The following is a 56,886-nucleotide window of genomic DNA, read 5'->3' on the forward strand; positions in this document are numbered from 1 at the left end:
TGATAATCGCCAACCTGCCCTATCTGCTGTTTGTGTACCTGTTCGGCAAGCTGGGACAGACCTACCGGCTGGCGGCTGGGGCGGACTTGTCGGAAAAGCTGCTGCACCTTGCGGACGGCTTTTCCCTTGCCTTTGAAAGCGCCGCCCCCAGCTTCCACCTGTTCGATCTGGCGGTGGGCGTGGCCGGTGCGGTGGCATTGCGGCTGATAGTGTACTGCAAGAGCAAGAACGCCAAGAAATACCGCCGGGGCGTCGAGTACGGCAGCGCCCGTTGGGGAGGCCCCAAAGATATAGCCCCGTACATCGACCCGGTGTTTGACAACAACATCCTCCTGACCCAGACGGAACGCCTCACCATGAACAACCGGCCCAAAGACCCCAAGACCGCCCGGAACAAAAATGTGCTGGTGATCGGCGGTTCCGGCAGCGGCAAGACGAGATTTTTTGTGAAACCCAACCTCATGCAGTGCGTGTCCAAGGACTACCCGACCTCATTCGTGATTACTGACCCGAAAGGAAGTCTGATCGGCGAGTTGGGCCAGCTCCTTGTGCGGTGCGGCTACCGGGTAAAAGTGCTGAATACCATTAACTTTTCCAAGAGTATGCGTTACAACCCGTTTCGCTACATCCATTCGGAAAAGGACATTTTGAAGCTGGTAAACACGCTGATCTGTAACACCAAGGGCGAGGGCGAAAAGAGCGCGGAAGATTTTTGGATAAAATCGGAACGGCTTTTGTATTCGGCCCTCATTGGCTATATCTGGTACGAAGCGCCGGACGATGAAATGAATTTCACGACGCTGCTTGAAATGATAAATGCCAGCGAAGCCCGCGAGGACGACCCGGAATTTCAATCCCCGGTAGACCAGATGTTTGAACGGCTGGAAGAAAAAGACCCGGAACACTTTGCGGTGCGCCAGTACCGTAAATTCCTGCTGTCGGCGGGCAAGACCCGCAGCTCCATTTTGATAAGCTGCGGAGCCAGATTAGCGCCCTTTGACATCCGGGAGGTGCGGGAGCTGATGGAGGACGACGAACTGGAACTTGACACCATCGGGGATAAAAAAACAGCTCTGTTCCTGATTATGTCGGACACGGACACGACCTTTAATTTCATTCTGGCAATGGTGCAAAGCCAGCTCATAAACCTTTTGTGTGACCGGGCCGATGACAAATACGGTGGGCGGCTGCCCGTCCATGTGCGGCTGATTCTGGACGAGTTCGCCAACATCGGCCAGATTCCAAACTTTGACAAGCTGATCGCCACTATCCGAAGCCGGGAAATCTCGGCTTCTATTATTTTGCAGAGCCAGTCGCAGCTAAAGGCCATTTACAAGGACGCGGCGGAAATCATTTCCGACAACTGCGACTGTACGCTGTTCCTGAGTGGCAGGGGCAAGAACGCCAAGGAGATCGCGGAGGTGCTGGGCAAGGAAACTATTGACAGCTACAACCAGAGCGAGAACCGGGGCGCGCAGACCTCCCACGGACTGAACTACCAAAAACTCGGAAAGGAGCTGATGAGCCAAGACGAAATTGCAACGATGGACGGAGGCAAGTGTATTTTGCAGGTGCGCGGCGTAAGGCCGTTTTTCAGTGAGAAATACGACATCACCCGCCACCCCCGCTATCAATACCTCTCGGACGCCGACAAAAAGAACACCTTTGATGTGGACAGCTACCTGTCGTCCCTGCGCCGGAAAAAGCGGCGCGTGATAACGGAGGACGAACCCTTTGACCTCTACGACATTGAGCTGTCGGAGGAAGATTTTGCCGCAGAATAAAGCGGCCATAGAGAAAGGAGCGTGACCGATGGGACACTCGGACGAATGGACATTTGCGGATTATTTCAAGCAGGAGCAGGCTGTTTTCCGTGGCATGATCTCCGCTGCCGTTGCATTGCGGTGGATGATCGAACACGATTTTGAACTGCCTGACGACGCCGGTTTGAAACAGATGGAGGCGGAAGTAAACCGTGAATTGTGTGAAGCATGGGGCGAAATTTTTTCGCTGGCTGTGCTGAAATGGCGGGACGGCCAGTAACTCCGGGCCGTCAGCGGATTGTGAGGCTGCCGCTGTGAACGGCGGCTTTTTTGTACCCAAACACCATCACAATCTGAATTTATGGAGGTAACTTTATGGAATTTTTCAATAGTGCAGTTGATACTTTGCAGACCATCGTTGTGGGCCTCGGCGGCGCGCTTTGCGTATGGGGCGGCGTCAATCTTTTGGAGGGATACGGGGCGGACAACCCGGCAAGCAAGTCACAGGGAATTAAGCACTTAATGTCTTCTATGTGAAAAGATTTTAAAGAGAAAATGCACATCCTACGCAGATAACATGACAATTTCATGCAAAGCGAAAGGAGACACCATGAAAATCGAATACACAAAAGTGGGAGACTATTATTTACCGAATCTTTACTACCCGGAGGAAACCAGACCGATTGGCTTATGGGGAATGCTTCGGAAGGAATATCTGAAAGAACATAAATCTGGAACTTATACATATCTTCTTCTGACCGCCAGGCTGGACAGTTATTTGGCAGATCTGAATGAACAGGCACAGGAACGCTTTGAATTGATCGAAACTCAGATGCGAAGTGCGGAGGGAGTTTCCGAGGAACTGAAGAGACAGAATCCTATGGAATGGCTATGCCACTGTAACAATATCCGCAACCGGGCTGCTGAGATCATCAAGCAGGAACTGATTTATGTATAAGGGGGATTCTAGATATGAGAAGAGAACTGATTGAAAGTTATTATGAAGAATACCAGCGGGAGCTGGAAAGATTTCTTGAATCTGACCCGGAGATGTTCACTCTGGAAGCAGAAATTCATCATTACATAGAAATACTGGAACCGGTCCTCAGAGATGGCGGACAGGAGATGTGGCAGACACTGGACAGGATTATTTCAGCGAAAAATGCAATGGAGGGAATTGTGGCAAAAGAAATGTATATCCGGGGATTTCTGGATTATGAAAGACTGGTGTGTGAAAAAGACAGTAAGATCTGAATAATCAGAACATAGACTATATATAACGAGGCTTTTATTGTATAGACAGTAAGAGCCTCATTTAATATAGTTTTCATAATAAAAAACAGGTGGTAGTACGTATTTGCTTTGTGTTATATAAGAATTGGTCTGGCTGAACAATGGTGAAAATTTACTATGATTTTACTTAAATCTGATTGAAGGATGAAAAAGTGATGATATCATATAGTGGGTTGATAGGGTTACAGAAAATGTATTCACAGAGGCAGAGAAGAAATAATGAAAGTAAAAAATGCAGATGAATTTTATAAAATATTAGAAAGAAAGGCTATATATCCGGTATTTCAGCCGATTGTAAATTTACAGACTGGAGATGTGGCAGGATATGAAGCTCTTAGTCGTATCGACAGGCATGATACGACTCTTATGATTTCAGATTTGTTTGTGATTGCTGAACAGGTAGGCTGTGTTTGGAAATTGGAAAAATTGTGCAGAAATAAAGCATTGAAGGCAGCGGCGAATAAACCAGAACATGCAAAATTATTTCTTAATGTAGATGGTAATATCATTCAGGATAAATCGTTCATACAGGGATTTACAAACCGTAAGGCTGCGAAAGCCGGAGTACCGTCCTGTGACATTGTATTTGAAATAACGGAACGGTCGGATATAGAAAACTATCAGATTCTGCAACAGATTATGAAGCATTATGCAGATCAGGGATATGAAATAGCTTTGGATGATGTTGGAGCTGGATATTCTGGTCTGAACCGTGTAGTAAATACATCGCCAAACTACTTAAAAGTTGATATAGAACTGGTCAGAGATATTCAAAAACATAAGAAAAAGGAAATTATGATGGAATTTCTGTTGCATTACTGTAATGAGACAGGAGCAATTCTGATTGCAGAAGGGATAGAAACAGAAGCAGAGTTGGAGTGTCTGTGTAGATTAGGTGTTCATTACGGACAAGGATATTTTCTTGGAAGACCGGACAGAACGTTCAAAAATGTAAGGAATGAGGCGATGTTGGTATTACGTAGACTGAATAATAAATCGTAATGAAAACTATATGTCAGCAGGTGAAAAATGAATAAGTCAATTATAACATTATAAAGATTTCCATTGATTTTTACACCTATTTTACACAAGCACTCACATAGATTTGATTTCTGTCTTCTATAATTGTATAGGAAAATGTAGATCTTATATAATAACAGGAGAGGAAAGAGAAATGAACGAGAATGTGAAAGTGGTTTTTGGTCTGATCGGTGGCCTTGCCTTGTTCCTTTATGGAATGAACAGCATGAGTGATGCACTTCAGAAAGCCGCAGGAGAACGAATGAAAAAAATCCTTGGATTTCTTACAAGAAATCCAATTATGGGAGCACTTGCCGGAGCACTTGTAACAGCTGTATTGCAGAGCAGTTCAGCGACGACAGTTATGGTTATCGGTTTTGTCAGTGCGGGACTTATGAGTCTTCCGCAGGCAATTTCTGTTATCTTTGGTGCCAACATAGGAACCACTATGACGGCACAGCTGATGGCATTTAAAATCAGCAATTATATTTATCCAATTATCTTTGTTGGATTTATTCTGAACTTTGTTAGCAAAAAAGAAAAGGTTAAAAATATCGGTATGGTAATTTTTTCATTCGGACTTTTATTTGAAGGAATTGAAATCATGGGTGAAGTCATGAAACCTTTGGCGGGAAGTCCGGTCTTTGTTGATCTGATGGGAAAAGTTTCATCCATTCCGGTTCTTGGTGTTGTACTGGGAGCGGTCATGACATTGGTTGTGCAGAGTAGTTCAGCTACGATTGCAGTTCTGCAGAATTTTGCATCACAGGCAGGACCGGACGGAGTAAGCAGTGTAATAGGGCTTACCGGTGCGATTCCGATTCTTCTTGGAGATAATATAGGTACAACGATCACAGCACTTCTTGCATCAATTGGACAATCTAAAAATGCAAAACGTACAGCAATTGCGCATAGTATTTTTAATATCAGTGGAAGCTGCGTTTTTATTTTCCTGGTTCCGTGGTTTGCAAAATTTGTCCAGTTTATTTCACCAAAGGGAAATGAGATTGATGTGATTTCAAGACAGATTGCAAATGCACATACAACGTTTAATATCGTCTGTACACTGGTCTGGCTGCCACTGATTCCGCTGATGGTAAAAATTGTTACAACAATCATCCGTGGAAATGACAAAACAGAGAAAGCAGCTTTTGAACCCAAATATCTGGATATGAAAGTGATTGAACAGCCGGCGGCTGCTATGGTTCTGGTATCTAAGGAACTGAACCGACTTGGAGAACTGGCAGAATCTCTGTTAAGTGATTTAAAAACGGCGATTGTAGCAGATGGAGACTCAAAAACTCATGGTTCGTTTATAGAAAATCTGGAGATTGTACATCAGTTACAGGACAGTGTGACAGAATATATTACCAGATTATTCGCAAGCGGAAACCTTACAGAACAACAGTCTGAGCAGACGGCAGGGTTACTGTATGTAAACAATAGTATTCAGAGGATTGCAGACAGATGTGAAGATATTGACCAGATATGTGAAAAAGTAAATAACAATGGAAAAAGACTGACCAGTGAAGCCTCCTCAGAAATGGAAGACTGCATTGATATTATCCAGCAGCTTTTAAAGAAAGCAATGGAGGCAATCCGTAAGGGTGATGCTGTAGTGGCTGAAACAGTTTTTGAAAATAAGAAAAAAATGCATAAAGCAGAGAAAAAATACAGTAAGGCACATTTAAACCGTGTAAAAAATGAGGTTTGTGATGCGTCTATGACAAGATATTTTTCTGGGATCATGTATAATTTTGACCGTATGGCAGATAATTGTGTCAGCATTGCAGAAGAAGCCTGTGATAATGTGGCTTTTATAAACCTTGATGAAGAGACGGGAAAATCAATGATGGAAAGAGGTGCAGTATAAAATGGTAAAGAAAAAAAACATCCGAAAATCTGCACTTCTGCTGATAATGATAATGCTGGCAACGGGAATAACAGCATGTGGAACCGAGGAAGAGCCATTGCCGGATCTGTCTGCTATGGGAGCTGTCACAGCTGTATCACGAGAAGAAGGGTCAGGAACCAGAGCAGAATTTGAGAATCTTTTGAAACTGCCTGAGAGTGATACAGGAATAGTTGTTGATTCTACAGAGAAAGTTCTGAAAAAGGTGGAAGAAGATAAAAACGCAGTTGGTTATGTCGCATATAGTTCCGCAACAGATACGAATGGAAAAATACTTCAAATCAACGGAGTTCTTCCTTCTGAGAAAACAATAGACAATAACAGTTATCCTCTTTGCAGGGATTATTATCTGGCTTATAATGGAGAACTGACAGATGTGGAACAGGATTTCCTGACTTATGTAAAGAGTAAAGGACAGGATATTGTGAAACAATATTGTATTCAGGCTGACAGTACAACAACATTCCTTTCTGACAAGTCAGAAGGAAAGATTCTGATTGAAGGATCCACTTCAATGGAACCAATGGTAAAAGCACTGGCAGATGACTATCAGAAACAAAATCCAAATGCTGAAATAGAAGTAAAAGCAACAGATTCTTCAAGAGGGATTACGGCGGTGATAAGTGGAGAGTGTGATTTCGCAATGTCATCCAGAGAATTAAAGGATTATGAAGCAGAGCTTCTGGAAACAAAAGTCATTGGAAAAGATGCTATAGCTATTGTGATAAATGAAGAAAATCCACTGGAAAATCTTACAATAAAACAACTTACAGGTCTGTACAATGGAACATATAAAAACTGGGATGATCTTTCCTGAGAAAAACGAATATAATATCTTACAAGCACTGACTATAACGGTCGGTGCTTCTTTTTTGGATTTTTTCAAAATTATCTGACATTCTTCAAATTCCCACGTGTGATTAGTGGAAAAATAATTTTTTCTGCAAAAGTACCGTCCAAATGCCCTCTGAAACTTGCTATTAGTGAGGGAATATTTCATTTATGCGAAAAAAACTTGCAAAAGGGGGTTGGTAAATACCGCTTCCCAGGCTTTATAGGTAGAGGAACAATTATTTTAAAAATTTTACCCCAAAGATGTCCGCTTTTGCCTGTCTCAGTACAGAGTATGTGAAGGGACTAACAAAAGTAAAAGAAAAAATGATAAAAATGCAAAAAAATATCACGAATCTTTTGCATCTTGCGAAGTCATTTGACTCTAGTAATCAGAGGACGTTTTGGAATGTTCCTTCGATGAACCTTGACAACCGATAAGTGCACCCTGGAAGCCTAACAGGAGTTATGCCATGACCTTTCTTTTTCTGAGAGCGAGCGAAATTATAATGACACTCCCGATGATGGGCGGCTGACCGAAGCCTTATGGTCAGTGACCTGCTGATGCAGGCAGAGGCAGTCTGAGACGGCTGCAGGTGACAGGGAAACGCACGCCAGACCGCCGGACGAATGAAACTGATGACAATGTTTACAGGGCAAAATGCCCGGAAAGGAGCAGTTTATGACAGAACTGAAAATGAAAGAAATGCAGTTGATTAACTGGTTTGGATGCCCGAATCTGATTTATACAAGGGAGAGAATCCATCTGGTTGCCATGCTTACAACAGATGAAGAAATGAAAAAGAATCTTTACAGGGTATGCAGATTCCTTGCAAGAGAAGAAATCGCATATCGGTATCCGATCATGTATGAAATGATCCGGAAAATATTTTCACCGGATGATACCAATCCACCGGAAGCATGTGCAATGTTTATGCCGGACGATGAAACAGATGATGAAGAATATGCAATGGCAGCGTAGCTGCGGAAAGGACAGTAACGATTATGAATAAAGTGGTTTTAATGGGAAGACTGACAAAGAATCCGGAGATCAAATATGCCGGAAAAGATAATGATATGGCAGTAGCAAGATATACACTGGCGGTAAACAGAAGATATAAACGTGACGGTGAACAGGAAGCGGATTTTATTTCCTGTGTCACATTCGGAAAGAGTGCAGAGTTTGCACAGAAATATCTTCACAAGGGAATGAGGATTGTGATTGGCGGTCGTATCAGCACTGGCAATTATAAGGACAAGGACGGGAAAACAATTTATACTACAGATGTGATCGTGGAAGAACATGAATTTGCCCAGAACAAGGATAATGGTGTTGGAGCTGATTCATCGGAAACACCGAAAACAGATAAGGACGGATTTATGGAAGCACCGGAAGGTGAGGTTCCATTCGACTAAACCGAAGTAAATGGTTGGAGAGGTTGCCCTTTGTCGGGGCATCCTCTTTTCCATTTTACAGAAGACATCAAAAATTACAGGTATTCAACCTAACGAAATCGTGATATAATCAAAATATGTTCAGATGAAAAATATGGAGGTTGCTTATGGGCGTAAGTTATAACAGATTATGGAAAATGCTCATAGATAAAAATATGAAGCGGATAGAGATGCAGTACCTCACCGGGATCAGTGGAAATATTCTTGCCAGGATGGGAAAAAACCAGTATGTATCAATGGAGACGATTGAGAAGATCTGCAAGAAGCTGGACTGCACCGTTGATGAGATGCTGGAATCTACAGATGATGAGTAACAAGAGCAGACATGTCAAATTATTAAAACTGGAAGAATGCTTCAGAAGTCGAAAAAAGAAATTGAAAAAAGATAACACGCCGGATACGGCATAAATCTCTTAGCAACGCTAAGAGCGCACTTCTATACAGGCAATTCCATCTGCCTGTATCGTGCGACCTGCGGTGCTGTTCCCGATTTCAAGAAATCTCAAACCGGGAAATACAGCGAAATCAGAGATTTCGTACAAGGGGAAGATCCCCTTGCGGCACAGATGCCTATCCCTGATAAAGTTTGTGACTGAATATTTCAGATATAGACATATAAGGGGAAAGAAAGTGTGAAATCAAAATTTGTGGAGAGATTTTATGATTAGAAAAGCAATACTAAAAGATGTTAATTCGATTGAAGATACTTACAATGAGCATTTCCAGTATGAACTGAATCATACAGCCTTTACTGTATTTAAGAAAGGGGTTTATCCAACGAAAGATGATGCAGAACGGGCTATTTATGCTGGTGCTTTGTTTGTATATGAAGAAAACGGAACAATTGTTGGAAGTATCATTATTGATAAAGTTCAACCAATAGAATATGCAACTATTCCTTGGAAAGAAAAATTATCTGAAGATGAGGTAATGGTAATTCACCTTTTAATGGTACGTCCGAGTATGTCTGGTAAAGGAATTGCATCATCACTAATAAAATTCGCTACAGAATTAGCACAAAAAAATAGTTGTAGGGCACTACGTTTGGATACAGGAAGTCAAAATATTCCTGCGCTATCTTTGTATCAAAAAAATGGATTTGAAATAATTGCTAGTGCTTCTAAAAAAGTTGGAGATGTAATTGCACACAAAAACCATCTTTTTCTCGAAAAGATATTGTAGTTCGTAAATTCCAGTTTGAAAAATTGAGAAAATCGGAGTTTGAGGAGCATCACCGTTATGATTAGAGAATTACGGAAAGTGGATATAAATAAAGTTGCAGAAATATGGTTAGATACAAATATAAAGACACATTATTTTATCTCTGCTCAATATTGGAAAAGTAATTTTGAGTTAGTAAAAGAACTTCTATTACAGGCAACTGTCTATGTTTACGAGGATAAACAGGAAATACAGGGTTTTATAGGGTTAAGTAACGAATACATTGAAGGTATTTTTGTTTCTGCCGAAATGCAATCTCAAGGTATAGGTAAAATTTTGCTAAACTATGTAAAGGGAAAAAGAAACAAATTAATCTTAAATGTATATCAAAAAAATACACGGGCAATATCCTTTTATCAAAGAGAAGGATTTGAGATTCAGTATAGCGGTTTGGATGAAGCTACTGGAGAAAAAGACTATGTAATGGCATGGCAGCAGAAATAGAAATTCAAGTTTTAGTGTTTGGAAAATTATGACTTAGTGTGCAAGTTGGGAGAAAATATGGTAACGGAAAAAGAGAAAAAAGCATGTCGATTTATTGCCGAATGGCTATAAGATTGTGAGACAGTCTCTGGTAGATGATCTGGAGGGCGAAAAAAAGGTATGTTGGGAGACAGAAATTTTGCAGGATGATGATAGTGGATTTACTTATGAAATCAGCAGGTGTCTGTATTTCGATACCTGTAAGGAACATGGCTATGCAGAGTTCTGCAAAGTATTTTGCAACCATGACTGGTATGCTTATGGAGTATTAAAGCATCATTCGAGATTTATCAGAAAATCGACGATTGCCGAAGATGGAACTGTATGTCATGATACAATCGAGAAAGTAACAGAGAAACATTTTTTATAAAACCGAAAAATTGATTATGGGAGGAAATTGAAAATGGCGAAAGAAGAGAGATTTGAAAAAATATATTCTCAGGGAGCATTAACTACTACTGAGATATGGGTGGATAAGGAAACTGGTGTGAATTATTTATATCATGCATGTGGGTATTCAGGTGGACTGACTCCATTGTTGGACAGAGATGGGAAACCAGTTATTTCTCAGGCTATAAATAGATGACCTTAGAAACAGCAACTGTTATGGTAAGTAACAGCATCGTCACAATATGTATATGGTCGATTGGTGTGTGCGGTAATATACTATATTCAGAAAAACAATTCAGGAGATTTTTATGAGAAGATCAGGTTGGACAAAATGGTTGATCGTGATTCCGGCAATGCTAGGCATTGTGTTGGTGACCTATGTGCGGTATACAACGGATATCTGGGGATTTGGTGCATTTATCTGCCAGCTGATTGCAATTTTGGAATTGGCTTATGGTCTGCGAATTGCGATGCTGGCACAGAATAGAAAGAAGTCCTATCGGTTAACACCGGAAGAACGACATGAGTATGCACGGTATTTATATGAGAAGCAATATCACCGTTACCCTGCTGTAGCGAATCAGATGCTTTTGGTTATGGCACGGATGAGTGTACTCCTTAACAATTATGAACGGGCTGCACAGGAGCTGGCAGATATTCGTATAGATAAATTCAATCCAGCACAGTTGAAGTTGTATTATTACCTGAAAGTGGTTACAGCAATGGCAGCAGGAGATGCGACAGGGATTCAAGAGAGCCAGATGTGTTACGCAGGGATTCCGGATACTAAATGCACATATCCGTCAAAAGCAGAGCTTGCTATGTGGATAGAGCAGAGAGCGGCAGCGCAGATGGCAGAGGCACTGAAGAAGGCAGTGCCGGATAAAAAAGAGCATCCGATACGGATCAGTATCATTACTTTGGTTCTTGCGTATAGTACCTTCTTCTATGGATTGTGGTATGGTATAAAACGTGATATGGGATATGAAGTGAGATATCGTTTCGCAGAAATATCGATTACTGTTATTACAATCAGTCTGGCGGTTCTTTTGATCTGGGGGATCGTGAGTTTATACAGACACAATTGCCAGGCATTATCCATACAATTCGGTAAAAACAAAGTGGCATTGATAATTGTCTATGGAGCTGCTGCGATATTTGCACTTTTGATTATTGGAATGAGTGGTCTGAGTGTAGTGTTCGGAATGGATGGAACAGAAACGGTGACTGGTTGTGACAGCAAATATACGTATATAACTGTGCAGGAAGATTATGGTGGTGAACGGAGATACAGAACCAATAATCCATTTGTTATGCAGAGTATGGATGGTCTGTGGTGGTCTTCGGATACAATAGATGAAGAAGATAATCAAGAAGAGGATACTACAGAATTACCGGATTTGGATACAGAGAATTCAACAGATTCAGAGGATATTCAGAGTGGAAATACCATAGAAGATTACGAGACAGAAGGGCAGCATGATGGTCTGACAATTCAAAATGCAATGCTGGCAGTTTATAATTACCTTCAGGAGCAGAATACACTTCAAAATATGGCGTTCAGTTACACGGCGAATGCAAAGGGAGAAGTCTATGCTGTCGTCAGCGAAACGCAGGAAACAAAGAACGGTAATACGGTAAATGTGAGATACTGTCTGTACGATAATGGTTCCAAGACAGATGCAGATGGTAATTCCTGCGAAGAACTGGTGTTAGAAAAAGTATATCCGGATGGCAATTACGAGACCGAATTGGTAGATTTTTATCTGGTAAATGCAGATACGATGCAGGTGACAGACGAACAGAAGAATACGTGGTAAAATAAATTCTGGGGAAGTAGGTGCATTGTATGACAATGAGAGAAAAAATAAAACTATTATCGTAAATGTTTCAAGCGGACTGGGTTCTTTTGGAAGTATGCAAAAGGACTCCAAGACATAAGAGGTGAACTGCGCTGATCCAGGTGCCACGGCAACAGATTTGAATGTCGACGGAGGAAAGCAAACAGTACAGGCGCAATCGTAAAACTTGCAATGATTGATAAAACCGGACTAACAGTAACTTTTATTAGTCGATTTGGAAATATGCCTTGGTAATCAACAATTCCGGTTTTACTGACTAAGAAAATGAGGAGGATTCATAATGAGTGAGAAAACAGAGATTACTTTTATGCAAACAAGACTAATCCGGCTTGCTTCAGAAGAGTGGCATTTACCTGTTGAACAGATTATCCACTTGTTTAAAGAAGCCGATGTTCTTGGATATATAGAAAAATGCTATGGGATTTTTCATTGTGAAGGCGATGAAGCTGTGCTTGAAGATATTACTGAATTTTTGCAAAGAAAGGGGATAGAGATTAGTGCTTGAGTTAAAAGATGGATTTGTTCTCTATCATGGAAGTTATTGTGAAGTAAAAGAGCCAGATCTTGCCAAATGTGCAAAGAGAAAAGATTTTGGACAGGGATTTTATTTAACCACATCAAAGGAACAGGAAGAAAGTTTTCTGAGAACCTCAATAGCCAAAGCCATCGCAACCGGAACAATTGAAGAGGGGCAGAAGTTTGGATATATTTCAACTTTTGAATTCAAACTTTCAGAAAATCTTGAAACGCATATTTTTGAAAATGCAGATGTGGACTGGTTACATTGTATCGCCGCTCACCGAAAGAAAAAAATGTTTATTGAGGTTGAACGTGAAATGGCAAAATATGATATCATTGCAGGAAAGATTGCGGATGATGCAACAAACGCTACTCTTACCGCTTATCTTGCGGGTGCTTTTGGGACTGCAGGTGATAAAGTAGCAGACGATTTCTGTATCAGACAGTTGCTGCCGAATAAATTGAAAGATCAATACTGCTTTAAAACTGAGGCAGCTATTGAGTGTCTGAAATTTGTGAAAGGTGAGAAGATATGGCTGAAGTAACAATTCCAAAGGAAAAAATGAATTATACAATCGACCTTCTGATCACTATGGTGACAGATGAAATCGCAGAAGAGACAGGCAAGGACAGAAACGAGGTATTGACAGATTTTTTGTGTTCAAAGACAGGAAAAGCACTGTATGATGAGAAGACAAAGCTGTGGTGCACTGGTCCGGCATATATAGCTGAACTGTATATGGAAGAATTAAAGAAATCCTGATATGGGATGTGAGTTTAAATTTATACGACAATGGTGACAAAGACTTTCATTCCAAGGAGCAACAATTAAATATTTCAAAAACGCTGAGGTCAGCATTTCCTAATCACAGGACAACGACCTCAGTTTTTTATACCCAGGAATCGGCATTCATGAATAAGCCGGTTCTTTTTGTTTACAGAAAAAAGAAGGAGTACAAGAAAATGAGCAGAGCAAAAAATCCAAAGTATGAATCCATGTCATTGGAGGAACTGAAGGCCAACATGGAAAAGAGCAGACAGGAACTGGAGGCAGCAATTCACCACAAAAACATTCTGGAGCAGCGGAAGAAGCTGGTAGAACGCAGGGAACGTTCCCACCGGCTGATTGTCAAAGGGGCAGAGTTTGAGAAAGTATTTCCGCTGTCCAGAGATCTGGAACAGGAAGACGTCCAGGACATGATGAATCAACTGCAGAACAGCAGTTACAACAAGAGTATTGTGCGGCAGGCTCATATAGCCGCCTTACACAAAGATCAACAGCAGATTGCAGAAGCAGTAAAAAAGACAGAGAAGGGAGATGACAGTTAATGGCACTGTATCATTTTTCAGTAAGGAATGTATCCAGAGGGAAAGGGCAGATGGTGGTCGCTTCCGCAGCCTATATTTCCGGGCAGAGGATTTTTGACAGTTATTACAACAAGATACACGATTATACGAGCAAGTCAGGTGTGATATTTACAGAAATCCTGACACCGGAGTATGTGCCAGAGCGTCTGACTGACAGGGAAACACTCTGGAACGAGGTGGAGCATGTGGAACGGAACAACAAGGCACAGCTTGCCTATTCGTTTGACATTGCACTGCAGAATGAATTGACACTTGAGGAAAATATCAGACTGGCAAAAGAGTTCTGCCAGGAGCAGTTTGTGGCACGTGGCATGATCGTGGATCTGGCAGTCCATGAGGGAAAAGCGGAAAATGAAGAAGAACCGGATAATCCCCATTTCCATGTGCTTGTCCCAATCCGTCCTTTTACAGAGGAAGGAATCTGGGGCAATAAGCAGAGAAGGGAATATATTCTTGATGAGGATGGAAACCGGGTGAAGGATGCCAAAGGAAAAGATATGTTCAATGCTGTTTCTACTACCGGATGGAATGATCCGGAGCTTTTAAAAGAATGGCGGCGGGCATGGACAGAGAAAGTAAATGGGAAATTCAGGGAGTGCCACATGGCATCCAGAATCGACCACCGTTCCTACAAAGAACAGGGGATTGACCTGATCCCGACCATCCATGAGGGATATGAAGTCCGGGCAATGGAGAAAAAGGGAATCAAAACGGTGATCGGAGAATTGAACCGGGCAATCCGGCAGTTTAACCAGATGTTTATTTCTCTGAAAGAATCCATTCAGTGGATGAAGACAGCTTATGAGGAAATGAAAGCAGAGCTGGATCGCAGGCAGAACCCGACACTGCTGGAAAGCCTGCAGGATTATTATGATAAAAAGACACAGGGCAGACCACCACTTCCCAATTTTTATGCGGAGATGAAACAGAGAGGTAAGAATCTCTCCAATTTACAGGAGTTTGCAAAATCCATCAGTTATCTTCAGACACATCAGATAGAAACGATGGATGACTTGCAGGAACGGATTGAGGAACTGAACGGTGTTGTTTCTGTCAGTAAAAAAGAAATTTCTGAAAAGCGGAAACAGTTAAAGGAACTTGAGAATCTGGAAAAGATGGCAGAGGTAATAAAAACAAATCAGCCATTGATTGATGAGTATAACCATTTCTATTTTCAGAAAAGACGGGAGAGATATTATCAGCAGCATAAAAAAGAAATCAATTATTACCGCAAATGTGAACGGGAACTGAAACAACATCTGGATAAAAATGGAAAAGTGCCAACTGCCAGATGGAAACGGGAGAAAGAAGAACTTCAGGCGGGGATCGAAGAGCTGAAAGCAGATAATCAGCCGTACCAGGAGGAACTAACTTTTGTGAAAAAGGTACAGAGCTGTGCGGATATTGCCAGACGTGACCGGGAAATGGCAGAAGCAGATACTTCCGGGCGTTCAGAAGAAAAAAGGGAGAAGCAGGTGAAGTTCCCGACATTTTACACAGTTCAGGCGAAAGAGATTCTTGAAGAAAACGGGAAAGCAGAGCAACAGCCGTTGAACCAGTCGGAGCAGAATCCAGAAAAGAAGACCTCTCTTCTGAGAAAACTGGATGAAAAAAAGAAAGAGTGTGCAGAGCGTGATGCAAAACAACAGGCAGTGAAGAAAAAGCGAAACTATGACATGAGTTTATAACAGTCTGTCAGCAGGACAGACGGGAAAGGATGAGCAAAATGCAGTATACAGAAGAACAAATTATAAGAGCAAATCAGACAGATCTTGTTTCTTTTCTGAGCGCACAGGGAGAACAACTAGGGAAAAGCGGAAAGGAATACCGTTGGAAAAAGCATGACAGTGTAACGGTATCCGGAAACCGGTGGTACAGGCACAGTCAGGGGAGGGGTGGCTATCCGGTGGATTTTGTGATGGAATTTTACAATGCCACATTTCCGGAAGCTGTCAAGATGCTAACCGGGGAGGAAGGCGAAGGCAGGAACAGTACCTGCCCCGCCCCGTCCCCTGACTTCCGATTACCAGAGAAAGAGGAAAATAATGATAGAATCATCAGATATCTGACAGAAAACAGAGGGATTGAAAAGAATATGGTGGAGGAATGGATCGGCAGTGGGGATATTTATGAAGAAAAGAAGCACCATAATGTGGTGTTTGTTGGCAGAGATGCAGACGGTATTCCAAGATATGCCCATTGCAGGGGAACTGGTGAAACAAAATACCGGGGAGATGTGGCTGAATCTGATAAATCTTACGGATTCTGTCACAGAGGGACGGATAATCAGTTGTTTGTGTTTGAAGCAGCCATTGATCTGCTTTCTTTTATCCAATTATTTCCCAAAGACTGGAAAAAGCGGAGCTACCTGAGTCTGGGTGGCATTTCCAGTGCGGCACTGATGGCTTTTCTTTCTGAACGCCCTCAGATTACTTCGGTTTTCCTGTGCCTGGATAATGACCATGCAGGGAATGAAGCCAGTGAGAAATTGGCAATAGAAATCCCGGACGGATACAGTGTCATCCGTCTGAAACCGTCCCGAAAGGACTGGAATGAAATCCTCTGTGATAAAAATGCAGACAGGAAGAAATCAATCATTGAAACAGTTACAATGAAAGTACCGGAGAAGGAAGAACTGGTGCCGATGTTGTGTTATGAAGACATTGAACAGACCAGTGTAGAATGGCTGTGGTTTCCCTATCTGCCATTTGGAAAACTGACGATTATTCAGGGCAATCCAGGAGAGGGAAAAACTTATTTTGCCATGATGCTGACCGCAGCCTGCACGAACCGTAAGACTTTCCCGAACATGGAAGAGATTGAACCTTTTAATGTGATCTATCAGACTGCAGAAGACGGTATGGGAGATACGATTAAGCCGAGGCTGGTGGAAGCAGGAGCAGACCTGAGTCGGGTGATGGTCATTGATGATACAGAGGAAGCATTGACGTTATCCGATGACCGTATTGAAAAAGCAATCCGTCAGAATCAGGTCAGACTTTTAATCATTGATCCGGTACAGGCTTTTATCGGTGCCGATGTGGATATGAACCGGGCAAATGAAGTCCGTCCGGTATTCCGGAAACTGGGAATGATCGCTGAAAAGACCGGTTGTGCGATTGTGCTGATCGGACATCTGAATAAATCTTCAGGGACACAGAGTACTTACCGGGGACTTGGTTCTATTGATATCATGGCGGCGGTGAGAAGCCTGCTTTTTATCGGGAAAGTAAAGAAAGACCCGACAACAAGAGTACTGATCCATGAGAAAAGTTCTCTTGCACCTCCAGGTGAGACGATGGCATTTAAACTTGGAGATGAAGAAGGATTCCGCTGGGTGGGAGCTTATGAGATTTCCGCAGATGATCTTCTGGACGGAAAGGAAGGAAAGCCGACAGAAACAAAACTGCAACGGGGAACGAAACTGATCTATGAACTGCTTGCAGACGGAAATGCAGTCACAATCCGGGAACTGGATGAAAAGGCAAAAGCACAGGGAATCTCCCAGAGAACCATGCGAGAAGCCAGAAGCCGGATGAAAGAAGAACTGGATTATCGGATGAATGAAAAGCAGGAAAATACCATTCGATTAAAAAAACAAGGGAGAATGGGTGACGGCAGAATTTTGGAGTGAACGGCAGGCTTTATAGATACCCTATCTGCCGTCTGCCGTCTGCCGGTGCAAGGCAATCAAACGGAAATAGCAGGTATCCATACAGAATAAGGATTGCTGTGAATCTGGAACAAAAATGAATTGTAATATGGCGGATATAATGGTATGATTATCCGGTAACAGCAATGTTACGGGGAAGCACCTGTGACAGGGTGTGGCTGCCTCCTGATATTTACAGACCGGAGCCTTTCGGGGTTCTGAGATGAAAGAAAGGAGGTGCGTGATATGACAGCTTATGAGATTATCTCAATATTCTTAGGCGTACTCAGTTTACTGATCGCTTTTGGTAGCCTGTTAATTGCGATTATTGCCTTTCTTGATCGGAAGAACAAGAGGAAATAAAAATGCCTATCCTGTCTGCCAACAGGATAGGCGGTGGTCGTAAGACCATTTAGTCAACTCAGGCGGCATCCACTTTGGAGTGGGTGCTTTTCCTATAACAAATGTACCACACATTCCTCTTGTTTTCAATGGGAAAATTAAAATATGCAGTTCATCTGACAGGGATTTATCCCTGTCTTTATTATATCCCCAATTTCTGAAATGTTAATACAAAAATTTTAATATATGTAACCAACAGTCTGGGCAGTTAATCTGTAAAAATGGATTAGCTGCTCTTTTTTTGCAAAAAATGGAGGTTTTACAATGGCAGTGAAGAAGAAAATTATCAACATCAGAGTATATTTTGACGGTGATCAGGACGCAAAAGAAGTGTTTGCAGAGGTGATCGCACAGAAAATACGTGACACGAAAACAAAAGATAAACTTGCAATAATGAAAGATAAGCAGTATAATGATTATGAGTTCAGTAATCTGAAATCTGCGTAGGATGTGCAAAGTAACGGAGGTATCAGATGAACAACAGATATATGAGTAACAATATAGAAAGAAATGCAACCTGGAGAGTTGGTGTATACTGCCGACTTTCCAAAGATGACGAATTGACCGGAGAGAGTGCCAGCATCTCCAACCAGAGAGACATACTGGTGAATTACTGTCAGTCACAGGGCTGGCAGGTGGTGGATGTGTTTCAGGACGATGGTTATACAGGATTGAACACAGACCGACCTGATTTGCAGAGACTTCTCAAAGCCTGTGAAAAAGGACTGGTGAATCTTGTAATTACCAAAGACCAGAGCCGACTGGGACGAAACCATGTACAGACAGGATTTCTGATGGAGGAGTTTTTCCCAAAGCATGGAGTAAGGTATATCGCATTATATGATAATGTGGATACCTTTGCCGGAGACAATGAGATTGCCCCATTTAAGAACGTGCTGAACGAGATGTATTCCAGAGATATTTCCAAGAAAGTCCATGCGTCCTATCACCTGCAGGCAACCAAGGGAAAGTTTACAGGTGTTGTTCCACCACTGGGATATCAGAAAGACCCGGAGGAAAAGGGACATCTCCTGATTGACGACGAGACAGCACCGATTGTCCGGAAAATTTTCCAGTGGGCGGTGGACGGTCATGGGATTAACTTTATATCCAGAGAACTGGAACGCCAGCAGATTCCCTGCCCGTCATGGTGGCACCGGAAACGGGGACTCCGCACCTATTACACAAAATGGGAAAAGAAAGACCCGGAAAATGGGAAATATGTATGGGATGAATCCTATCTGAAATCCCTGCTGATGAATCCCGTTTACTGTGGTGACATGGCTTCCCAGAAAAGGTACTACCGTTTCAAGATTGGCAATCAGGGAGATAAAGCTCCGGAGGACTGGATCACAGTCAGGGATACCCACGAAGCAATCATTCCGCAGGATGTATTTGATCTGGTACAGGCAAAGATGAAAGGCAGGAAACGCCAGACAGAACAGGGAGAATACAGCATGTTTGCCGGATTACTCCGCTGTGCAGAGTGTGGCGGTGCGTTGACGTTGAAGAAGACGCACACCAAAGACCAGCATGAAGTTTATACCTGTTCCACTTATATCCATAAGGGGAAAGCACATTGTACCCAGCACCGGGTGGACGCTGATGACCTGTATGATGCAGTCCTTACCAGAATCCAGGAATGTGCAAAAGCAGTTACCGGAGACGGAACAGAACTGGAAAACCGGGTAAAGGAGTTATGCGAGGAAGATACACAGGGACACAGGGAAAGTCTGGAGAAGCTGGTATCAAAGCAGAAAGACCGCCTGGAAACGTTAGACCGGCTGATTGCAAAACTGTATGATGACCTTATCAATGACAAGATTACAGAATCTGTTTTTGATAAGATGCTGGAGAAGACACAGAAGGAGCAGACAGATATCAAAAAGGAACTTTTCCAGAATGAGAGTGTGCTGAATACGGAAGAAAAACTGGATGCACAGTCCCAGCAGTGGATTGACGATATTAGCGAGTATGCGGACATCAAAGAACTGGATGCCAATCTTCTGAACCGGCTGATCAGTAAAATCGTTATCTCAGAACCGCAGGAGAAAGACGGAACAGAAAATTACTGCCGTACTCCTGAAACGGTCACAATGGAAATTCATTTCAACTTAAAACCAATACCGGAGCTTGGAACCATCGAAAGAGGTTCCGGCTCCCATAAATAAGAAAAATCTATCAAAATTTAATCTATTTTAATCTTTTCAAGGCTCATTTCGAGCAAATATTTTCTCATAAAAGACATAAAACAGTTCATGGCTAATTAAAGGGAACAAAAAGAAAGGAAAAGCACAATCCAGACGGTATCAGCGGCAGGCTACAAGAATAAATTGTGATTACACAAGATTGGTGCTATAATAAGAGAAAAGCTCCTGACGGGGCAGCCGCCCCGGCGGTGTGGATAGAAAGGCAGGAAAGCAATATGCACATCAGCTATAAACCACTCTGGCACACACTGTTAGAGCGTGATATGAGAAAAGAAGATTTAAGGCTTGCCGCCGGTATGACAACGAATATGATTGCCAACATGAGCAAAGAGGGAAAGCACATCAGCATGGACACATTAGCCCGTATCTGCGAAACGCTGAATTGTGAGATTACCGATGTGATTGAGTTAGTACCAGACGAGCCTGCTTCCACAGGAGGTAAGGAACATGAGCGAATTGAAACCAAGAATAACGGAAAACGGAATTGATTATATCCTTGTCGGAGATTACTACATCCCAGACTTGAAACTGCCGGAAGAACGCCGCCCCATCGGAAAGTATGGACGGATGCACCGGGAATATTTAAGGGAAGCCCACCCAGCCAGATTGAACACATTGACCTTGACTGGGGAGTTATGGACATATCTTGCAGACCTGAACGAACAGGCACAGGAACGATTAGATACCATCATGGAGCAGATGAAAGCTATTGAGGGCGTGACAGAGGAATTAAAGCGTACCTGTCAAATGGAATGGGTGCAGCGTTGCAATAACATTCATAACCGGGCAGAAGAAATTGTTTTGCATGAGATGATTTATTCATGAGCCGTATCATATTGAAATTGATGATACAGTTAATTCCATCAGATATAAATAGACCGATTTTTAGGCATTTTGGTGGATGTGCAGAATATGGATTAATGGAGAAATTTTAAATGCTAAATGATGATATTTTTGGTCAGATTCAATTCGAGATAATGTGGCAAAAAAAGGACAACTATTTTCTTTATGGAAAAGAGTTTGAAATTACTTTGTTTATACAAGGAGAAAAAGACGAGGCTCCTACTAATATACAAAAGGAAGCATATATATCGTTTATCAATAAAAAAATGATATTAATGAGCGAGATAGAAGAAAAAGTATTTGAATATTATCAAACTGTTTGTGCAGAGTATAGGGAAATGTATGGTGAAGAAGCAGATTTATATGCGCCAATAGTAGATGAGCCTAGTCAGCTTGTGGGATTTGTGAAACCACAATCAATTATGATACCAAGATCAAAAGATAAGAGAATAATTAATGTTTTATTTAAAACAAAGTGGGATTTGGAAATGGGAATTGGTATTCGGCTTGTTAATGAACGAATAGAAATAGTGGGTGTACAGAGTGATGTATTATAATTTTAATATGTATGAATATATGGGGACTGACTGCCATTAAATGATAAAATTAAGGAGAAAGGATATGGATAAATTAAGTAGAGAAGAAGTAAAAGAATTGGTTGAAAAAATAAGTTATGGTATGGGAAGTGATGAAGAAGTTTCAGAGTGGATTCAAAAGATAATGGATAGTGTGCCTAATAGAAATGTAGTGGAAGCTATTATGTCAGGTCCGAACGCAAGTATAGAAGAGATATTAGATAAGTTATATACAGGTCTTAGTCTACTCGACTGTCATTCTGAAAATTTAACTGAATAACCACAGAACAAACCGCTGCTACATGGAAGCCAACAAACCATGCAACAGCGGTTTTTCTTTACCGTTTTTTCCTCTGGCTGATAGGCGTTCCCGTTTTCTTTGATTTTTTGAGAATCCGAATCAGCCAGCGAAATTCTTCGTCTGACAGATTTTTATAGTTGATACCAAGCTGCTTGCAGTAAAGGATAACCAGCTTTTCATCCCGGCTGCCTTTGAAATTTTGGACCGCTTCCAGATTTTCTTTCAGTTCATCGGCAACGGTGGTCTGGGGAGCACTTTCGCTGTCTTTTTTGTGAGCTTCCCGAATATCCCGGATAATGAGGTTGAGGTCATCCAGAACCATGTGGCTGAAATATTCATCATCACTGATATGGGCGGCTTGCAGCACTTTCAAATGGGGGTCGTCTTCGCCAGGGCGATACCGTTCAATGATTTCATGCCGGACGGTATCAACAAGGGCATTGAGGTTTTGGATTTGCATGGTAGCAATCCCGTCCACATAAATCTCAATATCCGCAAGAAACTTGATAAAGTCCTTATGGGTGGCAAGTTCGCACAGCAGACGGTTGTTAATCCTTCCGCTTTTCAGAAGTGCCACCATTTCATCACTCAAATGCAGTTCCCTTAATGGCGTGTTGATCTCCACCATGTTCTCTGTCCGGCAAAAGAGATAATCGAGGGACACCCCATAAAAATCTGCCAGCAGGATAAGGTTGCCATGATTGATTTCCTTATAGTCATCTTTTTCATAACTGCCAAGAGCCGATTTTGAAATACCCGTTTGCTCTGCCAGTTCTTCCAGTTTTAATCCTTTGTTTAATCGTAAATCTTTTAGCCGTTCCTGTATTGTAGTAGCTCCGTTCATTGAAGCAGTTCCCCCTTTCTAACGACATTTATAACCGTTGAATTGATTATACCATATCAATTCCGCAATCGTGGAAATTTCTGATTTTTACCCCGAATTCCTACTTTGTGGACATACCGCACGAGGCACAAAAATGTTCTATGATACAGGTAGTTCATCGATGGATTATTCCAATCGAATGACCAGCCTGTGTGGGATATGCTTCCCCGGCGATGTAGTGCCATGACTTTTGGCAGGGATATGGAGGAACCCTGACCGAAACGAGCATACCAAAGGGAGCGATACGCCGCTGTGAGATTCAGGGGAGGAACGACACCGGGGAGAACTGGCGAACTGACACCGAAATGATACCGAAACACGACAATCTGATAGGGGGATAGTCTACCCTATCGCTGATACTTCGGGAGATTTTAGGCGGCTCTATGACCGTAATTTTGCCGAAAATCGCCCCGAAACCATACACTAAAACGGGAGGAAACACAATATGCCGAGAATGAGCAAAAAGAGGAAGCATGAGCTTTCTTTTTACCTCAATGACCGGGGGCGTGTCACTTACAACGAATTATGCCGGAAATGCCAGCATGGGTGCAAGCAGAGCTTCCGGGCGGTTGTGATTGACTGCCCCCGTTATTTATCCAAACGAGCAAAGAATAAGGAGGAACACACCGAATGAATTTTGAATTTATGACGATAGACACACCATTGCCGCCATGTATGCCATTTCCCAGAGCGTTGACAGGATTTCCAGTTAGCAGCACCGCAAAGGTCATGTACTGCCGGATGCTGGACGCTATGCTATCCAAAGGACAGGAGGACGAGAACGGAATCCTGTTTGTCTGCTTCCCTGTCACAGCCATTGCCGCAGTCCTGTCCCGCAGCCCCATGACGGTCAAGCGTTCTTTGAATGAACTGGAAACTGCCGGACTTATCATGCGGGTGCGTCAGGGCGTTGGAGAACCAAACAGGATTTATGTGCTGATACCGGGAAAGGAGGACGCTGCCCTTGCCTGATACCTCAAAGCTGGAAAAGCTCAACCGGGAGCTGGAGAAAAGCGAAAAGAAACTGCGGAAAGCCATCAATGATGAAAAGGCATTGCAGTACCAGTTAAAGCAGCTTACCCGAAAGGAACGGACGCACCGGCTCTGTACCCGTGGCGGTATGCTGGAAAGTTTTCTGCAAGAGCCGGAACACCTGACAGATGATGATGTCATGCTGTTGTTGAAACTCATTTTTCACAGGCAGGACACGCAGGAACTGTTGAAAAAACTGCTGGAACGGGAGAAGCCGGAAACCCCTTAGTTTACTAAGGGCGCAATTATACACCACCCAGAGGTTGGTGCATTGCGTTCTCCGAAGGCTCCTCGCCGGAGGGCTATGATTTTCCGCAGTCATGGTCTGCTCCAAATCAAACAGGGGACGCTACGCTTCCCCTGCGCTGGCTGCCGCCAGCTACCCTTTTGTGGACTTGCCATCTGGGGACATCTTGCGTTGCAAGCTGTTCCCAGCCGACAAGTTTCATAAAATACGCTATCTTTTCAATAGGCAATACAGTATAATGAAGTCAGTAGCCAGTAACAGATTTGGGGAAAGAGGACGGTGATTTGTTATAATGAAATTTAACATACAAATGGTAGACAACACTGTGTCGTCGGAATGGTGGAAAACAATTATTCATCATTTCATCAAAGTGGGGGATAATTTTGAGATACGATGTTGGAAAGAGGAAACGGAAGAAATTTTACAAGTAAAACGGTATGGCAAAGCAATAGCGGATGGCAACGAAATATCTATCAAAGGCGCTTTTGTAGATGAGTTATTATTAGAGTTGATGGAAGAAAATCCTGCTGATAAGGAAATTTATAATAAAATGACAAAATATTTTACCATCAATGTAAAAAACGAATTATGCGATATTTGGAGTTGTCACTACGGAACCGAGATGTATATTGAGATATATTCTGATAAAGACATCTTGTTTTTTGACCAAACAATGAGACAATACCCTGACACTTCTTTTTCTATCGCAGTTTGGCAATAAGAAGCATAGATTTAAAGTCGCAGTGGGTAGGATAATTTATAACGAGGAGATGAAAATACATGGATAATAGGATTTCAAAATGGTGCAATGTTATAAGTTTGGTTTTAATTGTATGCTTCATTATAAAGACGATTTTTGACTATGGGAAATATTCAAGCACATTAACTTCAGCTCCTTTTGATATTTGGATTTTGGTAAATGCTCTATATTTTGTACTTCCGGCACTAATTATCTTTATTTTAGGGATTATTAAAAAAAGAAAAAATAAGTAAAGGAGATTAACCAATGAAAAAAATATTAGTAATTGTTGCAGGTATTGTTGGATTGATATTTGTTATTATAGGTGCTGCATTGAAGATAAATAACAATGCGATTTCTGTAATTGGAGGTGTAGATGGTCCTACATCGGTTTTTGTTGCAACAAAGTTAAATAGTTCTTCGGTTAGCATGTTTATTGTGATAGGTGTTATATTGTTGGTAGCAGCAATATTCTTCTACTTGAAAAGAAAAAAGTAAAATTGGAGGCAAAGGAGGAAAACAAATGAAGCATAAAAAGGTTCTGTTAATTGCGCTGATATGTCTGATTGGCATAGGCATTAGTAGCATTTTTTTGTTTTCTGGTCATAGACCATTCAAAGATTTAGAAGCAACAGACATTACTTCGGCGAATGTTCGGTTATCGCCTCCTGATACAACAGTTCAAATAGTAGAAACAGAGGAATTAGTATCATATCTCAAAGAAGTAGTTATTTATAATAAGGACAACTCATATACAGAATATGCCGGACAAGGGGCTGTTTTCACTCTATCGTTGGCAGACGGTTCCCAAGTGAAAATTACCGAATTCAATCCATTTATCATCATTGATGGTATTGGTTATAAATGCAAATATGAACCTTGTGAAGCTCTTAATAATTATGCTAATAGGCTTTTGCCCGATAATGATACTACAAATTTTTTAATGCCGGAAGAAGGCTATTACAGTAATGAATATGATGAAATTCTAAGAATTAAAAAGGAAGATGACGGAACATATAATATCCTCGAATATGGCATTACACATTTACTTTATGTTGAAAACGCAGTTGGAATTTATAATTCTGAGACTGGGATTCTTGAATTTAGCGGTAAAGATGACAGGGGAAATGATATAAAAGCAGAAATTGAAAATAAGGGGGATTGTCTGGAAGTCACTGTAATTCAAAGCAGTTATGAAGATATTATTGGAACAAAGCAGGAGTTTTTTCAAGTTGAAAATAACATATCTGAACAAAATTCCACTGGACTTCAATGGGATATAATTCCTATGGTCATGGTAAATAATAAGCTTTATTATGACACTGGAAAAGAAAGTACATTAGATGGTCGGTGTGGAGTAATGGACGGTAAGATTATTTCAACTGTTGATGGTTCTGAAATACCAACCCAAAATGATCAATCTAACTTTGGAACAGGGTTTGAATATCAATATGGTTCAGATGATACCATAGAAATATTTATGAATGAAAAGTGGATCGTTTTTGAACAAAGAGATGATGCAGGAATAGAAAAGTAGAATTTTAATGGAGGCTAAAATACAAAATGGGAAAATACCGATGTCCATGTTGTGGATATTTTACTTATAATGTTCCGGCAAATGAAGATTGTGGATATATCTGTCCCGTTTGTTTTTGGGAGAATGACCCGTTCATTGCTTCTGATAACGAACCAAGCGACTCTAATCATGGAATAACACTAAAAGAAGCGAAATCCAATTTCTCAAAATTTGGTGCTTGTGAAAAAGAAATGTTATATCATGTCCGACCACCAAGAAATGATGAAAAGAAAATTTCATAGCAACAATGTCGAAGTTATGGAGGGAATAAAAGTGAAGGACACTGCTAAGAGAGCAATAGTTACAGTTATTGTGTTTGTTATAATTTATGTTTTATCTGGTCCAATTATCGGATATACAAACTACGATATGTATTTGAAAGGAATTGAATTTTTATCAGCGGTAATCGGAGCAGGATGTTACTGGATAGGAAGCAATAAAAATAGTTCCTGAATTTGACAAAGGAGTTGGAAGTATGAAAAGAATAGGTACAGCATTGACTATCGTGTTCATCATCGCTGGATTTGCAATTTCCTTTTTTATTGGACACTATGTGAGCGACAAGTCACATACAGAAAGTCGAGCAGCACAATTTGATAAATATATTTCTCGTGCGATTGACACAATCGAAGATAAAGGTCTATCCATTGATGGCGCACCAGAAATGATAGCCAGCAATATTTGGGTGGCACACGAATTTTGTGATAGCCCTGAAATTTCCGCAGAACTCAGCAATCTGTGGAATACCATTGTATATGAAAAAGATGAGCTTCTCGGTCAAGAAGATGTGTTGACTGCTCAGCTGAAAAATATTTTGGAAAAATGTCAATAGTCTTTGCAAATTTTCTATTTATCATCCACTCATCAGGTCAACTTGCCCCGAACTTTTACAACTAAATACCCGCCGCCCACACAGCGGCACACCGAGCAGGAAATCTGAAAAAAGGTCTCCTGCTTTTTTTCTGCTCAAAATGAGGTGGTAAAACGCCACCCCATCCACCAAGCATAGAAAGGAGGGACACGAAATGCCCTGTCCACACAACGAAATCACGATTGTACAGCGCAGCCAGCGACAGTCTGCGGTTGCCGCCGCTGCTTACCAAAGCGGCGAAAAGCTGTTCTGTGAATACGACCAGCAAGTGAAGCACTACCCGGAAAAGCGTGGCATCGTCCACAATGAAATCCTGCTCCCACCTAATGCCCCACAGGAATATGCAGACCGCAATACCTTATGGAACGCCGCCGAAGCGGTGGAGAAGCAATGGAACTCCCAGCTTGCAAGGCGGTGGGTGCTTACCATCCCCAGAGAGATACCGCCCGACCAGTACGCTGTCCTTGTCCGGGAGTTTTGCCAGAAGCAGTTTGTTTCCAAAGGCATGATTGCTGATTTTGCCATCCATGACCCTCATCCGCCGGGACATAATCCCCACGCCCATGTCCTGCTGACCATGCGGGCAATGGACGAACATGGGAAATGGCTTCCCAAGAGTCATAAGGTTTATGACCTTGACGAGAATGGGGAACGGATAAAGCTGCCATCCGGCAGATGGAAAAGCCACAAGGAGGATACGGTTGACTGGAACGACCAGAAGTATTGTGAAATCTGGCGGCATGAATGGGAGGTCATCCAGAACCGCTATCTGGAAGCCAATGACCGCCCGGAGCGTGTGGACTTGCGTTCCTATGCCAGACAGGGGCTTGATATAATTCCCACTGTCCATGAGGGTGCTGCTGTCCGGCAGATGGAAAAGCGTGGTATCCAGACGAATATCGGAAACCTGAACCGGGAAATCAGAGCCGCCAACCGCCTGATGAAGTCCATCCGGCAGCTTATCCAAAATCTCAAAGGCTGGATTACCGAGCTGGGAGAAAAACGGAAAGAGCTGCTTGCACAAAAAGCGGCGGAGGAAGCGACACTTCTTCCCAATCTGCTGATGAAATATATGGAGATACGAAAGGAAGAACGGAAGGACTGGACAAGGGCTGGACAGAACCGGGGGACTTCACAGGACTTAAAGGCAGTCAGCGAAGCCCTGTCTTATCTCCGGCAAAAGGGGCTTTCCACTGTGGAGGACTTAGAAGCATTTCTGGAATCTTCCGGGAAATCAGCCGCAGATTACCGCAGTCAGATGAAGCCAAAGGAAGCCCGCAGCAAAGTGATTGACGGGATTCTTTCCAGCCGGACAGACTGCAAGGAATGTAAGCCTGTCTATGAGAAGTACCAGAAGATATTTTTCAAGAAAACAAAGGAGAAATTCAAACAGGAACACCCGGAGGTTGCCCGGTATGCGAAAGCCGCCGCCTATCTTGCCAAGCACCCGGACGATAAGGATAAAACGAAAAATGAGTTACAACAGGAGCATGAAACGCTTCTTAGCGAAATCGCAGAGCTGAAAGTACCGCTGACCGAGGTACAGGAGGATTTGAAGAAGCTGCGGGACATCCGCTACTGGGTACGGAAAGCCACACCCGGCACAGAGGAAAGCAAAGAGCCGCCCAGGAAGCAGCCCATCAAAGAAGCCTTGCAGGATAAGGCGGACGAGAAAAAAGTCCAAAGAACCGCCCCGGCGCAGACGAAACACAGACAACATGATATGGAACTTTAACAGGCACTTGCCATTTTCAAGCAGAGAATGTCAGGTGCTTTTTTCTTTTTAAGGAGGGATAGATTTGAATGTATTTGAAGCTGTGAAGCAGTCCGTCACAACCAGACAGGCTGCGGAGCATTATGGAATCCATGTAGGTCGGAACGGAATGGCTTGCTGCCCGTTCCATAACGATAAAAACCCAAGCATGAAGCTGGATAGGCGTTACCACTGCTTCGGCTGCGGTGCGGATGGGGATGTGATTGATTTTGCCGCCGCCCTGTATGGGCTGGGAAAGAAAGAAGCCGCCGTACAACTGGCACAGGACTTCGGGCTTTCCTATGAGGACTGGAAACCGCCGGGAAAGGCGAAAAAGCCCAAGCCCCGGCAGAAATCCCCGGAGGAACAGTTTCAGGAAGCAAAGAACCGCTGCTTCCGTATTCTTTCTGATTATCTCCACCTGCTCCGGGCATGGAGAAAGGACTACGCCCCGCACTCCCCGGAGGAAGCCTTTCATCCCCGGTTTGCGGAAGCCTTACAAAAGCAAGCCCATGTGGAATATCTGCTGGATGTGCTGCTGTTCGGGGAGACGGAGGAAAAAGCGGCTTTGATTACGGACTATGGAAAGGATGTGATACAGCTTGAACAGCGAATGGCAGAGCTTGCAGCCGCAGACGCAGCAAGAACTAAAAAATACCATGAACGCCATGCAGCCGCCTCAGAGCGTTGAGGAAATCAAGGCGGGGCTGGAAACCACCGAGAAAGGCGGTGTCCGTCAGAGCATACGGAACTGCCTGACCGTATTCCAGCGTGACCCGCTGCTTTCCGGGGCTATCGCATACAACATCCTGACCGACCGCAAGGACATCATAAAACCCATCGGTTTCCACAGGGACAGCACCGCTCTGAATGATACGGATATGAAGTATCTGCTTCTTTATCTGGAAGAAACCTACGGGCTTACCAATGAGAAAAAGATTGATAACGCCATCGGGATTGTGGCGAATGAAAACAAGTACCACCCCATCCGGGACTACCTCAATACACTTGTGTGGGACGGTACAGAGCGAATCCGCTTCTGCCTGCGGCACTTTCTGGGGGCTGACGCAGACGATTACACCTATGAAGCGTTGAAGCTGTTCCTGCTGGGTGCAGTCTCACGAGCCTTTCAGCCGGGGTGCAAGTTTGAAATCATGCTCTGTCTGGTCGGCGGTCAGGGGGCTGGCAAGTCCACCTTCTTCCGTCTGCTGGCAGTCCGGGACGAGTGGTTCTCCGATGATTTGCGGAAGCTGGACGATGACAATGTTTACCGCAAGCTGCAAGGTCACTGGATTATCGAAATGTCGGAAATGATGGCAACCGCCAACGCCAAGAGCATTGAGGAAATCAAGTCATTTTTAAGTCGGCAGAAAGAGGTTTACAAGATACCCTATGAAACCCATCCGGCAGACCGCCCCAGACAATGCGTGTTTGGCGGCACTTCCAATGCCCTTGATTTTCTTCCCCTTGACCGTTCCGGCAACCGCCGCTTTATCCCCGTCATGGTGTACCCGGAGCAAGCCGAGGTTCACATTTTGGAGGACGAAGCTGCTTCCAGAGCCTATATCGGGCAGATGTGGGCGGAAGCGATGGAGATTTACCGAAGCGGCAGGTTCAAGCTGGCTTTCAGCCCCGCCATGCAGCGGTATCTCAAAGAACACCAGCGGGATTTTATGCCGGAGGACACCAAAGCCGGAATGATACAGGCGTATCTTGATAAGTACACCGGGAGCATGGTCTGCTCCAAGCAGCTTTACAAGGAAGCCTTGAACCACACCTTTGACGAGCCGAAGCAATGGGAAATCCGGGAAATCAACGAGATTATGAACCAGTGCATTACTGGCTGGCGGTACTTCCCGAACCCAAGAATGTTTTCCGAATATGGCAGACAAAAGGGCTGGGAGCGTGAAAACCCGGCAACGGATTCCGGCAACCCGTCTGAAAAAACGATGGACGGTTTTGTGGAGGTCACAGAACAGATGGAGCTTCCATTCTGAAAATGACAGCCCGTTGCACCCCCTATTGCTATCCCGTTGCCGAGCCGGTTGCCGGGGAAAATCCCTTATTTCCGGGATTTTCTCCCCTATGACAACCAAAACAACAGAAAAATAAAAGAAAAGTATAAATAGTAACCACCGCCAGATTGAGATTGTTTGCAAGGTCTTTTGAAGCCCGTTGCCGGACTTCGTTGCCGACACCCTCTGTCTGGCTATTTTCATGTATGGAGGATAACTGCCTATGGCAAAAAACAAAACAGAGATTCATGTTACAACAGTGTTTGACGGGGAGCTGGACGCAACCGATGTGTTCGTCAGCCTGATTTCCCAGAAATACGTAAAAACAAATGTGAAAGAATATCTTGCTAAAAAGAAAGATATGAGCTATAATGAAGATGAGGTTCAAAAGAGCCAGATACCGTCTGGATTGTGTGGGTAAATGGCTATGATGAACGAAATGGAATATAGAACAATCGGAAAGGCACTTGCCGGGGGCTATCGTGCAGCGGTCTATTGCAGGCTGTCAAAGGACGATGACCTGCAAGGCGAAAGTGCCAGTATCGCAAACCAGCGTGATATGCTGGAAAAATACTGCGAAAAGCAGGGATGGGAGGTTGTGGCAGTCTATCAGGACGATGGCTTCACAGGTCTTAACATGGAGCGTCCTGATTTACAGAGGATGTTGAGAGCCATTGAGCGCAGGCAAATCAACCTTGTTATCACGAAAGACCTCAGCCGACTGGGGCGGAACTATCTGCAAACCGGGCATTTGATTGAGGACTTTTTCCCAAGAAACGGTGTCCGCTATATCGCCATGAATGATGGTATCGACACCCTGCGGGATAACAACGACATCGCCCCGTTCAAAAATATCCTGAACGAGATGTACAGCAAGGATATTTCCAAGAAAGTCCATTCCTCTTATCTTCTGAAAGCGCAGAAAGGACAGTTTACCGGGTGTCTTGCCCCGTTTGGGTATCGGAAAGACCCGGAGGACAAAAACCATCTGCTCATTGACGAGGAAACCGCCCCGATTGTGCGGCTGATTTTCGGATATGCCATGAACGGTCATGGTCCGAACTATATCCGCAGACGGCTGGAGGAAGAAAAAATCCCCTGCCCCACATGGTGGAACCGGGAACGGGGGCTTCGCAATACCCGTACCAAATGGGAAAAGAAAGACCCGGAAAACGGGCGGTATATGTGGGACTTCTCCGTTATCAAAGACCTTTTGATGAATCCCGTCTACACCGGGGCGATTGCTTCCCAGAAAAAAGACTACCGCTTCAAAATCGGCACGATTGGGGAAAAGAAGCCGGAGGACTGGATTGTGGTGGAGGGACAGCATGAACCGCTGATTGACCGCATGAGTTTTGACATTGTGCAGAACAAGCTGAAATCCCGCCAGCGTCCGGGGCAGACCAATGAAATCAGCCTGTTTGCCGGACTGCTAAAATGCGGCGAGTGTGGGAAGTCGCTGACGGTACGCTACACAAACGCAAAACATCCCCAGCGGATATACTCCTGCAAGACCTACAATGCCTTTGGAAAGAACCACTGCACCCAGCACCGGATTGATTATGACACCCTTTACAGCCATGTGCTGCGGAAAATACGGGAATGTGCCAGAGCTGCCCTGATGGACGGGGAAGCGGTTGCCGACCGCCTGACCAATACCTGTGAAGCCGAGCAGCGGGAACAGCGGGAAGCAATGGAACGCTCCCTTACAAGGGACGAGGAACGGATTGAGGTTCTGGACAAAATGGTCATGCGGCTTTATGAGGATATGATTGCAGGGCGTATCAGTGAGCAGAACTTCAACACCATGCTGGAAAAGACACAGACCGAGCAGACGGAGCTTAAAACCAGAGTGTCCGAAGGCAGAAAGCGGCTGTCCGATGAAGTCCAGCTTGCCAATGACGCAAAACAATGGGTGGAAGCCATTCAGGAATACGCCAACCTCACAGAGCTGGACGCAGCCACCCTTAACCGCTTAATCAAAGAAATCGTCGTGCATGAGCGCATTGACGAAGATAAAACAAGACACATTTCTATCGAAATTCATTTTAATCTCAAACCCATCCCGGAGGTGGAACAGGTCACTGCCTGACCTGCCCCGCCGGGACGGTTCTCTTAAAAACACCATATAGATTTTTTGTACGCCGCCGCCCGCCATCGAGCAGAGTTTTACACCTAATTGGGGATAAAACAGCTTGTCGCCGGAGGTGGCGTTGCCCTGATCGGTATGACCCTTGTTCCGCTGCTGTCCGGGCTGCTGGGATAACCCCCATGTGTGTTAGAAAACCCTCCGCGCCCTCTCTGATCTGGGAGGGCGCGGGAAAGGAGGTGTCCTCACATGATCGGTGATTTAATCGGGGAATGGATCAAAGGAATCCTGATTGACGGTATCATGGGCAACCTGTCCGGCCTGTTTAACACAGTCAATACCAAAGTCGGGGAAATCGCGTCGGATGTGGGCAGTACCCCGCAGGACTGGAACGGCGGCATTTTCTCCATGCTGCAAAACCTGTCTGAAACGGTGATCGTCCCCATTGCGGCGGCCATTCTCGCCCTTGTGATGTGCTATGAGCTGATCGACATGATTGTGGAAAAGAACAATATGCACGACTTCGACAGCTCCATGTTCTTCCGCTGGATTTTCAAAAGCGCCTTTGCCATCCTCATTGTGACAAACACATGGAATATCGTCATGGGCGTATTTGACGCCACCCAGCAGGTCGTCAACCAGAGCGCCGGGGTGATTATCGGAGATACCAGCATTGATTTTGACACGCTGCTCCCTGATCTGGAAAGCCGCCTTGAAGCAATGGACATCGGGCCGCTGCTGGGCCTGTGGTTCCAGACCCTTGTTGTGGGGCTGACGATGAACATTCTTTCCATCTGCATTTTCCTTGTGACCTATGGAAGAATGATTGAAATTTACGCCGTGACCGCATTGGGGCCGATCCCCCTTGCCACGCTGGGCAATGCAGAGTGGCGCGGCATGGGCCAGAACTACTTGAAATCCCTGCTTGCGCTGGGCTTCCAAGCCTTTTTAATCATGGTGGTTGTCGGGATTTATGCGGTGCTGATCCAGCAGATCGGAACCGCTGACGACATATCCGGTGCAATCTGGGGCTGTATGGGCTATACCGTTTTGCTTTGCTTCTGTCTGTTCAAGACCGGCAGCATATCGAAAGCCGTATTTACCGCACATTGACAGACAGGAGGAATACCAACTATCGAAGAAACACAAAAGAAAACCTACAACATCCTTTACGCCGACCCGCCGTGGCGATATGAACAGAAAGCAGTACAGGGTGCAGCAGAAAAGCACTATCCCACCATGAGCATTGACGAGCTGTGCGCCCTGCCGGTGGAAACGCTGGCGGAAAAAGACTGCCTCTTGTTTTTGTGGGCGACTTTCCCCCAACTCCCGGAGGCGCTGCGTCTGATTAAGGCGTGGGGCTTCACCTTTAAGACCGTGGCCTTTATCTGGCTGAAATTGAACCGCAAAAGCCCCACATGGTTTTACGGGCTGGGCTACTGGACGAGAGGAAACGCGGAAATCTGCCTGCTTGCCAAGCGGGGCCATCCCAAGCGTTACTCCAAAAGCGTCCATCAGTTTATCATTTCCCCGGTGGAGGAACACAGCAAGAAACCAGACATTACCCGCGAGAAAATCATAGAGCTTGCGGGCGACCTGCCCCGCGCAGAACTGTTTGCCAGACAGAAAATCCCCGGCTGGGATGCGTGGGGCAACGAAGTGGACAGCGATTTTTCCCTGTCCGTACCAGAAACGAGGTGACTTTTTATGGCTTATGTAACTGTCCCCAAGGATTTAACCAAGGTCAAATCCAAGGTAGTATTCGGGCTGACGAAACGCCAGCTCATTTGTTTTGGCGGTGCGCTGCTTATTGGCGTCCCGCTTTTCTTTTTGATCCGGGGCCGCGTCCCGACCAGCGCGGCGGCGCTCATTATGGTGTTCGCCATGCTGCCGGGCTTTCTGCTGGCGCTTTACGAAAAACACGGCCAGCCCCTTGAAATGGTGGTGCGCCAGATCGTAGAGTGCTGCTTCATCCAGCCCAAGGAACGGCCCTACCAGACCAACAACGCTTATACCGCCCTTGTGCGGCAATCCCAAATGGAAAAGGAGGTCAACGCCATTGTCCAAAAAGCAAAAGAACGAAACGAGCGCAAAAGCGCCGGTCAAGCTCACCCGCGCCGAAAAGAAAGAGATTCAGGCCGTCATCCGAAAGTATAAGGGCGACGGCAAGCCCCATTCGGCACAGGCCAGTATTCCCTATGAGGCCATGTATCAGGACGGCGTATGCCGGGTAACGCCCCGCACCTTTTCCAAGTGCATTGAGTTTACGGACATCAGCTACCAACTGGCGCAGGCGGACACCAAGACCGCCATCTTTGAAAACCTGTGCGACCTCTACAACTATCTGGACGCCTCCATTCATGTGCAGTTTTCCTTTATCAACCGCAAGATCGACCCCAAGCAGTACGCCAAGAGCTTTGAAATCCGGGCGCAGGGGGACGACTTCGACGACATCCGCAGCGAGTATTCCGACATTTTGCAAGACCAGCTTGTGAACGGGAACAACGGCCTGATGAAGCGGAAATTTATGACCTACACCATCGAGGCGGACAGCCTGAAAATGGCCCGCGCCAGACTGCGCCGGATCGAAACCGACCTTTTGGGCTATTTCAAGAGCATGGGGGCCTCCGCGTGGGGACTGGACGCCAAGCAGCGGCTGGAAGTCATGCACAGCATTTTCCACCCGGACGGGGAGCCGTTTTCTTTTGACTGGAAGTGGCTTGCCCCGTCGGGGCTTTCCACCAAGGACTTTATCGCCCCGTCCTCGTTCCGCTTCGGCAATGCCCGGATGTTCGGGCTGGGCGGCAAATACGGGGCGGTGAGCTTCCTGCAAATCCTCTCCCCGGAGCTGTCGGATGAAATGCTGGCCGACTTCCTCAACACAGAAAACGGCATTGTGGTGAACCTCCATGTGCAGGCCATCGACCAGAGCGACGCCATTAAGACGGTCAAGCGCAAGATCACCGACCTTGACGCCATGAAGATTCAGGAACAGAAACGGGCGGTAAGAAGTGGTTACGACATGGATATACTTCCCAGCGACCTTGCCACCTACGGGCAGGACGCCAAGGAGCTGTTAAAGACCTTGCAGAGCCGGAATGAACGGATGTTCCAGCTTACCTTTTTGGTGCTGAACACCGCAGACACCCGGCAAAAGCTGGAAAACGATGTGTTCTGGGCTGCCGGTATTGCACAGAAATACAACTGTTCCCTTGTGCGGCTGGACTACCAGCAGGAACAGGGGCTTATGAGCAGCCTGCCGCTTGGGGCCAGCCACATCCAGATTGAACGCTCCCTGACGACTTCCAGCGTGGCCGTGTTCGTCCCCTTTGTGACGCAGGAGCTTTTTCAGGGCGGCGATGCCATGTATTACGGGATCAACGCCAAGACCGGCAACATGATTATGCTCGACCGCAAACGGGCGAGGTGTCCCAACGGGCTAAAGCTGGGGACACCGGGAAGCGGCAAAAGTATGAGCTGTAAATCCGAGATTTTGAGCGTGTTCCTCTGCACCCCGGACGATGTGTATATCTGTGATCCAGAAGCCGAGTATTACCCCCTTGTGAAGCGGCTGCATGGGCAGGTGGTGAAGCTGTCGCCTACCAGCAAAAACTATGTGAACCCGCTGGACATCAACCTGAATTACTCCGAGGATGAAAACCCGCTGGCCTTGAAATCCGACTTTGTGCTGTCGTTCTGTGAGCTTGTCATGGGCGGCAAGAACGGGCTGGAAGCCATTGAAAAGACGGTGATCGACCGGGCGGTACAGGTGATCTACCGGCCTTATCTGGCAGACCCCAAGCCGGAAAATATGCCCATCCTTGCAGACCTGCATAAAGCCCTGTTAGACCAGCATATCCCGGAGGCTGACCGGGTGGCGCAGGCCCTTGACCTGTATGTGTCCGGCAGCCTAAATGTGTTCAACCACAGAACCAACATCGACATTCAAAACCGCATTGTGGCCTTTGACATCAAGGAACTGGGCAAGCAGCTAAAGAAAATCGGTATGCTCATTGTCCAAGACCAGATTTGGGGGCGCGTCACCCAAAACCGCAGCAAGGGCAAGGCGACATGGTATTTCTGTGATGAGTTCCACCTGCTTTTGCGTGAGGAACAGACGGCGGCCTTTTCCTGTGAGATTTGGAAGCGTTTTCGTAAGTGGGGCGGGATTCCCACAGGTGCGACGCAGAATGTAAAAGACCTGCTTTCCTCCCCGGAAATTGAGAACATTTTGGAAAACAGCGACTTTATCTGCCTGCTCAATCAGGCCAGCGGCGACCGCAAAATCCTTGCGGAACGGCTGAACATTTCGCCCCAGCAATTACGGTATGTGGACAATTCCGAACCCGGCGAGGGGCTTCTCATTTACGAAAATGTGATCCTGCCCTTTAAGAACCCCATCCCGAAAAACACCCAGCTCTACCAGATCATGACGACCCGGTTAGGCGAGGGGGCGACGGTATGAGCGCCTTAACACATTTCAGCCTGTTTTCCGGGATCGGCGGGATCGACCTTGCGGCGGAAGCCGCAGGGTTTACCACCGTATGCCAGTGCGAATGGGCGGATTTCCCGATGGAAGTTTTGAAAAAGCACTGGCCGCAGGTACCAAAATTCCGGGACATTACCACAGTGACAAAGGAGGCATTTTTTGAAAAAACAGGACAAGAAACCACCACACTTATTTCCGGGGGATTCCCCTGCCAGCCCTTTTCCAGCGCCGGGAAACAACGGGGATTTGAGGACGAACGGTATTTATGGCCCGAAATGCTCCGCGTTATCCGGGAACTGCACCCCTCTTGGGTGCTTGGAGAAAATGTTGCTGGCTTCATCCATCTGGGGCTCGACAAGACGGTTTTTGACTTGGAGCAGGCAGGCTACGCCGTTAGGGTTTTCGTACTTCCTGCTGTCGCCGTCGGCGCATGGCATGAGCGCAAAAGAACTTTCATCATCGGCCATGCTGCTTCCCACGCCCCTTGCCAGCGACACGGGGGATGTGGGGAAAACTGTCGATGTGCGGATGACCCCGACCGGGAGCTTCCGAAAATACAATCCCAGCGGAACCGTATGGACGGCGCGGCTGTCATGGGCGGTTTACAAACTGCTGGGCAGCCCGCCGGGGGATGTGAAACTGAACCCCGACTGGGTGGAATGGCTGATGGGATTCCCCCGGAGATGGACGGACATTCCATGTGGGCCAAAGAACCGGCGCAAATCCCGTACTTAATCAGCGACCCGCCGGCGAATGTGGCAAAGCGGTTAAAGACTTTGGGAAACGCAGTTGTTCCCCCGCAGGTGTACCCCATCCTGCGCTATATTGCAGAGATTGAAACCGGGCGCTGCCGGAACAGACAGCAAGGAGGTGATCGGATATGGAACCCTTAAAACCCCGCGACAAGGTAACGCAGCACATGACCTGCGACGGCCTGACGCTGGATAACCAGACCACCGGCGAAAGCGTCAATGTGTCCAGCCGGGAGGCCGAGCAGGAATACACCGCCCAGCCGGAGGGCGCGGCGGAAAAAATACTGGAACGGGCGGACGAACTGCACGACCGCCACAAGGCAAGGAAAGCGGCCAAGGACGCCGGAAAAACCGTGGCGCAGGCCACCGGCCCCGTTTCCCGGTTGCAGTTTACCGCCGAGGAACGGGCCTCCCCGGAGCTGGCCCCGTATATCAAAAAGGCAGAAAAACGGGCGGATCAGCTGGAAGCGGCCAAAGAAGCCCTGCCGAAAAAGCGCGTCGTCACCAAGGAAACCGTTTATGACGAGGCCAAGGGCAAGGCTAAAAGCAGGCTGTATTTTGACAAGGTGGAGAAATCCCCTCCCCAGCTCAAACCAAACCCGGCCAGCCGCCCCATACAGGAAGCCGGGCTTTATCTCCACGGAAAAATCCACGAGGTAGAACACGAAAATGTGGGCGTGGAGGGCGGCCACAAGGGGGAGGAACTGGCGGAACGGCAGGTGGGCCGCATGATCCGCAGCGGCGTCCACCGCCACAAGCTCAAACCCTACCGGGCCGCAGCCAAGGCCGAGCGAAAGTCCATCGCTGCCAACGCCGAGTTTGCGTATCAAAAATCCCTGCGGGACAACCCGGAGCTGGCGCAGGCGGTCAAGAACCCCGTTTCCCGCTTCTGGCAGAAACAGCACATCAAGCGGGAATATGCCAAGGTAGCAAGGGCGGCGGGTCAGACCGCACAGGGGGCCGCAGGCACCGCCAAGACCACGGGTGCCGCAGCCAAGAAAGCCGCAGAAAAAAGCAGACAGGCCGCGTCCTTTGCCGCCCGGCACTGGAAAGGGGCGCTGATCGTCGGCGGCGTGGGCCTCATGCTCCTGCTGGTGATGGGCGGCCTGCAATCCTGCACCGCCATGTTTGGCAGCACCGGGACGGGCCTTGCCGCCACCTCCTATCTCTCCGAGGACAGCGATATGCTGGGAGCCGAAGCCGCCTATGCCGCGCTGGAAGCAGACTTGCAGCACGAACTTGACAACTACGAAAGCCTGCACCCTGGCTATGACGAATACCGTTTCGATCTGGACGAGATCAAACATGCCCCCTATGTGCTGACCTCCATCCTCTCCGCGCTGCATAACGGCGTGTTCACTTTGGGGGAGGTACAGGGCGACCTTGCCATGCTCTTTGAAAAGCAGTACATCCTGACCCAGACCATCGAAACGGAAACCCGCTACCGCACCGAAACGAGGACGGACAGCGAGGGAAACACCTATACCGTGGAAGTTCCCTACACCTATTACATCTGCAATGTGAAGCTGGAAAACTTTGACCTGTCCCACCTGCCCATCTACATTCTCACCGAGGAACAGATGGGCTTTTATGCTGCCTATATGCAGACTTTGGGCAACCGGCCAGACCTGTTTCCCAACGGCAGCTATCCCCACGCCTCCACCCCGAAAGAGCCGACCTACTATGAAATCCCCCCGGAGGCGCTAAAGGACGAAGCCTTTGCCGCCATGATCGCGGAGGCGGAAAAGTATGTGGGCTATCCCTATGTGTGGGGCGGCAGCTCCCCAAGCACCAGCTTTGATTGTTCCGGCTTCATTAGCTGGGTTATCAATCATTCCGGCTGGAATGTGGGACGCCAGACGGCGCAGGGGCTTTACAACATCTGCACTCCCGTTTCCCCGGAGCAGGCCAAGCCCGGCGACCTTGTATTTTTCGTCGGCACTTATGACACTGCCGGGATGTCCCATGTGGGGCTGTATGTGGGAAATTCGGTCATGCTGCACTGCGGCGACCCCATTTCCTACACGAACCTCAATTCAAGCTACTGGCAGCAGCATTTTTATTGTTACGGGCGTTTGCCTTAAACGCCAGAAAGGAGTAAATCACTATGGCAATGAACAAATTGGAACGCATTGAAAAGGATATTGAGAAAACCAAGGGCAAGATCGCGGAGCTGCAAAAGCAGCTTCGGGAGCTGGAAGCGGCCAAGACCGAACAGGAAAACTTGCAGATCGTCCAGCTTGTGCGCGGCCTCAACATGACCCCGCAGGAGTTCGCCGCCTTTGTGCGCGGCGGCGCGTTGCAGGCGGCCCCGGCCCCGATCCCGGACTTTGAACAGGAGGACAGCGCCCATGAAGAAATCTAAACTGTTCCGCACCTTGACGCTGGCTGTGGCCGCTGCGCTCTGCATGGCGACCACGACCGTTACCGCCTACGCCGGGGGCGCTGACCCTGACCCGGTGCCGCTGCCGGAAACCACCGAGGCCCCCGCAGAAGTGCCGGAGGAAACCGAAGAACCCACCACCGGCGGCATGGAGCCGGAGGGCGTACCTGTCACCCCGCAGGGCAACGCTACGCTGGTGGATGATTTTTTCGGGGATAAGCAGCTTATCACCGTTACCACCAAGGCCGGGAATTATTTTTACATCCTGATCGACCGGGCCAACGAGGACAAGGAAACGGCGGTGCATTTCCTCAACCAAGTGGACGACGCCGACCTGCAAGCCTTGTTGGAGGACGGGAAAAAAGAGCCGGAGGTCTGCACCTGTACGGCCAAGTGTCAAGCCGGGGCCGTCAATACGGCCTGCCCGGTCTGTAAAAACAACCTGACCGCCTGCAACGGGCCGGAGCCGAAGCCCCAGCCGGAGGAAGAAAAGCCGCAGGAGGAAAAGCCAAGCGGCATGGGCGGCCTTGTGGTGTTCTTTGTGGTGGTGCTGCTGGGCGGCGGCGCAGCCCTCTACTTCCTGAAATTCAAAAAGGAAAAAGCCGACACCACAGGCAATGACGATCTGGCCGAGTATGACTTTGGAGAGGACGAGGACGACGAGGACGAAGCCCCGGAGCCGGACGAGGATATGACAAGTGAAGATGGAAATAAGGAGGACGAAGTATGAGCTATCAGTTAGTAATTGCAGAGAAACCAAGCGTCGCCCGCAGCATTGCGGGCGTGATCGGCGCGGACAAGAAACAGGACGGTTACATGGAGGGAAACGGCTATCTGGTGAGCTGGTGTATCGGCCACCTTGTTTCCCTTGCCGACGCCGGGACTTATGACGAGCGTTTCAAAAAATGGCGCTATGACGACCTGCCGATTCTGCCGCAGGAATGGCAGTACATCATTCCCGATGATAAGAAAAAGCAGTTTGACACCCTGCGTTCTTTGATGGAGCGCCCCGATGTTACCGGCCTTGTGTGCGCCACTGACGCCGGGCGCGAGGGGGAATTGATTTTCCGTTTCGTCTACCAGATGGCGGGCTGCAAGAAACCGTTTCAGCGCCTTTGGATTTCCAGCATGGAGGACGCGGCCATCAAGGACGGCTTTGCCCATCTGAAACCGGGAACTGACTATGACAACTTGTATCAGTCGGCCCTTTGCCGGGCGCAGGCGGATTGGCTGGTGGGGATCAACGCGACAAGACTTTTCTCCATCCTCTACCACAAGACCCTGACCGTGGGCCGTGTCCAGACGCCGACCCTGAAAATGCTGGTTGACCGGGAGGCCAAGATCAGCAGCTTTCAGAAAGAGAAATACCACATCGTCCAGATTGCGGCGGGCGGCATGGAGGCGGCCAGTGAACGCATGAGAAACGCAGACGACGCCAAGGCCCTGAAAGCCGCCTGTGAAACGGCGCAGGCCGTTTGTGTGTCGGTAACACGGGAGAAAAAGACGGAGCAGCCGCCCCGCCTCTATGACCTCACCACCTTGCAGCGGGAAGCAAACCGCCTGTTTGGATTTACCGCCAAGCAGACCCTTGACTATGCCCAGCAGCTCTATGAAAAGAAGCTGCTGACCTATCCCCGCACCGACAGTCAGTATTTGACCGATGATATGCTGCCAACGGCGGAAAGCCTTGTGTCCGGCCTGTGGCCGCTGCTTCCTTTTGCAACGGGGCTTGACCTGTCCCCGCAGTTTGGCCGGGTGCTGAACAGCAAAAAAGTGAGCGACCACCACGCCATTGTCCCGACGATGGAATTTGTGCAGAAAGGCTTTGACGGGCTGGCCGAGGGGGAAAAGAAACTGCTGTCCCTTGTGTGCTGCAAGCTGCTGTGCGCCGTGGCCGCGCCCCATGTGTATGAAGCTGTCACCGCCACATTCACCTGTGCCGGGAACACCTTTACCGCCAAGGGAAAAACCATCCTGACCCCCGGCTGGAAAGAGCTTGACCGCCGCTTTAAGGCGTCGTTCAAAACAGACGCCGACGACACCGCCCCGGAGCCTGCGCGGGAACTGCCGGAGATCACCGAGGGACAGACCTTTGACAAGGTAACTGCCGCCGTCACCGAGCATTTCACCGCACCGCCAAAATCCTACACGGAAGATACCCTGCTTTCTGCTATGGAGCGCGCCGGTGCGGACGATCTGCCGGAGGACGCCGAGCGGCAGGGATTGGGAACCCCGGCCACCCGCGCCTCCATCTTAGAAAAGCTGGTGCAGATGGGCTTTGTGGAGCGCAGGGGAAAACAGCTACTTCCCACCAAGGACGGCCACAACCTTGCCTGTGTGCTGCCGGAAGTGCTGACCTCTCCCCAGCTTACGGCACAGTGGGAAACGGAGCTGACGGCCATTGCCAAGGGGCAGGCCGACCCGGAGGGCTTCATGGCTGGCATTGCAGAAATGACAAGGGGCCTGATCGTGGGCTACTCCCAGATCAGCGAGGACGCGCAGAAGTTGTTTCAGACCGAGCGTGTGGTTATCGGCAAATGTCCGCGCTGCGGGGAAAGCGTCTACGAGGGCAAAAAGAACTACTACTGCGGAAACCGAAGCTGCCAGTTTGTCATGTGGAAGAATGACCGATTTTTTGAGGAACGAGGCAAGGCGTTCACCCCGAAGATCGCCGCCGCGCTCCTTAAAGACGGAAAAGCAAAGGTAAAGGGCCTGCGCTCCATGAAAACCGGCAAAACCTATGACGGGACGGTGCTTTTGGCCGATACCGGCGGCAAGTATGTGAACTACCGCGTGGAACAGAGGGGCAAAAACTAAAAACAGCAAGCATAGGGAGTGTAGCCACACTCCCGGCAAAATTCCTGACCCGGCGCACCTGCCGGGCCGGGGATTTTCTCTTTGGGGAAGCCCCAAACCCTTATATTATGTGAAAGGAGCGATTCAATGAGCGAAGTGTTTTCCGTACTTCTTCATAACCGACAGCGTTATGAGCAAGGCAAAGAGGGCCTATGGTTTTCTCTGCCGACCACAACCGAAAAACTGCAAGCAGCCCTGCGGGAAATCGGAATCAGCACCGACAATCCACAGGACTTTTTTCTATATGGGTATAGAAGCCCACAGAAGCGACCTATTAAGCTGCCCCGTGATATGGTGCTGTCCGCAGGCATGGATGAATTAAACTTCCTTGCTGCAAGATTGGAAAAGCTGGACGCCGCCGAACTTACGGAGCTGAACGCCGCCCTGACAAGCCCGCAGAGTGATTTTCACAATATCGGCCAGATTATCGACTATCCCGAAAATGTGGACTTTTATGTGCATTTGCCGGATGTCACCAGCACAGGACAGTTGGGCGACTACTATCTAAACCGTTCCGGCATGGTGGATATGCCGGAGGAATGGAAAGCAGGGATTCTCCTGCCCCGTTTTGGCCTGCATATTGCCAACACAGAGCATGGTGTTTTTACCGATTATGGCTATCTGGTAAAAAGCGGCGACGAATGGCAGCGCGTCCATGAGGGCCAGCCAGTGCCGGAACAATACCGGGTGATGGCCTATCCTGCGCCGGAAATTCTGCGGGAGGAAAGCAAGGTACAGCCGGAGGCGGCAGCGCCTACAAAGGCCCCGCAGCCTGTCACCCCCATTCTCTTAAACGGCCAGAACAGCGCCGAGCGCATGAAAGAGATCACCGACCGGCTGGAAACCGGCATACAGGAGCTTTTCGAGAGTGAACGCTACAAAGCCTATCTCACCACCATGTCCAAGTTCCACAGTTACAGCTTCAACAACACCCTCCTGATCGCCATGCAGGGCGGACAGCTTGTGGCGGGCTACAACAAGTGGCGGGACGATTTTCACCGCAATGTAAAGAAAGGCGAAAAGGCCATCAAGATACTGGCCCCGGCCCCGTTCAAGGCGAAAAAGGAAGTGCAAAAGCTGGACGCACAGGGCAGGCCGGTGATGGGAAAAGACGGAAAGCCTGTTACCGAAGTACAGGAAATACAGGTTCCGGCCTTTAAGATCGTTTCTGTCTTTGATGTGAGCCAGACCGAGGGGGAACCGCTGCCCTCTATCGGCGTGGAAGAACTGACCGGCAGCGTGGAACGCTACGGGGAATTTTTCAAGGCGCTGGAACAGACCTCCCCGGTTCCCATTGGTTTTGAGGACATTCCGGGCGGTTCCCACGGCTATTACCACCTGACGGAAAAGCGGATCGCCATTCAGGAGGGCATGAGCGAATTACAGACCCTAAAGACAGCCATCCATGAGATCGCCCATTCCAAGCTACACGCCATCGACCCGGAAGCCCCGGCCATTGAGCAGGCCGACCGCCCCGACAGCCGCACCCGCGAAGTGCAGGCTGAAAGCGTGGCCTATGCCGTATGCCAGCATTACGGGCTGGACACCTCCGACTATTCCTTTGGCTATGTGGCCGGTTGGAGTTCCGGCAAGGACTTGAAAGAGCTGAAAGCCTCCCTTGAAACCATCCGGGCCACCGCCCATGAACTGATTACCACCATTGACGGCCACCTTGCCCAGCTTCAGAAAGAACGGCAGGCCCAGCAGGAGCAGCCGCAGGCCGCGCCGCTGGAACAGGCCGCCGAGCAGCCAGACCCGGACAGCGTATTTTCCAAGCTGCCCCCGGAGCAACAGCAGGAAATGACCGCCAGCGTAAAAGCTATGCTGCAAACCCTGATTGACGCGGATTTGAAATCCACCGGCGAAGTGTCGCAGGGAACCAAGGAGGCGGCGCAGGTGCAGGGCTTTACCATTGCCGGGGATGGAACGCTGGAACAGGCCAAAGCCCCGCAGGAGGCCGCCTACCGTCTGGAAAGCGGCGATTACCTGTATATCCAGACATCGGAAACCGGCTATGATTACACGCTGTACGGCCCCGACTACAAAGAACTGGACGGAGGCCAGCTTGACAATCCCGGCCTGTCCCTTGTGGAAGCCGGAAAAGAAATCCTTGCGATCCATGAGCGACCGGCTGGGACAATGGAACCCCTGACCGGCGACGGGCTGGATGGTTTTCTGGAAGCAACCGAACAGGCCAACGCCATTCCCCAGCCGCAGGCGTGGAATGGGATCGACGGCCTGTTGAATGGAAAGCCGTTCATGCCGGAGGCGTCCCCGGCTGACCGAGCCGCCGCTCTGATTGAACTGGCAGAGAAAAACGCCCCGCGTTTGGGCAGCGAGGAACGGCAGTTGATCGTGGCCTATGCCGAGGCCGTGGGCGATACCGACAAAGTAATCGGGCTTATCAACCGCCTGTGCGAACAGGGCTATGAGCTGCAAAAGGGCCAGATGGATTCCTTTGTGAAAAGCGAGATCGGAAGTGAGATTGCCGTTGCCAACGCCCAGCGGCAGATCGCGCAGAATCCGGCAGCGGAGCCGGTTGTCACGATCCTTTGGAGCGAAAGTCCCCATCTGAAAGACGGACAGCAAATGCCGCTGCATGAGGCCGAGGCCGTTTTCAAGGAGCTGGACAGTGCCAGACGCCATGAACGGGAGCAGCCGGGCTATACGGGCCATTGGTACGACAAGACCAAGTTCCGCATTGACTTTACCATGCAGGGCCAGCCGGACAGCTACGAGGGACGGCAGGACTTTGGCGACGGGGACGGTTCCCTGATCCAACATATCCGGGGCTACCACGAATACTATGCACAGGATGAAAGCTGGAAAAACCATGTGCTGCACCATGAGGGGCCGGAGGCATGGGAGGCGGACAAGGCCCAGCGGGATATGCTGCTGCATGAGTTCGTCCCATATATGGAACTGCATTGCAATCTGGCCGCTATGGAGCAGGAGGCCCGGCGTCCCCTGCGATCCGGGGAAACCCTGACGCCGGAACAGACCGCTTATTTCAACGCGGTTCTGGACTATGTAAAGGAGTGCCGCCCGCTTCTCAATCAGGGCCAGTACCATTTGCCGGAGCCGCCGCAGCTTGCCGATTTCGACCAGAACTTGCAGGACTACAAAAAACAGATCGAGGCAGAGCTGGAACAGGAGGCCGCCGCTGCCGGGCTGACGGTGGAGGAATATGTTGCCTCTGATTATGAAGCACCAGCGCAGCCCAACTTTTCCATCTACCAAGTGCCGCCCGGCCCAGAGGGGCGCGACTTCCGCTATCGTTCCTATGAGGACTTGCAGGCGGACGGGCTTTCGGTGGACAGGAAGAATTATCAGCTTGTCTACACCGCGCCGCTGGACAAGGACACCACACTGGACGAGATTTACCGCCGCTTCAACATAGAACATCCCTCCGATTACAAGGGACATTCCCTCTCTACGGGGGATATTGTGGTGTTCCGGCAGGATGGGAAACAGACTGCCTACTATGTGGACGAGGGGGCCGACTACCGGCAGGTGCCGGAGTTTTTCGCCCAGCCGGAAAAGCAGCTCACGCCGGACGAGTGCATGACCGGCGAACAAATCCAGACGCCAAGGGGCCGTTTCTATCTGACCGACAGGAGCCGGGAACAGATGGAGGCCGCCGGGTATGGATTCCACCACCAGTCGGAGGACGGCAGGTATCTTATTATGGCAAACGGCACAAGGGCCTTTGCCATCCCCGCCCAGCAGGAAAGCCATATCAAGACGGCGGAAATGTCCACCGAGCAGAACTACAACATGATCGATGGCATGATGAACAATGCCCCGTCTATGGAGGAACTGGAAGCAAGGGCAAAAGCCGGGGAACAGATTTCCCTTTTGGATGTGGCCGAGGCAGCCAAGGCGGAGGCCAAAAAGCCCAAGCAGACCCGAAAGACGACGCAGAAGCAAAAGAAACCGTCCATCCGGGCGCAGCTTGCCGCCGCCAAGGAGGAACAGAAAAAGAAACCCCCGGTGCGGGAAAAATCAAAAGAAATGGAGGTATGAGGAATGTATTTCACCGTGGAAGAAGAAAACCTGATCTGTCTGTACCACAACGCCGACCGCCGCAAGACGGCGGCAAATCTCCGGGCAGCTTTGCCGGACATGGACAAGGAAATGGCGGTGCTGGCCTGCCAGACCGCCGATAAGCTGGACGCCATGAGCGACGCCGACTTTGCGGCGCAGCGGTTCCACTTCACAGACGAATAAGCAAAACGCCGGGTGCGGGGGCTGTCAAAGCCTCTGCGTCCGGCGCTTCTTTTTTTGTCCATTTTCCCGCATTTAGAACCCCGTTTTGAGGGGAACAGGATAACTTTATCCACCTGCCTGCCGACCATGCGGAAAAACCCTTGATTTCCGTGGACTTTTACCGCCCTAAATGCGTAGACAGGAGGTATCTTTTCCGCTGGCGTTCCGCCTCTTTCTTCCGGCGTACCTGCACCGCACAATCCGGGCAGTATTTGGCCCGGTTGGAGTTGGGCGTAAACGCCGCCCCGCAGACGGCGCAGCGTTTGATCTCGTCCCGGCCTTTGGTGATCTCGGCGCACAGGGCCGCGTCCAGCGGCAGGACGGCCACCTTGAACCACCGGCACAGCAGCGAATAGGAAATACTCTGCACACAGACACATTCCTCCCCATCGTCCAGCAGGAGGCAGTTCCCGTTACAGTAGTTGCAGCACTCATGGGTGAGCCTGCGGGCCTTGCGGTATTGGGGGTAACTCATTCTCGGTATGTTCATCGTTCCTGCGTATGCTCCTTTCCCGGCGCTGTCCGCAAAATGCTGTCTACATTCTGTTTGACAATGCCGTATTCTTTCAACTTCTGTTTCGCTTCGCTGTACTGTGCGGACAGCCGTTCCCGTTCTGCGTCCAGTTTTTTATACTCGGTTTTGAGGGCGTACAGGTTAGGGAGCTTTGTGATCCCGGCCTCTTTGAGTGCCTTTGCCGCCGCCTCATACAAGATCAGTTGGCTTTCATGCTGCCGCCGGAACGCGGCCTTGTCTTTGGCGTTTCGCAGTTCCAGCGCCACAGGCCGGAGCTGCTTGTAGGCGGAGAGGTTTTTTATCAGCAGCGCCATATCCCCAAGGCGTCGTTCCGCGTCTTTCAGGGCGGAGGCCGCCGCGTCGTTTGCCGCGCTGATCTCGGCCAGCCTGTTTTCCAAGCCCTCATAGCTGTCGATCTGGTGTTCCGTGATGAAGTTTAAGGAATTGGCGGCCTGCTTCAAGTTGTGCAGCTTCGCCCACCGCGCATAGCCCGCCGACTGCTGGGCCTTGATACTGTCCTCCAAGGCGATCCGCAGGGAGATTTCCCCGGCGCTTCTTCTGCGCGGCCCCCGGTCGATGGCAATGCCCTTGATCCGCTGGGTGATCCGTTCCTCGGTGTAATCCTCCCCCAAGGTCTTGCAGCGGGTAAAGCGTTCCTGTCCGGGACGGAGGCCGTCTGCCAGCGCGCGGAATGAAATAAACTTGCCCTGTTTGACTTCATAGCCCTGCGCCTCCATGAGCCGCAAAAAGCCGTCAAAGTCTTTGGCCTGCGGAATGGCCGCGTCGATAGCAAGTTTCAGTTTTGCTTTCCAGCTCTTACCCTTTTTCTGTGCGTCCCACTCGGCGTAGGTCTTGCCCTTGTCTTTGCCGGGCTTTACCACAGACAGGCCGTGTTCCTTGCACAGCCGGTCGCTGGTGCGCCGGATAAAGGCGTAGGTCTGGCGGTTGGAAATGTACTTGCGCTGGTTCGCCATATCCACGGCGCAGAAAATGATGTGGTTATGCAGATGGCCCTTGTCAATGTGGGTGGTAATTACATAGGGGTACTTGCCTTGCAGCACTTCATCGGCAAGCTGCCGCCCGATCTCGTGGGCCTGCTCCGCCGTGGTTTCCCCCGGTTCAAAGGCTTGTATCAGGTGGTGGGCCAGATTATTGCCCTTTTGGTACGCCTGATCTAACAGCATTTGAAATTCAATATCCGCCGTTTCATAGGAACAGCCATAGGAAGAAACGAACAGCTTTTCATCGGTCTTGTCCGGGTTCTCGATGTAGTCCAGCGCCTTTTTCAGCGTTGACTTGATAGGATGGATCTTTGTAACTGCCATATCTGTGCCAGCGCCCCCTTGATGTCCTCCAAGTCCTGCGCGTACACAGTCCCGGTACTGTTGATACGCCTTGCAATCTGGTTGATGTTGACGCCGATCTTTTGCAGCTCTGCGGTCTGCGCCCGGACGGGGCCGGTGTCGATATGGACGATATAGCCGTCGATCAGCATTTTCCGGGCGTAGGCAGAAAAGTTTTTTGTGCCAAGCTGGGCCATCTTCTGCTGGATCAGCGCCCGTTCCTCCGGCGTCACTGGGACGCGCAGCACAAACTTCCGTTTTCGGTTTGCCACTTTCTCACCTCCATTCATTCAGGGGTTTGGGGACTTCCCCAAGATACAAACGGGAAGCCGTTTGCCGGGAGTGTGGCTACACTCCCTATGCTTGCTGTCTTTGTTCTTCTTCCCCTAAAAAGCGTTCTGACCCCAAGGAAATACCCGCAAAATCCCGGTTTTTCCGAAAACCGTACAAAAAAAGAGAGGGCGCAGCTTGCGTCCTCCCAAAAACAAAACAGAGGGTTGTCATGCACCCTCCGTTTCGTCATTCTTCTGTTGAATTTGAATGGCCCCGTCAATCGCGCCCTCGATGACCGGCAGAAATTCTTCCGGGCAGAGTTTCAGCTTGTGGCTGACCCGCTGCCGCTGTGCGCTTTCCTCCCGCATAATCTCCGGGTTAAAATACCGTTCCACGGGAAGCCCGCAGATTTTGATAAGCTGTATGATAACCGGCAGGCTGGGAATCGTGCCGTCATTTTCGATGTTGGCAAGATAGCGCCAGTCGATATTGACCTGTTCTGCCAGCGTCTTACGCGATAACTGCTTGACTTTCCGCGCCTCTTTTACATCAGCGCCGAAAGTTTCAAAGCCGGGACAATCTTTGATATTTGCCATATAGCACCACCCATCTACATTGTATATTTCATATTTTCTCAATGGAATGTTGCTATATGCAGGAAGATTAAACTTTATAATTCATATTTTGTGCCTTGTACGGAAAAGCGGGCTATCCTATAATAAAGAAAAAGCACTTTTTTGAAAAAATCCGTCCGCTGTAACATTTCGCGGACATTTGGGGTTTACAATGGCCTTATCAAATATGGAGGTGATACAACTATGACATGGCCTTTTGAGAATGACACCAGCGCCATTGTAAAAAAATTAGCAGATCGAAGCATGAAAGCGGATAAAAGACGCAATGCGTTTATTATCATAACGATTGCTTTTGCAGTTAGTTTGATGATGGTATTAGCACTATATAATCTCGGAACAGACCGTGAAAATAGGCTTTATCTGCAAGGACGCTACCAGAGCAGTTTTATTAACAGTACCAGTACCGTCTTTGAAAAACTGGAACATAACAACCAGATTGAATCAGTCGGCAAAGAGGCTGCAATGGGAACGAGCCGTATCAATGACTACACTTTGGATGTGTATTACAGAGATCAAAATGCACTTGAACTAAAAGGCGTTACCGACTTACTGGGAAAAATGCCGGAGGCAGAAAATGAAATCATTGTGGAACAGTCCTATTTGGAGCATTTAGGGCTTCCGGTTCAACTGGATCAGACCGTTACACTGGATATGCCTTTTGGAGAAAATCAGACATATCATGTTTGCGGCATTATTCAAAGCAGAAATGCGTCCCGTATTTATCAAGTCATTGTATCGAATGGCTTATATAGCCGGTATGGAAAAGCAAACTGTTACGATCTTTTGGTTCGCTTGAAAAATACCGAAAATATGGACAGCGAAACTTTGAAGCTGTTGATAAACGAAATTGCGGAACAAAGCGGTGTACCTGAACAGTATGTTATGTATAGCTCTACTTATTTTGGATTGGCAGAAGAAAAATCCACGCAGGAGTTATTAGTGATTATCGGAGCAAGCAGTTTAATTGTACTGGCCTGTTCTTTGGTTATTTACAGTCTGTTCTACATTTCTGTTATCGGGAAAACACATGAGTATGGCAGACTGCGTGTGCTGGGGGCTACATCGGTTCAGATCAAGCGTATCGTGCGAAAAGAAAATTTTTTGTTATCCTGTGCTGCAATTCCTATCGGCGTTGTATTGGGAAGTGTTTTGGGCTATTGTTTCGTGCCGGACGGCTGGCATTGGATGACTACACTGGAATGTGCCGTTGTGATTGCCCTTGTTACAGAAATTGCCTTGAAAATTGCTGTCCATACCCCTGTAAAGAAAGCCTCTATGGTATCGCCTATTGAGGCGCTGCGAATCAATACGACTGATACACCGGCGACAGAAAAAACGCGGATCGAACATCGAAAAATCACGCCATCTTCGCTTGCCCGAATGAGCTTTGCCCGGAACAAGAAAAAAGCTATACTAACCGTATTGTCTTTGGGATTTGCCGGAGTTTTACTGATGTGTGCCGCCACCTACCTTAATTCAACTGATGTAGAAAGCATGGCAAAACAGCAATTTGCAAATGGCGACATTGTACTTTCCCTTGATCCCGCCAACACAAATGCGGAAGATCGCCCCGCCGGGATCAATGCACTTCAAACGAAAAATCCATTGGATGAAGTTTTGGAAGAAACGATTTCAGATATGAATGGCGTAAAGAATATTGAATTTATACAGGGCTGTGTTTCAAATATGGAATTTCCCACTCCTTTCAAGGATGGTAACAGCCATTTCTTTACCCAAATTGGAATCCCCGAAAATCAGTACGAGGCCTTTTCACAAGGACTAATTGAGGGAACCGCAGACCGCCAGAAACTTATCAACGGAAAAGGAGTTATCGTAGATAATTCCGCCAAGCTGTTAAGCGACTATTATAATTACACTCCTCAAATTGGCGATATAGTCAAAGTGGAAACAGCGGATGGACAATGGGAAGAATTTACTGTAATGGGGATTGGGAAAGCTCCTAATCTCGGTGGGGATTCAGCTTCTTTCTATTTTCCGCAGGAACTCTTACCTATGATGAAAGAAAATGTTTCCAACTTCAACATAACCTGCATTGTAGATGTGGAAAGAGATCAGCTTACAGAAGTTGAGAATAAGATTTTCCAGTTGGCGGAAAATCGTGGAGGTATAGAAGTTTTCAGTATCAGCGATATTATTACTTATCTGCAAGAGGAAATGAATAACATAAAAATGCCGTTATACGGATTGGTATTTTTCATTGCTGTTTTTGGGCTAATCAGCCTTATCAACACGCTAATGACAAACATTATATCAAGACAGCAGGAATTTGGTATTTTACAGTCTGTGGGATTGAGCAGTAAGCAATTCTCCAAAATGCTGCAAACAGAATGTTTCTATTATGTTTCTGGTACGGCTATTCTAACTTTAACGATTGGAACTTTAACAGGATTTGTACTTTGCAAAGTTTTCAATCAGGTTGGGACATTCGGGACATTGACTTATCATTTTCCAGTTTTAGAAATAAGCATATATTTTGTAGCGCTTTTCTTCATACTGGCAGCTTACTCCGTTTTCTCTGTACGATATAGCAAAAGACATCCTGTGATCGAGCGCATTAAAACAATGGAGTAAATTTTCCTTTATCAGAAAATTGTGTTTTCTGCAACTAAGGACATTTGCCTGTTATACTATCTGCAAAAAGCAAAGGAAGTGAGGATATGAAGCAGATTTTAATTGTCGAGGACGACAGTTTTTTGAATAAGATGTTGGCCTATAACCTGACCGCAGACGGCTACGGCGTGACTTCTGCCCTAAACGCCAGAACCGCAGCCGAAGCCATACGCCAGCGGGAATTTGATTTAGTGCTGCTGGACATCAACCTGCCGGACGGCAACGGTTTTGAACTGTGCAGGCTAATAAAGCCCCAGCACCCGGACACCATCATAATTTTCCTGACCGCCAACGATCAGGAGAGCGACCAGATACGGGGTTATGAGGTGGGCGCGGTGGACTACATCACAAAGCCCTTTGTGATCAGAGCCTTGCAGCGAAAAATCAAAGCCATGTTCGCCATGCTGGAACACCACAAACCAGCTAAAGACATTTACGACGATGGACGGCTGTTTCTGGACTTTTCAGAGCAGACGGCTTCCTTAAATGGAAAGCCTCTGACTCTATCCCCGATGGAGTACAAAATGCTGAACCTGTTTCGCAAAAATCCCCGGCAAGTGCTGACTCGTGGACAGCTTTTGGAAAAGCTGTGGGATATAGACGAGAAGTATGTGGACGAACACACCCTGACAACCTCCATCAGTCGGATTCGCAGCAAGATTGAATCCGACGGAGGTGCCCCCTACATCAAGACCGTTTACGGCATGGGTTATCAATGGACGGGAGGCGAGGCAAAATGAAGTTTCAAAACCTCTCGGTAAAGCGGCTGTTTGGCTGGGTGGCAATAGGACTTGTCCTCTCCATGTCCGGGATCACCATAGCCCTGTTTTTTGTGACAAAACAGACGGCGGTGCTGCTGACGGGCGGAGCGATGCTGCTGTGCGCCCTTGCAGGGATCTTTGTACTGACGCAGGCATTTGGAAAGCGGCTGTCGCAGTTTACCGTAGACCTGTGCCAAACCTTAGACCACATGATCACCGGAAACGAAGCGCCAAAACGCCCGGAGGACAGTGAAACCCAGCTCGCCAGAATCGGGCACCGGCTGGCGAGACTTTACCAGATCATGCAGGAGAACCGTCGCCGGGTGGACGAGGAACGGCAGGAGTTACAGACCCTTGTATCGGATATTTCCCATCAGGTGAAAACGCCGGTAAGCAATCTGAAAATGGCGACGGACACCCTGCTGGAAAAGCCCATGACCGAGGCGGAGCGTACCGATTTTATCCGTGGAATCCGCAACCAGACGGATAAGCTGGACTTTCTCTTTCAGGCCCTTGTGAAAACCTCCCGTCTGGAAACAGGCGTGATCCAGTTGGACAAGAAACCGGGCCGCCTCTTTGATACCGTGGCGCAAGCCATGAGTGGGATCGTGTATGCAGCGGAAAAAAAGAAAATCGCTGTATCTGTGGACTGCCCGGAGAATTTGACCTTTTCACATGACAGCAAGTGGACATCCGAAGCCCTCTTTAACCTGTTGGACAATGCGGTGAAGTATACTCCGGCAGGTGGAAAAATTACGGTGTCGGTGATACCGTGGGAAATGTATGTGGAGATCAAAGTAGCCGATACCGGCAAGGGCATTTCCGAAAGTAATCAGGCTGCCATCTTCCGGCGCTTCTATCGTGAGGAAGAAGTACACGAACAGCAGGGCGTGGGCATTGGCCTGTATCTGGCCCGCGAGATCGTAACACGGCAGGGCGGCTATATCAAAGTGGTTTCGGAGCCGGGCAAGGGTTCGGAATTTTCCATTATGTTGCCGACTAAATAAAGCACACTTATAACAGGAGAAAACACCATGAAAAAAATCAATTTTTGCAAAGCAACAACAATCATCTTAATAATCAATGTTATTTTATCTATTGTTTTATTTTTCGTTGTTCCTGATAAAATAGCAATTCAATGGGTAGGTACATCCCCCAGCAATGCAGTAGATTCTTACTATGTATTTTTGATGCCGGTATTGTCAGTGCTTTTTGCTTTTACGGGAAAACCTATTTTTACAATGTTCCTGTTTAGATTGTGGAATAGAACTAACGAGCATTTAGTGACATACTTAAATTTGTGTCTGCAAGTTGTATTTCTTACTTGTGAAATCTATATCGGATTATATAACCTATGTAATTTTAATGTTGCCATTAGTATAATTCTCATTGTGGAACTTATGATAGATGTGGTGATTGGATTGAAATTATTTCACAATCAATCTATCTAAAAGATTGTGTAGTATGATTCGGCGGACGACCATTTCCGGCTGTCCGCCGTGAATTTTTTTGAAATGTCCGAGCGTTGTAACATTTCACCCCGATTTTCAATGAAATTTTTTGGCCGCTGTAACATTTCGCGGACATTTGGGTTTTACAATACCCTTATCAACAAAAGTGAGGAGGCGACGCAATGGAACTGACCCCGACATTGATTTTGAATCTGGCGCTGCTGATCGTCCCGCCCGTTGCCCTTGTGCTGGTGTTCCGGCAATGGCTGGCCCGGCACATCCGCTGGACGGTTGCCTTGACTGCTCTCTGTGATGTTCTCCTATTTTGGGATGAACTGTTCTACTATGAGAGCTTCGGCCTGTTCGCTGTGCTGATTCTGGTGCAGTTGGCTGCCACCGGCGCAGCAGCGTTCCGCATTTACAACAAACAAAAAAAGGATTGAATTTTATGAGCATTTTACAGACTATCGACCTGAAAAAGTATTACGGCACAGAGCCGAACATCACCCGCGCCCTTGACGGTGTGAACTTCTCCGTGGAGGACGGCGAATTTGTGGCCGTTGTGGGAACCTCCGGCAGCGGCAAGTCTACCCTGCTTCACATGATGGGCGGGCTGGACACCCCTACTTCTGGCAATGTGATTGTCCGGGACAAAGAACTGTCGAAGATGAACGACGAACAGCTTACCATCTTTCGCCGCCGCAACATCGGCTTTATCTTCCAGAACTATAACCTTGTTCCCATCCTGAATGTGTATGAGAACATCGTCCTGCCGGTGGAGCTGGACGGGGACACGGTGGATCAGAAGTTTTTGGACGAGATCGTTCACCTGCTGGGGCTGGAAGATAAACTGAAAAATATGCCGAACAATCTTTCCGGCGGACAGCAGCAGCGTGTGGCTATCGCCCGCGCCTTGATTACCAAACCGGCTATCGTGCTGGCCGACGAGCCGACCGGCAACCTTGACAGCAAGACCAGCGCCGAGGTGCTGGGGCTTATCAAGCGCACCAGTGCGGAGTTCCGGCAAACTGTTGTGATGATTACCCACAATGACGACATAGCCCGCCTTGCAGATCGGATTGTCCGCATTGAGGACGGAAAGATTGTGGAGTAAGGAGGTGGCAGGCTATGACATGGCCTTTTGAAAATGATACCAGCGGCATAGTAAAGCGCATATCAAACCGCAGTATATCGGCAAATCGAAAAAGAAATATCTTTATTATT

General features: G+C 47.6%; 66 protein-coding genes and 1 pseudogene (2 of these 67 only partly in view). 62 read left to right on the forward strand and 5 right to left on the reverse strand.

Features of this window, described 5'->3' with window-relative positions:
- From C7U56_RS00795 to C7U56_RS00930, 29 genes are all read left to right on the forward strand, one after another.
- Nucleotides 1-1,784 carry the 3' portion of a VirD4-like conjugal transfer protein, CD1115 family gene (locus tag C7U56_RS00795; RefSeq protein ID WP_106999786.1) on the forward strand. The gene continues 22 nt to the left of window position 1, outside the view, so 1,784 of the gene's 1,806 nt are visible here — the last part of the coding sequence; its start codon lies off the left edge, out of view; its stop codon occupies nt 1,782-1,784.
- Between the two features lie 28 nt (nt 1,785-1,812).
- Nucleotides 1,813-2,043: an antitoxin gene (locus C7U56_RS00800; protein ID WP_106999787.1), complete on the forward strand. Its 231-nt coding sequence runs from the start codon at nt 1,813-1,815 to the stop codon at nt 2,041-2,043.
- A gap of 95 nt (nt 2,044-2,138) precedes the next feature.
- Nucleotides 2,139-2,300: a Maff2 family mobile element protein gene (locus C7U56_RS00805; protein WP_106999788.1), complete on the forward strand. Its 162-nt coding sequence runs from the start codon at nt 2,139-2,141 to the stop codon at nt 2,298-2,300.
- A 73-nt stretch (nt 2,301-2,373) separates the two neighbouring features.
- Nucleotides 2,374-2,721 carry a TnpV protein gene (locus tag C7U56_RS00810; RefSeq protein WP_015543451.1) on the forward strand — a complete coding sequence of 116 codons (348 nt, stop codon included), beginning with the start codon at nt 2,374-2,376 and terminating at the stop codon, nt 2,719-2,721.
- Between the two features lie 14 nt (nt 2,722-2,735).
- A complete protein-coding gene (locus tag C7U56_RS00815; protein ID WP_003864601.1) occupies nt 2,736-3,017 on the forward strand; it encodes a hypothetical protein in 282 nt (93 codons plus the stop codon).
- A 258-nt stretch (nt 3,018-3,275) separates the two neighbouring features.
- Nucleotides 3,276-4,058: an EAL domain-containing protein gene (locus tag C7U56_RS00820; RefSeq protein WP_003864600.1), complete on the forward strand. Its 783-nt coding sequence runs from the start codon at nt 3,276-3,278 to the stop codon at nt 4,056-4,058.
- Nucleotides 4,059-4,230: 172 nt separating this feature from the next.
- Nucleotides 4,231-5,949 (forward strand): Na/Pi cotransporter family protein, encoded by a 1,719-nt coding sequence (locus C7U56_RS00825; RefSeq protein ID WP_003864599.1) that lies wholly within the window; start codon nt 4,231-4,233, stop codon nt 5,947-5,949.
- A 1-nt stretch (nt 5,950) separates the two neighbouring features.
- A complete protein-coding gene (locus C7U56_RS00830; RefSeq protein ID WP_015543454.1) occupies nt 5,951-6,805 on the forward strand; it encodes a substrate-binding domain-containing protein in 855 nt (284 codons plus the stop codon).
- A gap of 696 nt (nt 6,806-7,501) precedes the next feature.
- The gene (locus C7U56_RS00835) at nt 7,502-7,801 is read left to right on the forward strand and encodes a hypothetical protein (protein ID WP_015543455.1); all 300 of its coding nucleotides are present in this window, start codon (nt 7,502-7,504) and stop codon (nt 7,799-7,801) included.
- Nucleotides 7,802-7,824: 23 nt separating this feature from the next.
- Nucleotides 7,825-8,235: a single-stranded DNA-binding protein gene (locus tag C7U56_RS00840; RefSeq protein WP_003864594.1), complete on the forward strand. Its 411-nt coding sequence runs from the start codon at nt 7,825-7,827 to the stop codon at nt 8,233-8,235.
- 146 nt (nt 8,236-8,381) lie between these two features.
- A complete protein-coding gene (locus tag C7U56_RS00845; RefSeq protein WP_106999789.1) occupies nt 8,382-8,588 on the forward strand; it encodes a helix-turn-helix domain-containing protein in 207 nt (68 codons plus the stop codon).
- Between the two features lie 346 nt (nt 8,589-8,934).
- A complete protein-coding gene (locus C7U56_RS00850) occupies nt 8,935-9,456 on the forward strand; it encodes a GNAT family N-acetyltransferase (RefSeq protein ID WP_003864592.1) in 522 nt (173 codons plus the stop codon).
- Between the two features lie 57 nt (nt 9,457-9,513).
- The gene (locus tag C7U56_RS00855) at nt 9,514-9,939 is read left to right on the forward strand and encodes an N-acetyltransferase (RefSeq protein ID WP_003864588.1); all 426 of its coding nucleotides are present in this window, start codon (nt 9,514-9,516) and stop codon (nt 9,937-9,939) included.
- A 94-nt stretch (nt 9,940-10,033) separates the two neighbouring features.
- On the forward strand, nt 10,034-10,348 hold the full coding sequence (locus C7U56_RS00860) for an L-2-amino-thiazoline-4-carboxylic acid hydrolase (RefSeq protein WP_040466130.1): 315 nt from the start codon (nt 10,034-10,036) through the stop codon (nt 10,346-10,348).
- Nucleotides 10,349-10,381: 33 nt separating this feature from the next.
- Complete coding sequence (locus tag C7U56_RS00865; RefSeq protein WP_003864586.1) at nt 10,382-10,564, forward strand: DUF6440 family protein; 183 nt, start codon at nt 10,382-10,384, stop codon at nt 10,562-10,564.
- Nucleotides 10,565-10,676: 112 nt separating this feature from the next.
- The gene (locus tag C7U56_RS00870; RefSeq protein WP_003864585.1) at nt 10,677-12,188 is read left to right on the forward strand and encodes a hypothetical protein; all 1,512 of its coding nucleotides are present in this window, start codon (nt 10,677-10,679) and stop codon (nt 12,186-12,188) included.
- A gap of 322 nt (nt 12,189-12,510) precedes the next feature.
- On the forward strand, nt 12,511-12,735 hold the full coding sequence (locus C7U56_RS00875; RefSeq protein ID WP_003864584.1) for a DUF3791 domain-containing protein: 225 nt from the start codon (nt 12,511-12,513) through the stop codon (nt 12,733-12,735).
- Nucleotides 12,728-13,294 carry a DUF3990 domain-containing protein gene (locus tag C7U56_RS00880; protein WP_003864583.1) on the forward strand — a complete coding sequence of 189 codons (567 nt, stop codon included), beginning with the start codon at nt 12,728-12,730 and terminating at the stop codon, nt 13,292-13,294. The genes C7U56_RS00875 and C7U56_RS00880 overlap by 8 nt, the downstream gene beginning before the upstream one ends.
- A complete protein-coding gene (locus C7U56_RS00885) occupies nt 13,282-13,512 on the forward strand; it encodes a hypothetical protein (protein WP_003864582.1) in 231 nt (76 codons plus the stop codon). The genes C7U56_RS00880 and C7U56_RS00885 overlap by 13 nt, the downstream gene beginning before the upstream one ends.
- A gap of 200 nt (nt 13,513-13,712) precedes the next feature.
- Nucleotides 13,713-14,078 (forward strand): DUF3847 domain-containing protein, encoded by a 366-nt coding sequence (locus C7U56_RS00890; RefSeq protein ID WP_015543456.1) that lies wholly within the window; start codon nt 13,713-13,715, stop codon nt 14,076-14,078.
- Entirely contained in the window at nt 14,078-15,805 is a 1,728-nt protein-coding gene (gene mobQ / locus C7U56_RS00895; protein WP_003864580.1) for a MobQ family relaxase, read from the forward strand. Before C7U56_RS00890 ends, mobQ (C7U56_RS00895) begins: the two co-directional genes overlap by 1 nt.
- A gap of 38 nt (nt 15,806-15,843) precedes the next feature.
- On the forward strand, nt 15,844-17,751 hold the full coding sequence (locus C7U56_RS00900; protein WP_023843669.1) for an AAA family ATPase: 1,908 nt from the start codon (nt 15,844-15,846) through the stop codon (nt 17,749-17,751).
- A 264-nt stretch (nt 17,752-18,015) separates the two neighbouring features.
- On the forward strand, nt 18,016-18,132 hold the full coding sequence (locus C7U56_RS15800; protein WP_015543458.1) for a putative holin-like toxin: 117 nt from the start codon (nt 18,016-18,018) through the stop codon (nt 18,130-18,132).
- Between the two features lie 303 nt (nt 18,133-18,435).
- A complete protein-coding gene (locus C7U56_RS00905; protein WP_015521925.1) occupies nt 18,436-18,618 on the forward strand; it encodes a hypothetical protein in 183 nt (60 codons plus the stop codon).
- A gap of 26 nt (nt 18,619-18,644) precedes the next feature.
- Entirely contained in the window at nt 18,645-20,342 is a 1,698-nt protein-coding gene (locus C7U56_RS00910) for a recombinase family protein (protein WP_015521926.1), read from the forward strand.
- A gap of 164 nt (nt 20,343-20,506) precedes the next feature.
- The gene (locus tag C7U56_RS00915; RefSeq protein ID WP_338108837.1) at nt 20,507-20,869 is read left to right on the forward strand and encodes a helix-turn-helix domain-containing protein; all 363 of its coding nucleotides are present in this window, start codon (nt 20,507-20,509) and stop codon (nt 20,867-20,869) included.
- Nucleotides 20,829-21,206, forward strand: a complete 378-nt coding sequence (locus C7U56_RS00920; RefSeq protein WP_106999790.1) for a TnpV protein — start codon at nt 20,829-20,831, stop codon at nt 21,204-21,206. Before C7U56_RS00915 ends, C7U56_RS00920 begins: the two co-directional genes overlap by 41 nt.
- A gap of 110 nt (nt 21,207-21,316) precedes the next feature.
- The gene (locus tag C7U56_RS00925) at nt 21,317-21,781 is read left to right on the forward strand and encodes a DUF6985 domain-containing protein (protein ID WP_106999791.1); all 465 of its coding nucleotides are present in this window, start codon (nt 21,317-21,319) and stop codon (nt 21,779-21,781) included.
- Nucleotides 21,782-21,845: 64 nt separating this feature from the next.
- Nucleotides 21,846-22,079 (forward strand): hypothetical protein, encoded by a 234-nt coding sequence (locus C7U56_RS00930; RefSeq protein WP_106999792.1) that lies wholly within the window; start codon nt 21,846-21,848, stop codon nt 22,077-22,079.
- 58 nt (nt 22,080-22,137) lie between these two features.
- On the opposite strand, the gene C7U56_RS00935 is transcribed toward C7U56_RS00930, so the two are convergent.
- Nucleotides 22,138-22,944: a helix-turn-helix domain-containing protein gene (locus C7U56_RS00935; RefSeq protein ID WP_106999793.1), complete on the reverse strand. Its 807-nt coding sequence runs from the start codon at nt 22,942-22,944 to the stop codon at nt 22,138-22,140.
- A 484-nt stretch (nt 22,945-23,428) separates the two neighbouring features.
- Here C7U56_RS00935 and C7U56_RS00940 point away from each other — a divergent pair, with 484 nt between their 5' ends.
- From C7U56_RS00940 to C7U56_RS01080, 26 genes and pseudogenes are all read left to right on the forward strand, one after another.
- Nucleotides 23,429-23,617, forward strand: a complete 189-nt coding sequence (locus C7U56_RS00940; RefSeq protein WP_106999794.1) for a hypothetical protein — start codon at nt 23,429-23,431, stop codon at nt 23,615-23,617.
- On the forward strand, nt 23,614-23,955 hold the full coding sequence (locus C7U56_RS00945; protein WP_003020305.1) for a DeoR family transcriptional regulator: 342 nt from the start codon (nt 23,614-23,616) through the stop codon (nt 23,953-23,955). The genes C7U56_RS00940 and C7U56_RS00945 overlap by 4 nt, the downstream gene beginning before the upstream one ends.
- Nucleotides 23,948-24,244, forward strand: coding sequence for a DUF3847 domain-containing protein (locus tag C7U56_RS00950; RefSeq protein WP_106999795.1), 297 nt, complete (start codon nt 23,948-23,950; stop codon nt 24,242-24,244). Before C7U56_RS00945 ends, C7U56_RS00950 begins: the two co-directional genes overlap by 8 nt.
- A gap of 310 nt (nt 24,245-24,554) precedes the next feature.
- Entirely contained in the window at nt 24,555-24,983 is a 429-nt protein-coding gene (locus C7U56_RS00955) for a hypothetical protein (protein ID WP_106999796.1), read from the forward strand.
- A 285-nt stretch (nt 24,984-25,268) separates the two neighbouring features.
- Nucleotides 25,269-25,499 (forward strand): LPXTG cell wall anchor domain-containing protein, encoded by a 231-nt coding sequence (locus C7U56_RS00965; protein ID WP_106999798.1) that lies wholly within the window; start codon nt 25,269-25,271, stop codon nt 25,497-25,499.
- 25 nt (nt 25,500-25,524) lie between these two features.
- Nucleotides 25,525-26,538 carry a hypothetical protein gene (locus tag C7U56_RS15805; protein WP_233430139.1) on the forward strand — a complete coding sequence of 338 codons (1,014 nt, stop codon included), beginning with the start codon at nt 25,525-25,527 and terminating at the stop codon, nt 26,536-26,538.
- Between the two features lie 26 nt (nt 26,539-26,564).
- Nucleotides 26,565-26,819: a CPCC family cysteine-rich protein gene (locus C7U56_RS00980; RefSeq protein ID WP_106999799.1), complete on the forward strand. Its 255-nt coding sequence runs from the start codon at nt 26,565-26,567 to the stop codon at nt 26,817-26,819.
- Between the two features lie 31 nt (nt 26,820-26,850).
- Nucleotides 26,851-27,030, forward strand: coding sequence for a hypothetical protein (locus tag C7U56_RS00985; protein ID WP_233430140.1), 180 nt, complete (start codon nt 26,851-26,853; stop codon nt 27,028-27,030).
- Between the two features lie 22 nt (nt 27,031-27,052).
- Complete coding sequence (locus C7U56_RS00990; RefSeq protein ID WP_106999800.1) at nt 27,053-27,409, forward strand: hypothetical protein; 357 nt, start codon at nt 27,053-27,055, stop codon at nt 27,407-27,409.
- Nucleotides 27,410-27,602: 193 nt separating this feature from the next.
- Entirely contained in the window at nt 27,603-29,183 is a 1,581-nt protein-coding gene (mobQ, locus tag C7U56_RS00995; RefSeq protein WP_106999801.1) for a MobQ family relaxase, read from the forward strand.
- Nucleotides 29,184-29,247: 64 nt separating this feature from the next.
- On the forward strand, nt 29,248-29,892 hold the full coding sequence (locus tag C7U56_RS01000) for a CHC2 zinc finger domain-containing protein (RefSeq protein WP_106999802.1): 645 nt from the start codon (nt 29,248-29,250) through the stop codon (nt 29,890-29,892).
- The gene (locus C7U56_RS01005; RefSeq protein WP_106999803.1) at nt 29,861-31,198 is read left to right on the forward strand and encodes a virulence-associated E family protein; all 1,338 of its coding nucleotides are present in this window, start codon (nt 29,861-29,863) and stop codon (nt 31,196-31,198) included. The genes C7U56_RS01000 and C7U56_RS01005 overlap by 32 nt, the downstream gene beginning before the upstream one ends.
- Before the next feature lie 241 nt (nt 31,199-31,439).
- A complete protein-coding gene (locus tag C7U56_RS01015) occupies nt 31,440-31,637 on the forward strand; it encodes a hypothetical protein (protein WP_106999804.1) in 198 nt (65 codons plus the stop codon).
- The gene (locus tag C7U56_RS01020) at nt 31,638-33,308 is read left to right on the forward strand and encodes a recombinase family protein (RefSeq protein ID WP_106999805.1); all 1,671 of its coding nucleotides are present in this window, start codon (nt 31,638-31,640) and stop codon (nt 33,306-33,308) included.
- 90 nt (nt 33,309-33,398) lie between these two features.
- Nucleotides 33,399-33,482: pseudogene (locus tag C7U56_RS01025) on the forward strand (Maff2 family mobile element protein); the annotation flags it as partial.
- A gap of 72 nt (nt 33,483-33,554) precedes the next feature.
- Complete coding sequence (locus tag C7U56_RS01030; protein WP_005946756.1) at nt 33,555-34,418, forward strand: VirB6/TrbL-like conjugal transfer protein, CD1112 family; 864 nt, start codon at nt 33,555-33,557, stop codon at nt 34,416-34,418.
- A gap of 51 nt (nt 34,419-34,469) precedes the next feature.
- The gene (locus tag C7U56_RS01035) at nt 34,470-35,006 is read left to right on the forward strand and encodes an MT-A70 family methyltransferase (protein WP_097777317.1); all 537 of its coding nucleotides are present in this window, start codon (nt 34,470-34,472) and stop codon (nt 35,004-35,006) included.
- A 6-nt stretch (nt 35,007-35,012) separates the two neighbouring features.
- Entirely contained in the window at nt 35,013-35,462 is a 450-nt protein-coding gene (locus tag C7U56_RS01040) for a PrgI family protein (protein ID WP_106999806.1), read from the forward strand.
- Nucleotides 35,365-37,770, forward strand: a complete 2,406-nt coding sequence (locus C7U56_RS01045) for a VirB4-like conjugal transfer ATPase, CD1110 family (RefSeq protein ID WP_106999807.1) — start codon at nt 35,365-35,367, stop codon at nt 37,768-37,770. The genes C7U56_RS01040 and C7U56_RS01045 overlap by 98 nt, the downstream gene beginning before the upstream one ends.
- Complete coding sequence (locus C7U56_RS01050) at nt 37,767-38,687, forward strand: DNA cytosine methyltransferase (protein ID WP_055200128.1); 921 nt, start codon at nt 37,767-37,769, stop codon at nt 38,685-38,687. Before C7U56_RS01045 ends, C7U56_RS01050 begins: the two co-directional genes overlap by 4 nt.
- The gene (locus C7U56_RS01055) at nt 38,675-40,630 is read left to right on the forward strand and encodes a C40 family peptidase (RefSeq protein ID WP_106999808.1); all 1,956 of its coding nucleotides are present in this window, start codon (nt 38,675-38,677) and stop codon (nt 40,628-40,630) included. The genes C7U56_RS01050 and C7U56_RS01055 overlap by 13 nt, the downstream gene beginning before the upstream one ends.
- 23 nt (nt 40,631-40,653) lie before the next feature.
- On the forward strand, nt 40,654-40,911 hold the full coding sequence (locus C7U56_RS01060; protein ID WP_003509287.1) for a DUF4315 family protein: 258 nt from the start codon (nt 40,654-40,656) through the stop codon (nt 40,909-40,911).
- Complete coding sequence (locus C7U56_RS01065) at nt 40,898-41,659, forward strand: DUF4366 domain-containing protein (protein WP_106999809.1); 762 nt, start codon at nt 40,898-40,900, stop codon at nt 41,657-41,659. Before C7U56_RS01060 ends, C7U56_RS01065 begins: the two co-directional genes overlap by 14 nt.
- Nucleotides 41,656-43,746 carry a DNA topoisomerase 3 gene (locus C7U56_RS01070; RefSeq protein ID WP_106999810.1) on the forward strand — a complete coding sequence of 697 codons (2,091 nt, stop codon included), beginning with the start codon at nt 41,656-41,658 and terminating at the stop codon, nt 43,744-43,746. The genes C7U56_RS01065 and C7U56_RS01070 overlap by 4 nt, the downstream gene beginning before the upstream one ends.
- Nucleotides 43,747-43,872: 126 nt before the next feature.
- Entirely contained in the window at nt 43,873-47,811 is a 3,939-nt protein-coding gene (locus C7U56_RS01075; RefSeq protein WP_106999811.1) for an LPD25 domain-containing protein, read from the forward strand.
- Nucleotides 47,812-47,814: 3 nt separating this feature from the next.
- Nucleotides 47,815-48,015: a transposon-transfer assisting family protein gene (locus tag C7U56_RS01080; protein ID WP_071441250.1), complete on the forward strand. Its 201-nt coding sequence runs from the start codon at nt 47,815-47,817 to the stop codon at nt 48,013-48,015.
- Nucleotides 48,016-48,172: 157 nt separating this feature from the next.
- On the opposite strand, the gene C7U56_RS01085 is transcribed toward C7U56_RS01080, so the two are convergent.
- The 4 genes from C7U56_RS01085 to C7U56_RS01100 all read right to left on the reverse strand — a co-directional run bounded on the left by C7U56_RS01085 (nt 48,173) and on the right by C7U56_RS01100 (nt 50,780).
- Nucleotides 48,173-48,544 (reverse strand): cysteine-rich VLP domain-containing protein, encoded by a 372-nt coding sequence (locus C7U56_RS01085; RefSeq protein ID WP_008689659.1) that lies wholly within the window; start codon nt 48,542-48,544, stop codon nt 48,173-48,175.
- Complete coding sequence (locus tag C7U56_RS01090) at nt 48,541-49,893, reverse strand: relaxase/mobilization nuclease domain-containing protein (protein ID WP_106999812.1); 1,353 nt, start codon at nt 49,891-49,893, stop codon at nt 48,541-48,543. Before C7U56_RS01090 ends, C7U56_RS01085 begins: the two co-directional genes overlap by 4 nt.
- Nucleotides 49,854-50,183: a plasmid mobilization protein gene (locus C7U56_RS01095; protein ID WP_002566656.1), complete on the reverse strand. Its 330-nt coding sequence runs from the start codon at nt 50,181-50,183 to the stop codon at nt 49,854-49,856. The genes C7U56_RS01090 and C7U56_RS01095 overlap by 40 nt, the downstream gene beginning before the upstream one ends.
- A 228-nt stretch (nt 50,184-50,411) precedes the next feature.
- Nucleotides 50,412-50,780, reverse strand: coding sequence for a helix-turn-helix domain-containing protein (locus C7U56_RS01100; protein WP_102289599.1), 369 nt, complete (start codon nt 50,778-50,780; stop codon nt 50,412-50,414).
- A 222-nt stretch (nt 50,781-51,002) separates the two neighbouring features.
- Here C7U56_RS01100 and C7U56_RS01105 point away from each other — a divergent pair, with 222 nt between their 5' ends.
- The 7 genes from C7U56_RS01105 to C7U56_RS01135 all read left to right on the forward strand — a co-directional run.
- Nucleotides 51,003-53,411, forward strand: a complete 2,409-nt coding sequence (locus C7U56_RS01105; RefSeq protein WP_106999813.1) for an ABC transporter permease — start codon at nt 51,003-51,005, stop codon at nt 53,409-53,411.
- 86 nt (nt 53,412-53,497) lie between these two features.
- Nucleotides 53,498-54,190 carry a response regulator transcription factor gene (locus C7U56_RS01110; protein WP_106999814.1) on the forward strand — a complete coding sequence of 231 codons (693 nt, stop codon included), beginning with the start codon at nt 53,498-53,500 and terminating at the stop codon, nt 54,188-54,190.
- Nucleotides 54,187-55,218, forward strand: coding sequence for a sensor histidine kinase (locus C7U56_RS01115; protein WP_106999815.1), 1,032 nt, complete (start codon nt 54,187-54,189; stop codon nt 55,216-55,218). The genes C7U56_RS01110 and C7U56_RS01115 overlap by 4 nt, the downstream gene beginning before the upstream one ends.
- 27 nt (nt 55,219-55,245) lie before the next feature.
- Nucleotides 55,246-55,662 (forward strand): hypothetical protein, encoded by a 417-nt coding sequence (locus C7U56_RS01120; RefSeq protein WP_106999816.1) that lies wholly within the window; start codon nt 55,246-55,248, stop codon nt 55,660-55,662.
- Nucleotides 55,663-55,844: 182 nt separating this feature from the next.
- Nucleotides 55,845-56,105 (forward strand): hypothetical protein, encoded by a 261-nt coding sequence (locus C7U56_RS01125; protein WP_004611617.1) that lies wholly within the window; start codon nt 55,845-55,847, stop codon nt 56,103-56,105.
- 5 nt (nt 56,106-56,110) lie between these two features.
- The gene (locus tag C7U56_RS01130) at nt 56,111-56,776 is read left to right on the forward strand and encodes an ABC transporter ATP-binding protein (RefSeq protein WP_005362411.1); all 666 of its coding nucleotides are present in this window, start codon (nt 56,111-56,113) and stop codon (nt 56,774-56,776) included.
- A 14-nt stretch (nt 56,777-56,790) separates the two neighbouring features.
- A protein-coding gene (locus C7U56_RS01135; RefSeq protein ID WP_106999817.1) for an ABC transporter permease crosses the window boundary here: on the forward strand, nt 56,791-56,886 show its beginning. It continues 2,289 nt past the right edge of the window; the window shows 96 of its 2,385 coding nt (coding positions 1-96); it begins with the start codon at nt 56,791-56,793; the stop codon falls past the right edge of the window.

The sequence above is a fragment of the Clostridium fessum genome, assembly GCF_003024715.1.
Taxonomy (GTDB): Bacteria; Bacillota; Clostridia; order Lachnospirales; family Lachnospiraceae; genus Otoolea; species Otoolea fessa.

Bases quoted from the DNA above. Each gene is read 5' to 3' on its own strand.
- C7U56_RS00800 (WP_106999787.1), top strand. From the start codon at position 1,813: ATGGGACACTCGGACGAATGGACATTTGCGGATTATTTCAAGCAGGAG.
- C7U56_RS00805 (WP_106999788.1), top strand. From the start codon at position 2,139: ATGGAATTTTTCAATAGTGCAGTTGATACTTTGCAGACCATCGTTGTG.
- C7U56_RS00810 (WP_015543451.1), top strand. From the start codon at position 2,374: ATGAAAATCGAATACACAAAAGTGGGAGACTATTATTTACCGAATCTT.
- C7U56_RS00815 (WP_003864601.1), top strand. From the start codon at position 2,736: ATGAGAAGAGAACTGATTGAAAGTTATTATGAAGAATACCAGCGGGAG.
- C7U56_RS00820 (WP_003864600.1), top strand. From the start codon at position 3,276: ATGAAAGTAAAAAATGCAGATGAATTTTATAAAATATTAGAAAGAAAG.
- C7U56_RS00825 (WP_003864599.1), top strand. From the start codon at position 4,231: ATGAACGAGAATGTGAAAGTGGTTTTTGGTCTGATCGGTGGCCTTGCC.
- C7U56_RS00830 (WP_015543454.1), top strand. From the start codon at position 5,951: ATGGTAAAGAAAAAAAACATCCGAAAATCTGCACTTCTGCTGATAATG.
- C7U56_RS00835 (WP_015543455.1), top strand. From the start codon at position 7,502: ATGACAGAACTGAAAATGAAAGAAATGCAGTTGATTAACTGGTTTGGA.
- C7U56_RS00840 (WP_003864594.1), top strand. From the start codon at position 7,825: ATGAATAAAGTGGTTTTAATGGGAAGACTGACAAAGAATCCGGAGATC.
- C7U56_RS00845 (WP_106999789.1), top strand. From the start codon at position 8,382: ATGGGCGTAAGTTATAACAGATTATGGAAAATGCTCATAGATAAAAAT.
- C7U56_RS00850 (WP_003864592.1), top strand. From the start codon at position 8,935: ATGATTAGAAAAGCAATACTAAAAGATGTTAATTCGATTGAAGATACT.
- C7U56_RS00855 (WP_003864588.1), top strand. From the start codon at position 9,514: ATGATTAGAGAATTACGGAAAGTGGATATAAATAAAGTTGCAGAAATA.
- C7U56_RS00865 (WP_003864586.1), top strand. From the start codon at position 10,382: ATGGCGAAAGAAGAGAGATTTGAAAAAATATATTCTCAGGGAGCATTA.
- C7U56_RS00870 (WP_003864585.1), top strand. From the start codon at position 10,677: ATGAGAAGATCAGGTTGGACAAAATGGTTGATCGTGATTCCGGCAATG.
- C7U56_RS00875 (WP_003864584.1), top strand. From the start codon at position 12,511: ATGAGTGAGAAAACAGAGATTACTTTTATGCAAACAAGACTAATCCGG.
- C7U56_RS00885 (WP_003864582.1), top strand. From the start codon at position 13,282: ATGGCTGAAGTAACAATTCCAAAGGAAAAAATGAATTATACAATCGAC.
- C7U56_RS00890 (WP_015543456.1), top strand. From the start codon at position 13,713: ATGAGCAGAGCAAAAAATCCAAAGTATGAATCCATGTCATTGGAGGAA.
- mobQ (WP_003864580.1), top strand. From the start codon at position 14,078: ATGGCACTGTATCATTTTTCAGTAAGGAATGTATCCAGAGGGAAAGGG.
- C7U56_RS00900 (WP_023843669.1), top strand. From the start codon at position 15,844: ATGCAGTATACAGAAGAACAAATTATAAGAGCAAATCAGACAGATCTT.
- C7U56_RS15800 (WP_015543458.1), top strand. From the start codon at position 18,016: ATGACAGCTTATGAGATTATCTCAATATTCTTAGGCGTACTCAGTTTA.
- C7U56_RS00905 (WP_015521925.1), top strand. From the start codon at position 18,436: ATGGCAGTGAAGAAGAAAATTATCAACATCAGAGTATATTTTGACGGT.
- C7U56_RS00910 (WP_015521926.1), top strand. From the start codon at position 18,645: ATGAACAACAGATATATGAGTAACAATATAGAAAGAAATGCAACCTGG.
- C7U56_RS00920 (WP_106999790.1), top strand. From the start codon at position 20,829: ATGAGCGAATTGAAACCAAGAATAACGGAAAACGGAATTGATTATATC.
- C7U56_RS00925 (WP_106999791.1), top strand. From the start codon at position 21,317: ATGCTAAATGATGATATTTTTGGTCAGATTCAATTCGAGATAATGTGG.
- C7U56_RS00930 (WP_106999792.1), top strand. From the start codon at position 21,846: ATGGATAAATTAAGTAGAGAAGAAGTAAAAGAATTGGTTGAAAAAATA.
- C7U56_RS00935 (WP_106999793.1), bottom strand. From the start codon at position 22,944: ATGAACGGAGCTACTACAATACAGGAACGGCTAAAAGATTTACGATTA.
- C7U56_RS00940 (WP_106999794.1), top strand. From the start codon at position 23,429: ATGCCGAGAATGAGCAAAAAGAGGAAGCATGAGCTTTCTTTTTACCTC.
- C7U56_RS00945 (WP_003020305.1), top strand. From the start codon at position 23,614: ATGAATTTTGAATTTATGACGATAGACACACCATTGCCGCCATGTATG.
- C7U56_RS00955 (WP_106999796.1), top strand. From the start codon at position 24,555: ATGAAATTTAACATACAAATGGTAGACAACACTGTGTCGTCGGAATGG.
- C7U56_RS00965 (WP_106999798.1), top strand. From the start codon at position 25,269: ATGAAAAAAATATTAGTAATTGTTGCAGGTATTGTTGGATTGATATTT.
- C7U56_RS15805 (WP_233430139.1), top strand. From the start codon at position 25,525: ATGAAGCATAAAAAGGTTCTGTTAATTGCGCTGATATGTCTGATTGGC.
- C7U56_RS00980 (WP_106999799.1), top strand. From the start codon at position 26,565: ATGGGAAAATACCGATGTCCATGTTGTGGATATTTTACTTATAATGTT.
- C7U56_RS00990 (WP_106999800.1), top strand. From the start codon at position 27,053: ATGAAAAGAATAGGTACAGCATTGACTATCGTGTTCATCATCGCTGGA.
- mobQ (WP_106999801.1), top strand. From the start codon at position 27,603: ATGCCCTGTCCACACAACGAAATCACGATTGTACAGCGCAGCCAGCGA.
- C7U56_RS01005 (WP_106999803.1), top strand. From the start codon at position 29,861: ATGAACGCCATGCAGCCGCCTCAGAGCGTTGAGGAAATCAAGGCGGGG.
- C7U56_RS01015 (WP_106999804.1), top strand. From the start codon at position 31,440: ATGGCAAAAAACAAAACAGAGATTCATGTTACAACAGTGTTTGACGGG.
- C7U56_RS01020 (WP_106999805.1), top strand. From the start codon at position 31,638: ATGGCTATGATGAACGAAATGGAATATAGAACAATCGGAAAGGCACTT.
- C7U56_RS01030 (WP_005946756.1), top strand. From the start codon at position 33,555: ATGATCGGTGATTTAATCGGGGAATGGATCAAAGGAATCCTGATTGAC.
- C7U56_RS01040 (WP_106999806.1), top strand. From the start codon at position 35,013: ATGGCTTATGTAACTGTCCCCAAGGATTTAACCAAGGTCAAATCCAAG.
- C7U56_RS01050 (WP_055200128.1), top strand. From the start codon at position 37,767: ATGAGCGCCTTAACACATTTCAGCCTGTTTTCCGGGATCGGCGGGATC.
- C7U56_RS01055 (WP_106999808.1), top strand. From the start codon at position 38,675: ATGGAACCCTTAAAACCCCGCGACAAGGTAACGCAGCACATGACCTGC.
- C7U56_RS01060 (WP_003509287.1), top strand. From the start codon at position 40,654: ATGGCAATGAACAAATTGGAACGCATTGAAAAGGATATTGAGAAAACC.
- C7U56_RS01065 (WP_106999809.1), top strand. From the start codon at position 40,898: ATGAAGAAATCTAAACTGTTCCGCACCTTGACGCTGGCTGTGGCCGCT.
- C7U56_RS01070 (WP_106999810.1), top strand. From the start codon at position 41,656: ATGAGCTATCAGTTAGTAATTGCAGAGAAACCAAGCGTCGCCCGCAGC.
- C7U56_RS01075 (WP_106999811.1), top strand. From the start codon at position 43,873: ATGAGCGAAGTGTTTTCCGTACTTCTTCATAACCGACAGCGTTATGAG.
- C7U56_RS01080 (WP_071441250.1), top strand. From the start codon at position 47,815: ATGTATTTCACCGTGGAAGAAGAAAACCTGATCTGTCTGTACCACAAC.
- C7U56_RS01085 (WP_008689659.1), bottom strand. From the start codon at position 48,544: ATGAACATACCGAGAATGAGTTACCCCCAATACCGCAAGGCCCGCAGG.
- C7U56_RS01090 (WP_106999812.1), bottom strand. From the start codon at position 49,893: ATGGCAGTTACAAAGATCCATCCTATCAAGTCAACGCTGAAAAAGGCG.
- C7U56_RS01100 (WP_102289599.1), bottom strand. From the start codon at position 50,780: ATGGCAAATATCAAAGATTGTCCCGGCTTTGAAACTTTCGGCGCTGAT.
- C7U56_RS01105 (WP_106999813.1), top strand. From the start codon at position 51,003: ATGACATGGCCTTTTGAGAATGACACCAGCGCCATTGTAAAAAAATTA.
- C7U56_RS01110 (WP_106999814.1), top strand. From the start codon at position 53,498: ATGAAGCAGATTTTAATTGTCGAGGACGACAGTTTTTTGAATAAGATG.
- C7U56_RS01115 (WP_106999815.1), top strand. From the start codon at position 54,187: ATGAAGTTTCAAAACCTCTCGGTAAAGCGGCTGTTTGGCTGGGTGGCA.
- C7U56_RS01120 (WP_106999816.1), top strand. From the start codon at position 55,246: ATGAAAAAAATCAATTTTTGCAAAGCAACAACAATCATCTTAATAATC.
- C7U56_RS01125 (WP_004611617.1), top strand. From the start codon at position 55,845: ATGGAACTGACCCCGACATTGATTTTGAATCTGGCGCTGCTGATCGTC.
- C7U56_RS01130 (WP_005362411.1), top strand. From the start codon at position 56,111: ATGAGCATTTTACAGACTATCGACCTGAAAAAGTATTACGGCACAGAG.